This window comes from Paenibacillus sp. V4I7 (assembly GCF_030817275.1).
In the GTDB taxonomy this organism is placed as follows: Bacteria; Bacillota; Bacilli; order Paenibacillales; family NBRC-103111; genus Paenibacillus_E.
Genome location: NZ_JAUSZD010000002.1, coordinates 5,475,908 through 5,533,578, shown reverse-complemented (window position 1 = coordinate 5,533,578; position 57,671 = coordinate 5,475,908). Strand labels below are relative to the sequence as shown.

Genomic DNA, 57,671 nt, shown 5'->3' with positions numbered 1-57,671 from the left:
CGTCTTCGATGACAGCTTGGGAATAGTGACTAAAAACCTCTTCACGGAATTCGTTGAAAATGTTTGCTTTTTCTTTAAGGAATGTTCTCATTGAAGCGCCTCCAAATTAAGTCAATTCTTTATTTTTGAGTATAGCATATCTTTAAAAGATGCCGAAGGATTAACTCCCAGGATTTTTGTTTCAATGTGCTACAGGTTTAAAACCTGGTGCATGACTTTTTTTCAAATGTGGACAAAAAGTAGTTATAAATCGGACAAAGCCTCGTATACATAATAATACGAAAAAGCATTGTACAGGCCATACAAAGAAAATACAGGGCAGATGCTTCAGAAAGCTTCTGCGAAAACTTGGAGGAGGAAATAAGCTAATGAAACATCAACATTGGATTCGTTCAGCCGCTATCGCGGGGGTAATTGCCTTGCTGACCACGGGATGTTCGGTTCTGGGCACTGGGAAGAAAAGTGACATCGATGCACCTCCGACAACGGGTGCGGAAGCTGACGCGAAGACGACATCAGCGGCCGTTACGATCGATATGATCGAGGACAATTCATCACAGATGACGGTTTATGTGAAAGATGCTAAAGGATTCGTTGCTCCACTTAGTCTTGGATTACCAAAAACGGTTTCTGTTGCCAAAACGACTCTCGAGTACATGGTGGACGGAGGTCCGGTTGCAAGTTTGCTTCCATCGGGTTTCCAAGCGCTGCTGCCTAAAGGTACGAAGGTTGTTAGTTTGAATGTTACATCAGACAAGCGTGCCATAGTTGATTTCTCTAAGGAGTTTCTCAATTACGATGGACCGAATGAGAGAAAGATTTTGGAGGCTATCACTTGGAATCTGACGAGCTTCCCAACCGTAGAGAAAGTACAGCTGCGCGTAGATGGAAAAGATCTGAAAGAGATGCCGAAAGGGAAGACACCGCTGGATACACCGCTTGCACGCTCTATGGGGATCAACATCGAGAAGGCTGAGGATGCTGAATTTGGTCAATCCACACCGGTTACACTCTATTTCTTGAATCAAAATGATCAAAATTACAAATATTATGTACCTGTTACAAGGCTCGTCAAAAGGACGGATGATGTCGCGAAAGCGGTTGTCGAACAGTTGATCAAAGGTCCTGATCAGAAGAAGGGTCTGGCTGCTGTTCTGAATGCTACAACGGAAGTGAAGAGCATTAAGCCATCGGATGGTGTTATAACCGTTGACTTCTCCAATAAATTCCTTGGCGCTGATCAGAAAGCATCCGCTGAAGCTATGCAATCTGTTATTCTTTCATTGACTGAGAACACAAGCTTTAAGCAAGTCCAAATTAAAGTGGATGGCGCTGTGAAACCTGTAACTAAAACAACTCATATTAATCCGGCTAAGCTTTAAAAAGCTTGCCCGGTTCTAACGACCTCTATGCAAGGCGCTGTCTCTGACAAGTCGCTTGCATAGGGGTTTTCTCAGCATTATAATCAATGTTCGGCATCATTGTTTTTGACTTAGGATGCTTTTCGCTGACTACTTTGTTACAATGGGGCGTAGGAACAAAGCTTCTGATGGAAGCAACAGGAGGAGAACAACATTTATGAGAATTGGCGGAAGAACGAATCAAGAACTGCGACCTATGAAAATAACCCCTCATTATATAAAACACGCGGAAGGCTCGGTGCTTATTGAGGTCGGGGATACCAAAGTGATTTGTACAGCGACAATTGAAGAGCGCGTCCCACCTTTTATGAAAGGTCAAGGGAAAGGATGGGTAACAGCCGAATATTCGATGCTGCCTCGAGCTACGCAGGTTAGAAATCAGCGTGAAGCTGCCAAAGGTAAGCTTGGTGGACGTACCATGGAGATTCAGCGTCTTATTGGCCGTGCGCTTCGTTCCGTGGTGAATTTGGAAGCTTTAGGCGAAAGATCCATCACGCTGGATTGCGATGTTATTCAAGCGGATGGTGGTACTCGTACAACGTCAATTACCGGTGCTTTTGTTGCTATGGCATTTGCCATCGATAAGCTGGCGACAGACAAAAAATTAGCCAAGTTCCCGATTAACGACTTTCTGGCTTCTGTGAGTGTTGGTGTTATCGGCCAAACACCGCGGCTGGATCTGAATTATGAAGAGGATTCACACGCTAAAGTAGATATGAACGTCGTGATGACGGGGCAGGGTCAATTCGTAGAAATTCAAGGAACGGGCGAGGATGCTCCTTTTTCCCGTAAGGAACTGGATGAACTGCTTGCTCTTGCTGAAACAGGCATCCATACGATGATTGAAGAGCAGTCTAAAGTATTAGGCCCGATCGCTGATCGCATTCGAGGTGTACATCATGCTGCTACAAAGTAATTTCGTTGTCATTGCAACGCGTAATGAGGGCAAAGTAAAAGAGTTTGAGAAGCTTTTTGGCGCAAAAGGCTACAAAGTTCGCTGCTTAACGGATTATACCGATCTTCCGGAAATCGTGGAGAGCGGAACGACGTTTTCAGAAAATGCACGGATTAAAGCGCAGATTATTTCGGCACATCTTCATGTGCCGGTCCTTGCCGATGACTCTGGGCTGTGTGTAGCGGCTTTAAACGGTGAACCGGGTGTTTATTCAGCCAGGTACGCTGGAGAGAACGCTACAGATGCGGACAATAATGCTAAGCTGCTGCAAGCATTAAGCGAGGTAGATTCTGTAGACGGATTACCTGCTGACGCAGAGCACCCAAAGCTTTTGAGCGAAGCTTCCTTTGTCTGTGCGCTTACACTCATCGATCCTGTAGCGAATGAAGTGATTGAAGCGGAGGACTCTTGCCATGGGTATATTATTGGGGAAGAACGTGGCGAAAGCGGCTTCGGCTATGATCCCTTATTTTATATCCCTGCTCTTGGGAGAACGATGGCTGAATTAACGATGGAAGAGAAGAATGAGATGAGCCATCGAGCCAAAGCTTTGCGTATGTTCTTGGATAGACTTCCTGATCAGAACGGGTAATAGCATGAAGAAAACCTGCTTCCACTTCATTGGTGGGTAGCAGGTTTTTTTTTATCGGATGGAAATTTTATAGGAACGTAACCAGGTATCCACTTGTGCCAAATAGGCAAATAGTTGAGGGCCTGTCATCAACTGACCAAACCAAGGGAGATCGAAATCATTCGACTCTGAACTGGCAAGTGCGCGGATTTTCTTAACATCAATGAAGGGAAGTAAGGGTGAGCTAGGGTCATCCAGAATTTCCAACACCCATTTTCTCACCGCTGCTAAATAATTAGGATTGTGTGTCTTTGGGTAAGGACTTTTCTTGCGAGTTAGCACATCGTCAGGAAGAACACCTTGGAGCGCTTTGCGCAAAATACCTTTCTCCCGATCACCCGATGTTTTGATTTCCCAGGGAATATTCCAGACATACTCGACAAGACGGTGATCGCAGAAGGGGACGCGAACTTCAAGTCCGACGGCCATACTCATTCGATCCTTTCGATCTAGAAGTGTCGGCATGAAGCGGGTAATGTTTAAGTAAGACATTTCTCGCATGCGGTTCTGCTGCTGCGTTTCCCCAGCTAACCGCGGCACTTCGCTGAGCGCTTGCTGGTATCGATTACTGACATACTCGACTGGTTTGATCCAATCTACAAAATCGGGAGCAAGCAGGTCGACTCGATTGTTCAGTTTTAAAGACCAAGGGAACGTGCCCGCAGCCAAAGCTTCTTCATTGTGGAACCAAGGGTATCCACCGAATATTTCGTCAGCAGCTTCGCCGGATATGGCAACCGTCGCTTCTTTTTTGATCTCACGGCAAAATAAATAAAGAGACCCATCGACATCAGCCATCCCTGGTGTATCGCGGGCAAATACCGCTGTTTTCAGTGATTCCACAAGCTCGGGTGTGTCGAATTCAATATAATGATGCTCGGTTCCTAGATGCTCCGTCATCCGTTTAATCCAAGGTGCGTCGGAATTTGGCTGGAATATGTTTGCTTTAAAATGCTTGTCATTATCTTTGTAATCAACGGAAAAGGTATGCAGAGCGCCTTGCCCGCTATTCTTGTAATGAGCAGAGGCAAGTGCAGTAAGCGCACTAGAGTCAAGACCACCCGATAGAAGAGTACAGATGGGTACATCAGACACAAGTTGACGCTGGGATGTGTCTCTAAGTAGTTGATGAACTTGCAATGCCGTAGCAGCGATATCGTCGGAGTGCTGGTGGCTTTCGAGCTTCCAATACGTACGAATGGATAAGCCGTTGCGGTCAAATACAGCGCATTGTCCTGGTTTGAGCTCTGACATGTTGCGATAAATCCCATGACCAGGTGTGCGAGCAGGACCTACTGCGAAGATTTCGGCCAAGCCTTCCGCACCAACCTCTGCTTCGAAGTCGGGGTGTGCGAGTATGGCCTTCGGCTCAGAACCGAATAGAAGCACACTATTTTGATGAGAATAAAAAAGCGGCTTTACGCCAAGCCGATCTCTGACCAAATAAAGGGATTGTTCTTGATCATTCCAGGCCGCGAAAGCGAAAATGCCATTAAGTCGATCTACACAAGCTCTTCCCCACTCAATAAAGGCAACAAGCAGCACCTCTGTATCACAGGTCGTGCGGAAATGATGTCCACGAAGTTCGAGCTCCTTTTTGAGTTCAGGTGCGTTATAGAGTTCGCCATTATATACGATCGTATACGTGTAGTCTCCTTGTTTCCGTACCATGGGCTGAGCGCCGTTTTCCGGATCCATTACACTAAGACGCCGATGGCCGAGGGCACAATGCTGTGAAATCCAAGTACCAGAAGCATCAGGTCCACGCAAATGGAGCGTTTCCGTCATATTTTCTAGAATGGACGGGTACCCGGTCAAGTCTTTCCGCCAATCTATCCAACCCGTTATTCCGCACATAGACGTTCCTTCCTTTCCTTATAAAGAGAGCATGATGATAAAAGGTATGCAAACTCAAGGTATATAATGTCTGTCCAAAAGTGGATGGGCGCAGTCAACCGGACGGATTTTGTGTTTTATGGACAGGCCTGATACAATAAACCCAATTCTTACTTACTAAATGACAAAGGTGATGACAATGAAAAAGAAACACTCTAAAGCACAAATTGATTATCTAGCCTCAAGAGAGCATTTCCTGCAAATTAGTAACCAAGCGGATAAACGGATTGCGGAATTAAAAGAGGAAGGGGAAAGAAGTTGGGCAAGCAGAGATGGAAGAAATTATTGAGCGTGTCGGCTTGCATCGTGCTTACAATGAACTTACCCAAGCCGAGAATGTCTTGATCAACTGGACACAAACAGCTATCAAAACCGAACCGGAATTTATTCAAAACCGCACTAATTTTGAGGAATTGTACGAAAAAGTCAAAACAGATGCAGAAGCAAGAGGCGCGATTCTTAATCTTGCCATGCGTTTAAATTTAGACCTCGTGTGACATTCTAAAGAGGTAGTGCCATTCTTTCTTCAGGAGGCGAATGCTCATGGATAGTCATTTCATTAGCAAGCTGCACGACAAGCAGAGGAAAGCCGCGAAGAATCTCAGGACCCAAGGTGACGGTCAGCCAGGCAGTAATTTGCCTCACAAGAAGCACTAAAGTCTAATGGCACCATCAAGAGCCTGTAGGGAGACTTCCTTGCAGGCTTTTGCTTTTTCCTTCGTTCTTTATGGGTATTATAAACAGCATATTAGAGGCGGTATCTCTCCATACTAATCAAGTGATCATTATTTCAACTCACAGGAGGATTAACCCCATCATGAGCAAAAAGAAGAGTATGGACCAAAGGACACAAAGCACAATCGATCATTCCAAGCAATCTTCTCGCATACAGTCCAACCTGGATTCAACAGAGCCCGGACATCACCAGCCGAATCGGCCTTCCGTTTAAGTTAAAGATTTGAATTCGTGAATACAGCTTCCGATGAAGTTCCTACCATTTGGTGGGGGCTTTTTCCTTGTTTGTAAGAAGACTATGAGGTAAGATGATGATTGAGTTTAAAAGATTTGAATAAACTCGGGTACAATTTCATATTCGAAATAGGTGCTTACGTTCCGCTTTCCAAGCGTAGGGTAAGCTTAAAAGGGAAGATCGGTTAGAAGCCGACGCGGTCCCGCCACTGTAACAGAGGAGTCAACGTCTCTATGCCACTGATCGACCGATTGGGAAGGCTGACGTATGATGAAGATCCTGAAGCCAGGAGACCTGCCTATTTCAGCAGCACAGTTATATACCTACGGGAGATAGGGAGGTGTTCTTATGAGTACGTGGGATCTATCAACAGTCCAACATCATGTACTTATCTGTAACGGGGGATCTTGCCTGAAACATTCAGGAGATGAAACAACGCTAGCCATCCGAGATGAAATTTCGAAGCACGGAGCCGAGCATCTTATACATACAACTCGGACTAGATGTAATGGCCGCTGTCAGGATGCAGGTGTTGTCACGGTGTATCCGCAAGGGATTTGGTACAAGGAAATGACACCAGAGACTGGGAGAAGGCTTGTTAGAGAGCATTTACTAGAGGGGAAACCACTCGAAGAACATATGATTTATAGCTTTGAGGAAAGCTTTGTGCCAACCGGAAAAGGAAATAAGGGCATTAGTCGCATACAAAGCAAATAATCAATGAATGAAAGTTTAAAAAGAGGGATATCTTCCTTAAAGCACGTAACCATAAGGACTTCCGTAATAGGGGGAGGTCCTTTTTGGTCAGAATTTATATGTTATAGGTAAGAGGTAAATAAAGCTTACTCCTTACCTATTCGTGCCTCCAGAATAAGCGCGTTTTCCGCGCTTATTCGTCATACTTGTTCATAATGGAACGGCAGGCCACTAAAGTGGATGAAAAGAGCTAAGCATTGAATGAACGGAACGAGAGGGCCTACCATTGATAGATGGATGCACGCATGTATACATGAAGAAGCTGTCCCTCTAACTATTTTATCAATGTTGGGACAGCCACTTTTAACTTTATATATATTCGTTGATGATAATTATAAATGGACTTTTTGTAATAATGTTGTAAAATCACGCACATTCTTGGGTGCGGATACGCCCTGACGGTTAGCTTCAGGCAATGCTTCCCACAAATCTAGCAGCATTGGCCTATCAAGACCAAGGTCTTTAATAGCCTTGCTATCTTTGAATATTTCATCTGGTGTGCCTTCCATGACGCACTGTCCTTGATCCATCACCAGAATCCAATCAGCCCATGAATAGGCTAGGTTCATATCATGGGTAGCCATGACTAACGTGATTCCGCGGCTATGTATACGGTTGATCTCCTCGACTAACTGTTGCTCCGATATACGATCTAGATAGGCCGTTGGTTCATCAAGAAGTAGAAGCTTTGGTTCAAGCACCAGCACACCGGCTAGGGCTACTCGTTTCTTTTGACCGAGGCTCAAGTGGTGAATGGGTGTGTGCGCTAAGTGTTCGAGTCCCATCGTTTGTAATATAGCTTCTGCTCGGCGAGTAATCTCAAGTTCAGGAATGGCAGCATTCCGCAGTCCGTAGGTGACATCCTCATAAGGAGTATTCAAAATGAGCTGCTGTTCAGGGTCTTGAAACACAAGTCCAACATCTTGACGTAATTGTTTGAGTTCTTTGCGAGTGTAAGTTAAAGGTTCGTTCTTCCATAAAACTTGACCCGATGAAGGTGAATGAATGCCAATAGCATGAAGAAATAAAGTCGATTTGCCAGAACCGTTATGACCGCAAATGGCCGTTTTTTTTCCCTCGGGGATGCGGAGCTTTAATTTGTTTAAAGCCATGGTCTGTGAAAAGGGATAGCTGAAACTTACTTCTAAGGTTTCTAAAATCGTGCTCATCGGTACTCCTCCAATTTCAATGCAGCCAAATTTCGAGCAGCAGTAAGAGTGTGAACCCTACATAACTTTCCAATTTATATCGAAAAGGTACAGGATTAGCTCGGTAAGGCACCATATGAATGTCATCCGTAAAACCTCGGGAGACAAGGCCATTTGACAATGATTTATACCGCTGCATCGTTTTGATAAACATTTGAACAATTATAATGGCTGTATCCTTTAATCTATTTTGGAAACCGGTCTGACCGCCTCTTGATTGCTGAGCTAGAGACATGTTATTGGCTATTTCAAATAGGATGAACAGAAACCGATACATAATAAGCATAATTTCCAGAACCAGCTTGGGAACACGAACTTTTTGTAAGACTTGCAGCAATTCAGAAAAAGGAGTGCTGAACATAATAAAGGACACGCAACTTAAGCTCGCTATAATACGAATGAATAATTTTCCAATTAGCAAAAGACCTGTTGAAGTAACGGACAATTTCCAGTCCATGAATATAAAGGCCGCCACCTCATGAATATCAGGCATGGCTTCTGGCAGAGGACGGATCTCTACGACTAATGCGGGTACACTCCCCACAAAAAAAAGGCATGCAGCACCGATGACAGTTACATAATATTTGATCGGAACGCGAGCGTAGCCAACCGTCCATAGAGTCATCCATAACGCTATAAGCACCTGGACGGGTGGATGCGTTAGATAAGAAAACAGCAGCATGATAACTGCAAAACCGCACTTCCACATCGGTGACAGGGGGCGTAAGGCATTTTTATAAGATAGCGAATCGATTCGTTTTATCATTGGTTTTTGGATTTAGACGCTTTCCCTTTGAAAAAGCCAAAGGCAAACCCGATGAAGCCAGCGCCAATGGCCGCTTGTAAGGCGAATAGCATACTTTCTGTCTCAGCTGGGAGCTCAAATAAAGAAGAGAACCATGGCGTATAGGAAGGTTGAATACTCTGAATTAATTGTTCAGCGGTATCATCAGCTCCTCCAAATTCGCCTTGTACGAAAATAAGGGGCAAGACTGCCAGTAATACAACAGCAATCAGCATAAGGGTATTTAAAGTACGAGTTTTCATTGCTCAGAAGCTCCTTTCATTTTATGTTGTAGGATAGATAGTTCTTTAGGGCTGTAAGATTGTAACCAATTCCATATTAATACGGTTAAAATGCCTTCACTAATGGCAAGAGGGATTTGCGTAATGGCAAAAATACCGCCGAATTTCAAGAAGGATGCCATAAATCCACCTTGTTCAGCCGGGAATGCAAGAGCTAATTGGACAGAAGTAACAATGTATGTGGATAAGTCGGCAAGAGCAGCCGCCAAAAATATCGACCATTTTTGTTTGCCGGTTGTTTTCATCATGGACTTATATATGAAGTAACCAACTACTGGACCGGAGAGGGCCATTGAGAATGCATTTGCCCCGAGAGTCGTAAGTCCTCCATGAGCAAGTAAAACCGCTTGAAATAACAATACAATCGATCCTAGGACGCTCATAGGGAGCGGTCCGAACATTACAGCTCCTAAACCTGTACCTGTTGGATGAGAACTGCTTCCGGTCACAGAAGGAATCTTTAGTGCTGAAAGTACGAAAGTGAACGCAGCAGCAAGACCGAGCATAATTTTGAGCTCTGGATGTTCTTTCGTAATTTTGATAAGTGCTCGGACACCAAGAAAGAAGAACGGAAGGAAGGCTGCCCACCAAAATATAGCCCAACCTACGGGGAGAAATCCTTCCATAATGTGCATGCCGTTGACGGTTTGCGGTTCATTAATGAATAGATAAAGGGCTAACCCTATAACCACTAGTAAGAAGCTAACGACCTTTGTCTTTCGTGATTTTGTTTGCATGTTTTTTAAATTCCTCCTAATTGAAGTTCGAATAACAAACAAAAAAGACCAATCCTGATGGATTGGTCGTGGGTACGTACGAATAAACGACAAATATAAGCTACATGTCGAGAGACTTGACGTACACCGCTCCTTTCCGCGAAGGTTTCTGGGTGCATAAATGAAGGTAGGTCTCCTGGCTCTCGGATCATCGTATTCTTTCTGCCTTCCCTGAATATGCATCAAGTGACATGATAGAAAGAAACTCCCCGAATACAGTGGCGGGACCGCTCGGGATTTGCACCCGATTCCCTGTTACCCCTTGCTTGCTACGCAAGGGCACCTCATTTATTCGAAAAAATATGTAATTGAAAAGAGTATAGCACAATATGAAAGATTCGTAGCATAGTGAATTTTATTTTTCTTATAAACAAAAAAAACCGCGATTTCTCGCGATCCTTTGCCGTACATAAACGTCCCAGGAGGGATTCGAACCCCCGACCGCACGCTTAGAAGGCGTGTGCTCTATCCAGCTGAGCTACTGAGACATAGACCTCTTCTTACCTTGCGGATGTGATCCGTTTAGCGAAGCAAGAGTTATATTATCATATAGTTTCAAGTGAAGTCAACCCTATTTTAAATGTTTATTTTGCAATCACTTGGACAATCAAGTAAACTGTCACCAGCGAGACCAAGATTTCTGAGGTGATCATCATAACGGACCCATCCATCAATAACTTAATTCTTTTTCCGAAAACAGAGCAATATTACGAAGAGGAGCTGACTCGGTTTCTAAAAACAGAGCAGTATAGTGATGCACTCCAATTGCTAACCTTTCTACTGCAATTTCCGACAGTAGACCATCACAAAACCGAACAATGGGAAGCCCTGAGGAATTGGCTGTGTACCATGTATCCGGAATCCATGTTCCCAATGACGTCTCCATTGGAAGATGATCCAGAGGAAGAAACGGATCTATTACGGCAGTACATACAAGAAAAGACAGCCGATGATGGCGCTTTTGCGCTTAAGCTTCTGAATATGCTAAGAGACGGTACATTAGAGCAGCAAGTCAATGCCCTTGAACAATTGGCGTTTATTGATCAATCTGACGTAAGCCAACGTGTAAAGGAGTGGCTATGTGAGAAGCCGCGGCACCCTCACATTCAATTTAAAGCTTTGCAGGCGCTTAAACAGATGGGTGAGCGTGGATTTATCGAGTTCCCTAAGAATGGGGAAAAAATCCTTGTCGAGATCGAAGAGACACCGATGTGCCCGGAGGAATTTCCATCACGCATTCGTGATATGATTCGCAGAGTCGGGGACATTAGTGAAATAAGCCAACCTGATTTTGTTTATTTTGCCAAGCAGACTTGGCAGGAATTTCTAGCCTATGCCTATGGGACATCAATCTATACGGATTTACAGAATGCGGAAGAAGGCGCTGTTGATGTATGGGCATCTGCCTTGCATGCTATTCTACAAGAGAAATTATTTGGCAGTGTGAGTCGGGAAGAATTACTAGACAATTACGGGATTGTTGATTCTATGAAGCTTCAGTGGAAGCGAGCTAACCATGTGCTTCAAGCGTTTGTGAAGCAGTTTAATCCGGATCCATCATAAGGCAAGAAAGGTTGCCTTGAAATGAAAATCTTATATGGTATAATAGAATGGTTGTAATGAGCGTAACGTGAAAATATGTCATCGTACATTTTTGGAGGGGAAAGCATAAAATGAAAGCAAGTTGGGAAAAAATAGAGAAGAACGTAGGCGTTCTTGAAGTGGAAGTTGGCGCAGACCGCGTAGCAGATGCTTTGGATAAAGCATTTAAAAAGGTATCAGCAAAAGTGAATGTTCCAGGATTCCGTAAAGGGAAAGTGCCTCGTTCAATATTTGAAGCTAAATTTGGTGTAGAAAGCTTGTATCAAGATGCTTTAGATATCATTTTGCCAGAAGTTTATGTGGAAGCGATTGAAGAGGTTAAAATCGAGCCTGTCGATCGTCCTGAAGTAGACGTTGAGCAATTCGGCAAAGGACAAGTACTGAAGTTCAAAGCTAAAGTAACTGTTAAGCCTGAAGTAACACTTGGCGAATACAAAGGTATCGAAGTTGAAGCAGTAAGCGCAGAAGTTACCGATGAAGAATTGAATGAAGAGCTTACTCGTTTGCAACAACGTCATGCTGAATTGGTTGTTCTTGAAGAAGGACAAGCAGCAAATGGTGACGTTGTTGTCCTTGACTTCGAAGGATTCGTTGATGGTGAAGCATTCGAAGGCGGTAAAGCGGAGAAATACTCCCTTGAGCTTGGTTCCAACTCCTTCATTCCAGGTTTCGAAGAGCAACTCGTCGGTCTTGGTAAAGGCGAAGAGAAAGAAGTTAACGTTAGCTTCCCTGAAAACTACCACTCCGAAGATTTGAAAGGCAAAGCAGCTGTGTTTAAAGTGAAAATTCACGATATTAAACGCAAAAACTTGCCAGAGCTTGATGATGAATTTGCTAAAGATGTGAGCGAGTACGATACACTTGTAGAGTACAAAGAAGAACTGAAAAAACGTCTTCAAGAGCGCAAAGAAAAAGATTCAGAGGCTGCTCTGGAAACAGCTGTTGTTGAAAAAGCTGCAACTAATGCTGATGTTGAAATTCCAGCTTCCATGGTAGAAGCAGAGCTAGATGTTATGGTGAAGGAATTCGAAAGACGTCTTCGCTCGCAAGGCATGACTCTTGAGATCTACTTCCAGTTCTCCGGTCAAAACGAGAGCGTGCTAAAAGAACAAATGAGAGAAGATGCTGATAAGCGTGTTCGTAACAACCTTGTTCTTGAAGCCATCGCAGCTGCAGAAAAAATCACAGTTTCCGATGAAGAAGTTGACACGGAGCTTGAGAAATATGCACAATCCTACCAAAAAACAACAGCAGAACTTCGTGAACTGTTTACTTCAAACGGCAGCCTAGAAGGTCTGAGCAACGATCTTGTGATTAGAAAAACGGTTGACTTCTTGCTTGAAAATAGCAAGCATGTTTCCGCAGCTGTATAAATAAGGTAAGTAAAGGCACGTACGTAAGCAACGTGCCTTTCTTTTACCCTATTTTAGCCCCCAATCTGTCCAAGACCATAAGAAATACCCTCATACATAGCAGTTCTCTGAAAAAATGACTTTGCTGTTCAAACGTGTTAAACTGTATCTGAATCTCAATTGAGAGAACTTGGCTATTGCCGCAAAAGGAGTTGGTACAATGAGTCTTATTCCTATGGTTGTTGAACAAGAGGCTCGTGGGGAACGTTCTTACGATATCTACTCGCGTTTATTAAAGGACCGCATTATCTTCATTGGGAGCGCTATTGATGACGATGTGGCTAATTTGGTCATTGCCCAGCTGCTCTTTTTATCAGCTCAGGATCCCGATAAGGATATCCACTTATATATCAATTCACCAGGTGGATCTGTAACAGCTGGAATGGGTATCTTCGATACCATGCAGTTTATTAAACCAGATGTATCTACGATTTGTGTAGGTATGGCTGCAAGTATGGGTTCTCTGCTATTAACAGCAGGTGCCAAAGGTAAGCGATACGCGCTGCCGAATGCAGAAGTTATGATTCACCAACCGCTCGGCGGTGTAAGAGGTCAAGCAACCGATATCAAAATCCACGCGGATTGGATTATCAAAACGAAACAAAAACTCAACCAGATCTATGTGGACCGGACGGGACAGCCGCTTGAAAAGATCGAAAGAGACACCGACCGAGATAACTTTATGAGCGCTTATGAAGCGAAGACATACGGGTTAATCGACGAGGTTATCACTCGAAACGACTTGAAATAAAGGAGTGATCCCATGTTTAAATTTAACGATGAAAAAGGCCAACTCAAATGTTCCTTTTGTGGAAAATCCCAAGACCAAGTTCGCAAACTTGTTGCAGGTCCGGGAGTTTACATTTGTGATGAATGTATAGAGCTTTGCACGGAGATTGTGGAAGAAGAATTAGGGCATGAAGAAGAGCTTGATCTGAAAGATGTTCCGAAACCAAAAGAAATTCGCAATATTTTGGATCAGTACGTAATCGGGCAGGATCAAGCGAAAAAATCATTGGCTGTAGCGGTTTATAACCACTATAAGCGTATTAATTCGCAAAACAAATTGGAAGATGTTGAGCTTCAAAAAAGTAACATCGTACTTTTAGGACCTACAGGAAGCGGTAAAACGTTGCTAGCGCAAACGCTGGCCAAAATTCTGAATGTTCCTTTTGCAATCGCGGATGCCACTTCATTAACAGAAGCTGGTTATGTGGGCGAAGACGTTGAGAATATTTTGCTCAAACTGATTCAAGCTGCAGATTATGATGTAGAAAAAGCCGAACGCGGCATTATCTATATTGACGAGATCGATAAAGTGGCACGTAAATCCGAGAACCCGTCCATTACAAGAGACGTTTCCGGTGAAGGTGTACAACAAGCTTTACTCAAAATTCTTGAAGGTACGGTTGCCTCAGTTCCTCCTCAAGGTGGACGTAAGCATCCGCATCAAGAATTCATTCAAATTGATACAACCAACATTCTGTTTATTTGCGGCGGAGCTTTTGATGGACTTGAGCAAATTATCAAACGCAGAATCGGTAAAAAAGTAATTGGCTTTAGCACAGATGGGGCTAAAGTAGATTTGAAACCAGGCGAGTACTTATCCATGGTGCTTCCGGAAGATCTCTTACGATTCGGTTTAATTCCGGAATTCGTGGGTCGTTTACCGGTCATCTCTACACTAGAGCCGCTGGATGAACCAGCCCTTGTGCGTATTCTTTCGGAGCCTAAAAATGCGCTCGTGAAGCAATACCAGAAGATGCTTGAGATGGATAACGTCTCACTCGAATTTGACGCAGAGGCACTTGATGCCATTGCTAAAGAAGCTATCAAACGTAATACTGGCGCGCGCGGCCTGAGAGCCATCATTGAGAGCATTATGCTTGATGTGATGTTCGAAGTCCCTTCGAGAACAGACGTCACGACATGTGTGGTATCTAAGGAAACAGTTCAAAACAAGATCACTCCTGTTTTGACGACCAAAGATGGTGCGCAGACGACTGGTAAGAAGAAAGAAGAAAGTGCGTAACCCATAATTTCACAAATTACACACAGCCTCCAATCCGATCCCCTGTTAATGGGATTGGAGCGGAGGATGTTTGGTGTCATGGGGAGAGAAACCATAATGTTCCATAGAAAAGATACGCGGGCCGTTCGTGTAGGCGATTTGACGATCGGTGGCAGTAATGAAGTCATCATGCAAAGTATGTGTACAACGAAGACAGCGGATGTGAAGGCGACAGTTGCAGAAATCCTTCGTCTGGAAGAAGCTGGATGCCAAATCGTTCGTGTCACCGTGAACAACAAGGAAGCCGCTGAGGCCATTAAAGAAATCAAAAAACAAATTCATATACCACTCGTTGCGGATATTCATTTTGACCATCGCTTAGCGCTTGCTGCTATTGAGAATGGCATCGATAAAGTGCGTATCAATCCAGGTAATATCGGCCGCCGCGAGAAGGTAGAAGCGGTTGTTAAAGCTTGTAAGGAACGTGGTATTCCAATTCGTATTGGGGTCAATGCTGGCTCACTAGAGAATCATCTTCTCGAAAAGTATGGGTACCCAACGCCTGAGGCTATGGTTGAAAGTGCCTTGTTCCACATTAACGTTCTGGAAGAGCTTGATTTCCACGATATTATCGTTTCACTCAAAGCTTCCGATGTTCCTATGGCGATTGCAGCTTATTCCCAAGCGGCTAAAGCATTCAACTACCCACTTCACCTCGGGATTACAGAAGCTGGCACGCTCTTTACAGGGGCCGTGAAGAGTGCGGCAGGTATCGGAACACTGCTCAATATGGGACTCGGTAATACACTGCGTATTTCGCTTAGCGCGGACCCAGTAGAAGAGATTAAAGTAGCTCGCGAGCTGCTCAAAACATTTGGCTTGATTACCAATGCTGCTACTCTTGTTTCTTGTCCTACTTGCGGTCGCTTGGATATCGACTTGTTCTCAATCGCTAACGAGGTCGAGGACTATATTGCAAAGATCAAAGTGCCGATTAAGGTATCTGTCCTTGGCTGTGCAGTGAATGGTCCTGGGGAAGCGCGTGAAGCTGACATCGGTATTGCAGGAGCTCGTGGTGAAGGCATGCTTTTCCGTTATGGAGAAATGATTCGCAAGGTTCCTGAAGCAGAACTGCTTAATGAGTTAAAGAAAGAAATTGATATCATCGTAGATTCTTATGAAAAAACTGGTGTTATTCCAGGACGTAAGCACTAATCGCATATATGTTAAAGAAGTAAGCCGTTAAAGGTACCTCGGTGAGGTGCTTTTAACGGCTTTTTTGTGCTATCTGTTGGATATTCAGAGCCTATGATTGTATATGGGATTGGAACTGATACCCCGGTAAAGGGAACCACAGTGCGCTATTTTGGAAATATGCGCTAGAAAATTGAATTAGCGGAACATGGGTGCGCTATTTTCCTGCACCTGTATTTGGCTCCTGTATTAATTCCCGTACCCGCACCCATATCCACATCAATACTTGCATTATTTCCCGGACCAACTCTCCCTCACTAACTCCCGCACCAGCCCCCCAAAACCGTTTATTCCTTTTACGCATATTTGTTACGCAAGAGAAGCATAATGAGTAAAACTGGAAAGCTTGTTCAATTGAAGTAAGTTTTTCTAACGATTAAGTGCAAACAAGGAGAATGCTATGAATTTGCAAAACAAGTATAGGACTGTTCGTCACATTACCCTTACGGTAATCGTAGGGATTTTTTTGCTTCTCTTACCATGGCATACGGGTGCTTCAGATGTAGCAATGCCAACACAACATGTGGCTGAAATTAAGAGCAAGAAGGTTGCTATTGTCATTGATGACTTTGGCAATAATATGGAAGGCACTAATGAGATGATGAATCTACCCATCCCTTTCACAGTCGCTGTCATGCCTTTCCTGCCCTCTACCAAACAAGATGCGCAATTAGCACACGATAAGGGGCATGAAGTCATTCTACACCTACCAATGGAACCTGTGCGAGGCAAGAAGAGTTGGTTAGGTCCAGGAGCCATTACTACTGACTTATCGAATGATGAGATTCACAAACGGATCGTAGCAGCAATCGAAGATATTCCCTATGTAATAGGAATTAATAATCATATGGGATCCAAGGCTACTGCGGATAAGAGAGTGATGAAAATTCTCGTTGAAATCTGCAAAGAAAAAAATCTCATTTTATTAGATAGCCGTACTTCTACAAAAAGCCTAATCGGCAAGCTAGCGGGCCAAAGTGGAGTTCCTTATTCTGAGAATCAACTTTTCTTCGATGATCTTTACACGTACAGTCACATCAGTAAGCAAATGGTGAAGTTTAAAAAGTTAGTCAATCAACGAGACCTGGTCATCGCGATTGGACATGTGGGTCCACCAGGGAAAAAAACAGCCCAAGTCATTAAAGAGGCCATTCCGATCATTCAAAAGGAAGCTGTCTTTGTTCCGATTTCACAAACAATGAAACTAAATACTAACTAGGATGGATCATAGCAAAGTATTGATCTACCGCTTGAGTAATGGCTTTTGCTAGCTTGGCTTGATGATGAGAGTCATTCAGCAGCTTGCGGTCTGCTTTATTCGAAATAAATCCTAATTCAACGATAACAGACGGGCATTTCGTGTGCTTAAGCACATAATATTTTTTGCCGAGAACAGCCAGTTCTTCCGTTCCATAAAGACGATTTAGGGAATCCTGCAAAAGTTGAGCAAGCAAAATGCTGTCCGATTGATTTTGATAAATAACAAGAGGGCCTCTACGATCGGATTTACTTGACCAATTAATATGCATGCTTAACATTATTTTGGGCTTAATGGTGTTGGCGATTCCGGAACGCTGCGCTAAATCCTTACGGTGTCTTCCACCGAACGACCACTTGTTATCTTCACTTAAAGCGTAGTCCTCCGTCCTGTTGATGATGACTCGATAGCCCCTTTTCTTAAGCAGCTTGTATGTTTTTTTGGATATGGCTAAATTCATATCTTTTTCTTGATATTTACCGTGTAAAGCTCCGCTATCTATGCCCCCATGCCCTACGTCGATAATGATATCAGCATTAGGCATCAAGGGATTATTAGCTAAAGCGTACGCATCTGATGTCTTACAAAGGCAAAGGAAAAGTAATAAAATCATCAAGCTTTGCTTCAAGCGAACCACATCCTTTTGCATGAATATCTAAGCTTATCCTTCTTCTGTAAGGGGGCTATCATACGTCACGCAAAAGTTTGCATGAATTGGATTAACCTTCTTTTACACGGGAATAATGGAAGTTATGACAAAAAAGTTGAGCTGTTTGACGAAGGCCGCAAATAACTTGCGAAGTAGTTTTCTTCCAAAAACTAAGCATATGCTTACGATGACAGTTTTGCCAAAGCAAAGCTCTTAGGAGGTATGACAAATGAGTTTAAGTATTATTCTTATGGTAATTCAAGTTTTCTTTGCCGTTGTGATTGGGTTGTATTTCTGGAATTTGCTGCGCAATCAACAGACGAACCGGTCTGCTGTCGATAGAGAGTCCAGGAAAGAATTGGAGAAATTAAGAAAACTAAGATCCATTTCGCTAACAAAACCACTCTCGGAGAAAACAAGACCGTCCTCCATGCAGGATATCGTTGGCCAGATTGAAGGATTGAAAGCCTTAAAAGCTGCACTATGCGGTCCCAATCCGCAGCATGTCATAATTTATGGTCCGCCTGGTGTTGGCAAAACAGCTGCGGCTCGTGTCGTTCTAGAGGAAGCTAAGAAGAATCAGGAGTCACCCTTCCGTCCGGATTCCAAATTTACAGAAATCGATGCCACGACAGCACGCTTTGACGAAAGAGGAATTGCCGATCCGTTAATCGGATCAGTTCATGATCCTATTTATCAAGGTGCTGGTGCAATGGGGGTTGCGGGAATTCCACAACCTAAACCAGGTGCTGTAACAAAAGCGCATGGCGGGATTCTATTTATCGATGAGATCGGTGAATTACACCCCACACAAATGAACAAATTATTAAAGGTGCTGGAAGATCGCAAAGTATTTCTGGAGAGTGCGTATTATAGTTCTGAAGATGCGAATATTCCAGGCTATATTCATGATATATTTCAAAATGGTCTACCCGCTGATTTCCGTTTAGTAGGGGCTACAACACGTACTCCAAGCGAGATTCCTCCAGCTATCCGTTCGCGCTGCTTGGAAATTTATTTCCGTCCTCTTTTACCAAGTGAGGTAGGCGAAATTGCTCGTAAAGCACTTGATAAGATTGGCTTCAAGAAATGTGAAGCTGCTGTTCAAGTTGTAACGAAATATGCAACCAACGGCAGAGAGGCTGTGAATGTGATTCAGCTTGCCGCGGGTATTGCCTTAACGGATAAGCGAGATGAGATTACCGCAGCCGACATTGAGTGGGTTGTCAATTCATCGCAAATTCCACCTAGACCAGAGCGGAAAATACCAGCACAACCGCAAATTGGATTCGTCAATGGATTAGCTGTGTATGGTCCTAATTTGGGTACACTACTTGAGATTGAAGTGACCGCAATACCAATTGCCGCTGCGGGTACTGGCAAATTTAATATTACGGGTGTTGTAGATGAAGAGGAAATGGGAGGAGGCTCGCGAACCATTCGCAGAAAGAGTATGGCGCGCGGTTCGGTGGAAAATGTGCTGACCGTCCTTCGCAAACTTGGGTTTAATACGTCAGATTATGATCTGCATATTAATTTCCCAGGCGGGGTGCCTATCGATGGACCTTCTGCAGGCATTTCCATGGCGACAGCTATTGCATCTGCAATACATAAAATACCTGTGGATAATAAATTGGCAATGACGGGGGAAATGAGTATTCATGGTAAAGTTAAACCCGTTGGCGGCGTTGTAGCAAAGGTCGAAGCTGCATTCCAAGCGGGAGCTACCAAAGTCATTATCCCTAAAGAAAACTGGCAAGAAATGTTTGCTAATTTGCCGGGGGTAGAGGTGCTCGCTGCTGACTCGATCGAGGAAGTGTTGGAAGTTGCATTAGGCTTAGAGCTTCATGATAATGTGATTCACTTGCCTTTTGCTTCGGAAAGGACAATTCCAGCTTCGTCTTTACCTATTTTACATGCTAATTCACAACATACAATTGACTCCTAAATCAGAGTTGAGATAACCTTACATGATGCGTCAGAGTGCCAGTTGGTGTTTTGTTTGCAGTTTTGATAAAATGTAAAGGGCAACGAGGGGTACAGTTGAAAGATCCATATATTAGGAGGTGCAGAGGATGGGACCCGGAAAAATCAAGGTGCGCAGATTGCCGCTATTGCCTCTAAGGGGACTGCTGGTTTATCCGAGCATGGTTCTACATCTGGATGTAGGGCGAGAAAAGTCGGTTAAAGCACTAGAGCGGGCAATGGTGGATGACAGCATGATTCTCCTCTGCTCTCAATCAGAGATCAACATAGAAGAACCTGCCAAAGAGGATATTTATCGCATCGGGACAATTGCTAAGGTAAGGCAAATGCTGAAACTACCGAATGGTACGATTCGTGTCTTGGTAGAAGGCGTTTTGCGTGCTGAAATTGTTGAATACCTTGTGAATGATGAATATTATGAAGTCACGGCTAAGGAATTACCGGAGCAAGAAATCACCGATCCTGAGATCGATGCGCTCATGCGAAGTGTACTAAGCCAATTCGAGCATTACATTAATTTATCGAAAAAGGTTACACCAGAAACGCTTGCTGCTGTTTCGGACATTGATGAACCAGGCCGTTTAGCAGATGTTATATGCAGCCATTTATCGCTCAAAATAAAGGATAAACAAGAGATTTTGGAGACCGTAGATGTACGTGAACGTCTCGAGAAAATGCTCAATATCTTGAATAATGAGCGAGAAGTGCTTGAACTCGAACGTAAAATTAGTCAACGTGTTAAGAAACAAATGGAGAAAACGCAGAAGGAGTACTACCTTCGCGAACAGATGAAAGCAATCCAAAAGGAACTTGGCGATAAGGAAGGCCGTGCTGGCGAAGTGGATGACCTACGCAACCAGTTGACGGAAGCTGAATTGCCAGATAAAGTCCGCGAGAAGGTTGAGAAGGAAATCGACCGCCTAGAGAAGATGCCAGCGACTTCTGCTGAGGGAGGCGTCATCCGCAACTATATTGACTGGCTGCTAGGACTGCCTTGGTCCAAAAATACGGATGATGACTTGGATTTAGATAAGGCTGAGGAAATCTTGAACGAGGATCACTTCGGACTTGAGAAGCCAAAGGAGCGCGTACTCGAGTACTTAGCGGTACAGAAGCTTGTTAAGAAGCTGAAAGGACCTATCCTTTGTTTAGTTGGACCTCCGGGCGTTGGTAAAACCTCCATTGCTCGTTCGATTGCTAGATCCATGGGAAGACAGTTCATTCGTATTTCTCTTGGCGGGGTCAGAGATGAAGCCGAAATTCGTGGTCATCGTCGTACGTATGTTGGGGCTATGCCGGGACGGATAATCCAGGGGATGAAGAACGCTGGTACGAATAATCCTGTTTTCTTGCTAGACGAAATTGATAAAATGGCCATGGATTTCCGCGGAGATCCGGCTTCGGCATTGCTTGAAGTTCTTGATCCCGAGCAGAATAGCACTTTTAGTGATCATTTCATTGAAGTTCCGTTTGACTTGTCCAATGTCATGTTCGTGACAACGGCGAATGCCGTTCACAATATTCCTCGCCCTCTGTTGGATCGGATGGAAGTTCTCTACATTCCTGGCTACACAGAGATTGAGAAGCTGCAAATTGCGAAAAAGTATTTGCTCCCTAAGCAGAAGCGTGATCATGGTTTAGAAGAAGAACAACTTGTTGTGGATGAAGATGCCTTAATGAAAATCGTACGTGAATATACACGAGAAGCGGGCGTTCGTAATTTAGAGCAGCAAGTTGCAGGTATGAATCGCAAAGCAGCTAAAAAGATCGTATCTGACCCAACTACACCGGTACATGTAACAGAAGAAAACTTGAAGGACTATCTAGGACCGAGCAAGTTCCGCTATAATGTAGCCGAAGAGAAAGATCAAATAGGTGCTGTGACAGGCCTTGCTTGGACGGAAGTTGGCGGAGATACCTTAGTCATTGAGGTCACCGTAATGCCTGGAACAGGCAAATTGACTTTGACGGGTAAACTTGGTGATGTGATGAAGGAATCGGCACAAGCTGCTTTCAGTTATACACGCTCACGGGCTGATGTGTTAGGCATTGCGCCTGACTTTCATGAGAAGAACGATATCCATATTCACATCCCTGAAGGTGCCATTCCAAAGGATGGTCCATCCGCAGGAATTACGATGGCTACGGCATTGATTTCAGCATTGACGAATATTCCAGTTTCTCGAGTAGTTGCTATGACAGGTGAAATTACGTTGCGCGGCAGAGTACTTCCAATCGGAGGGCTCAAAGAAAAGGCACTCGCTGCACATCGAGCTGGTATCCGTACCATCCTGCTGCCTCAGGATAATGAGAAAGACATCGTCGAAATTCCAGAAAGTGTCCGCGCCGAGATGACCTTTATTCCAGTCAGCCATATGGATCAAGTGCTTGAACATGCGCTTGTCAAAAATAAGCCTCCCGTGCAAGTCGGATAACGATAGAAAGTAGTTGAACATCCATGAAAGTCAATCAAGCTGAGTTTATTATCAGTGCGGTTGGGCCTAGCCAATATCCAGAGGATGCCTTGCCAGAGATTGCTCTGGCAGGGCGTTCTAATGTCGGGAAATCCTCACTTATTAACTGTTTGATCTCCCGCAAAAATTTGGCCAGAACCAGCTCACAGCCCGGCAAAACCCAAACGCTTAACTATTATAAAATCAACCAGGACTTATATTTCGTAGATCTTCCAGGTTATGGATACGCCAAAGTTTCAAAAACGAAACGGGAGCAGTGGGGGAAGTTCATTGAGAGCTACTTAATGAATCGAGAAACACTGCGCCTTGTTATGCAATTAGTTGATTTACGTCATCCTCCTTCCAAAGATGATCAAGCTATGTACGAGTGGCTAAGACATAATGATGTGCCAGTCATCGTCGTTGCGACCAAGGCCGACAAGATCCCGAAAAGCAGATGGCCAAAGCATATCAAGATTGTTCGAGAGACACTGGGGATGGATAAGGGTGTCCAGCCGTTGATGTTTTCCTCGGAGCTTGGGCTCGGCAAGGACGAGCTTTGGGGGATTCTAGAGCAAGCCATTGCATATGGAGAGCCAGAGCCTGAAGAAGCTGCTGAACTCGTGATTGAGCAAGAACAAGATAAAGAACAAGAACCGTCCTGATTCATAGGGCGGTTTTTTGTGTAATGATGGGGAGGACGTCAAAAGACAGAGAAAATCAAGAAGAAGCACACGGGAAAGCGAGGTTTACTGGGGAAAATTTGCTGGCATTCCGTAATTCCTTGGTTTTTTCAGAATATTTGGCTGATTATAATGAAATGCACGCAGGAATATTAGAGACGCATGTAGTATAATAATAAACAAGGTAATAGTTAATGGCTTGAAAACAAAGAATCGAGGGATTTTTATGGCACAAAGGTTAGCGACTGAATATGTCAAAACCTGCCTCCAGTTAACAGAAGCCGAGATGTTCAGGTTTTTTCAAATGTTTGTGGATCATCAAGTGACATTGCAAGTGAAAGTCTTGGAAAATGGCAACCAAGAGGTTGTTTTTCAAGATGGAGCAGGTCAGGAAATCGTCCTTTCATTTGAGAAGAAATCGGGCCTATATGAATGCACAGGATCCTGCAGATTAAGTAACACCTTACTTGCTAATTTGATGCGTAAAGCGGTATCAGAGTTTAAAGGAAGCGCAACAGTAAACCGAATTTACCCTAGTTATACAATGGTTTACTACTATGAACGTGGAACCGTCGTTAAAATCGAGGAAGTCAAAGGGCAATTGTTGACCGTTATTTATGAGTACAAAGACACCATTGGTCTCATGCAGCAAATGTTCCAAAAGAGAGAAGTCGAGCAAGAGATTGAAATGATCTACGATCAAATTAACCATCTTCTAGATTTGCGTAATATGCTGCAACAACAGGAAGAACATCAACAGATCGACACTCGCCTCAATGAGCTAACGCATCGTTTGTTTATATTGGAGGCTTAACCATCACATATACCCACAATTACAATAGACCCTTTTTAGGGTCTTTTTTGTTTTAAAGCATTTGACAAAAAAAACTATTGCATTTCTCGTCGATAGATGTTATTTTTATTCTCGTTGAAACAATATAGGAACCAGGATTCACTCAGGACATTGAATGTTGCGAGAGATTATACCCTCGGGAAGTGAATGACGTAGGTCCTAGCGGATGAAATTTTTTTCAGACATTTTATTCCTAGGAAGGGGGAACCGAAAGATGGAAACAGAATACTCAACTTTCGGAAGACACGTTGCTGTAGATACTTGGGGGGTAGATTTCGAACTTCTGAACAATGCAGATTGGCTGCAGGCTCAGATGGTAGAAGCTGCCGAGGTATGCGGAGCAACCGTACTATCTGTACAATCCAAGCAATTTGAACCACAAGGAGCAACTGTACTTGTTATGTTGTCCGAGAGTCATCTCTCCATTCATACTTATCCTGAGAGAGGTTTTGCCGCGCTTGACTGTTATACTTGCGGTGAGACAGTGGACCCTCAATTAGCAATTGACTTTATGGTATCCGTATTGAAACCAGAAACATTCTATGCGAAGAAATTAGTTCGCGGAATGGGTGAACTGCAAGTAGAAACTCCTGAAATGAAGCAAGCAGAGCTTGTTAAATAAAAATCTGCGCATAACAATAACGATAACCACGGAGAAATCCGTGGTTATTTGTTTGTCCAGATACCCATACAATGTTATTGCGACACATGTCCGAGCATGAAGCAAACATGAACTGGGGGAACGGATTTGAAACAGAAAATAGTTAGAAAAGCAGTGATTTACAGTATTGTACTTTTTCTCATCATCTGGCCTATCTATCAGCTCGTTCAAATACTTGGTCCTCATAAAGAAGAGCACGACGCTACTCATCTACTGTATCAAGTATCTCTGTTTCAGATGGAACTTCTGAAGAGCTATCTGGAGGAAGCTGCCCAAAGCAAAGATACCGAAGGATTGGATGCTGTGGGGCAAGCTCTATACTCGGCAAGTTATACGCATGAACGCCTGGTGCTTGCTGCGGGAGGAAGTGAATATCTGACTTCACTGGACAGTATGACCCAGCTAACGCAGTACTTGAAGCGTCTGCAGGTGGGGGGAGAGCGAACGTTAAAGGCAGATGAGATCCAGGTTTTGAAGGATGTTTGGCTTCAGTACAAGAGTCTATACGAACTGTATGAGAAACTCATGGCTTCGAATGGCGATATTGTCTCGTCCCAAAATGCGAAGCTAACTGAGCTAGATCGAAATTTAACCTCTTTTATACGAAAAAAAGGACTTCAATAAGAATATATAGGGATCTTTTTTTGAGTGGAGCCAAAGATCCCTAAGCGGAGAGACTTTGAGCTACGCTCAAAGATCCCTATATTAGGTATATAGAAACGAAATGCTGTTAAAACTAACGAGCAGAATGAAGCATTCATAAATTATACAAAAAATTTGTCGGATTGCTTGTTTTGCTGTGCTATAATGGTTCATAGAAATAGACGGAAAGGCAGGTGGTACCTTTGCATATTATCGCACTTGGCTTGAATTATCGTACGGCCCCGGTAGAAATTCGGGAAAAGTTCGCTTTTTCCGATCAGGATTTACCTAAGGCATTGGCAGAATTGAAAGACACGAAAAGCATATTGGAGTGTGTAATTGTCGCCACCTGCAATCGCACGGAAATCTACGCTGTTGTGGATCGACCGCAGATGTGCAGTCATTACTTGACTCACTTCATTGAACGTTGGTTCCAAGTCAGTAAGGATCAATTCCAAAAGCATTTATATATGTATGAAAATGAAAAAGCGATTGAACATTTATTCCGCGTAACAAGCGGTTTAGATTCTATGGTTATTGGGGAAACCCAAATTCTAGGACAAGTGCGGGATGCTTTTTTATCATCTCAAAATATGAAAGCAACCGGGGCTTATTTCAATACATTGTTTAAGCAATCCGTGACACTTGCCAAAAAAGCACACTCCGAAACAGGCATTAGCAATAATCCAGTTTCCGTCAGCTACGCCGCGGTGGAACTTGGTAAACGAATATTTGGTACTTACATGAACAAGACGGTTATGATTATTGGTGCTGGTAAAATGAGCGAACTCACAGTGAAGCACCTTTATGCAAATGGCGCTAACAAAGTTATCGTGGTTAACCGAACGTTTGAACGTGCAGTAGAATTGGCTGAGAAATTTAACGGCACTCCATGTACCATCGATAACATGCTGGAGCATTTAGCGGAAGTGGATATTATTATAAGTTCAACGGGCGCTCCGGGATATGTTCTTACGAAGAATGATATTCAGTCCTATGTTCAAAAGAGAAAATCACGTCCGCTTTTCATGATGGACATTGCGGTCCCACGTGATCTAGATCCACAAATTAGCGGCTTACCTAATGTTTTTCTTTATGATATCGATGATCTGGAGAATATCGTAGATAAACATTTGCAAGAGAGAAAGAAAGAAGCAGCAAAGATTGAAACAATGATTGAGTCTGAAATGGGTGTTTTCGAACAATGGACAAAGACGCTAGGTGTAAGTCCAGTTATTAGCGCTCTTCAGACAAAAGCGAGCCTGATCCATGAAGAGACAATGGATAATATGTTAAAGAAGCTGCCTGACCTAGATGAACGTGAAATTAAAGTTATTCGTAAATTGACGAAAAGTATTGTGAATCAAGTGCTGAGAGACCCGATCCTTCGCATTAAGGAAATGGCGGGTGAGCGTCATGGTGATGACGCGCTTGAGCTATTCACGAAACTGTTTGCCCTGGAAGAGACCCTTGAACAACAAGAGCAAGCCAATCAGTTAGCACAGGAACTAGAAGCCGGGCATAAAGCAGTTGAAGCTAAGCAGATGCTGGATGATAAGTTGTCCGTGCTTAGTTTACAGAACGCTGATGTTCTAGCCCAATCTTGAAGAAAAGGGCGCTAATCGCCTAGGAGAGGTGCCATGGTAACACGTAGCTGGTTGTTTGATGCGATGATTTATATGTATGCCCTGAGCCTATTGTTTTACTTTTCGGATTTCGCTAATGCGAACCGAAGCGCGAAACGGATGGGGACGGGGCTGCTTTTGTTTGTATGGGTTCTACAAACCGCTTACTTAGGAATTAACTTGTATGGTCATTTAACGGAATGGGCGTTTGCCCGGTCGGACGTACTTTTTATGTTTTCGTGGTTGATTGTCACGATTTCACTGTTGATTAACCGATTTTTCCGCATTGAATTGTTTGTATTTTTTGTGAATGTGCTCGGTTTTGCCATTTTGGCTTTGAATGTATTCAGTAATCCGAATGTAACGCCAATTAAGCCCGATTGGGACATCAATGATGAGCTATTATTTATCCATATTACCTTAGCGATTGGCAGCTACGTGGCCTTCTCGATTGCAGCTATTTTCTCAGGCATGTATGTGTTCTTACACAAAATGTTGAAGGCGAAGAAATTTTCTCAAACGGTTATGAGATTACCTTCACTTGAGAAAATTGAACATTACACCTATCTCTCCGTTATTATCGGGGCACCCTTGCTTCTTATGGCTTTAAGTTTGGGTGTGGTCTGGGTTGTACTAGAAGGAGATCGTAATTTACTTTATGATCCTAAGGTGATTAATTCATTTTTTGTACTGGCAGCGTACGCTTTCTATTTATTTCAGCAGCATTCTATGCGAATTTCGGGCAATAAACTGGCAGCTTGGAACCTCGCGGCATTCTTGATTGTTGTTCTCAATTTCGTGGTTTCTAATTTGGTTTCAGGTTTTCATGGCTGGATATGGAGTTAACGACGATGAATCATCCCTATCCAATTATGATGAATCTGTCTGGACGCCGATGTTTAGTTGTCGGCGGCGGGGCTGTGGCTGAACGAAAGGTGAAATCACTGCTGCAAGCAGGTGCCTATGTAACGATTGTAAGCGCAGAATTTACTAAGGGACTTATGGAGATGGAGAACCAAGCTGAAGTGGTTCTGTATAGGCAACCGTTTGATCCATCGATCATGATCGATGAAAGCGCAGATCTTGTGCCGTACACCTTGGTTGTAGCTGCAACGAATGTTGCGTACGTTAATGCTCTCGTTCATGAGGTAGCATCCCGACAGGGGAAGCTAGTCAACGTTGTCGATCAACCTCAATTGAGCTCCTTCATCGTGCCTTCTGTTGTTCGAAGAGGGAAGTTAGTTATTGCGGTTTCAACAGGTGGAGCTAGCCCTTCGGCTGCCCGTAAAATTGCTCAAGAATTAGACAACGTTTATGGCGAGGAGTATGAAACTTACCTCGATTTCCTTAGTGATTTGCGGCTATTGATTCAGAGTAGGGTGGCCGATAAACAAGCTAGACAAAGTATGTTTAAAGAGATGCTCGAATGGGACGTTCTCGCCAAAATACGCGAGGGTACGTTTGAGAGTTGGAAAGAGAAGCTCTACATAACCTTAGAGAAAGAACCTTGGATGCAGGGGTAAGTTGGAGATAGAGGTACGGATCTATCTGCTTGGTCAGCTATCAAGGATATCGGGCAGCAAGTATAGGGAGGCGGGTAGAGATGAGAACAATCATCGTAGGAACTAGGCAAAGCGCGTTGGCACTAACTCAGACAGGGCAAGTTGTGGAGCTCTTAAAACAGCTGGCAGCTGAACATGGGATCGCTTGTCAATTTGAAATTAAGAAAATTGTCACGAAGGGCGACCGCATCTTGGATGTCACCTTGTCCAAGGTAGGCGGTAAGGGTCTGTTCGTCAAGGAAATCGAACAGGCACTCGTGGACGGCGATATCGACATGGCCGTCCACAGCATGAAAGATATGCCCTTCGAGCTACCCGAAGGGCTGGTCGTCGGAGCGGTGCCGAAGCGTGAGGATCCGCGCGATGCGCTGATCACACGCGGGCACCGCTCCCTGGACGAGCTGCCGCAAGGCGCGCTCGTCGGCACCAGCTCGCTGCGGCGCGCCAGCCAGCTGCAGCACCTCCGCCCGGACCTCCGCATCGAGTCGGTCCGCGGGAACATTGATTCGAGGCTGCGCAAGCTCGATGATGAGAACTTCGATGCGATTCTGCTTGCCGCGGCCGGTTTACACCGGATCGGCTGGCAGGATCGCATCAGCGCGTACTTGCCGCCCGAGATCTGCCTCCCTGCCGTAGGGCAGGGGGCGCTGTGCATCGAGTGCCGGGGCGGCGACGCCTTCATGCTGGACCTGCTGAGCAGGTTCCAGCATGAGCCAACCGCGCTCGCGGTGCGAGCAGAGCGGGCTTTCCTTGGCAGACTCAACGGAGGCTGCCAGGTGCCGCTCGGCGCTTACGCGAGCATAAGCGAAGACAGCAGCGGATCAGAGTTGCCGCTGCTCACTTTAACGGGCATGGTCGGTACGCCGGACGGCGTGACCATGCTCAAGGAAACAGCTTCCGGGAGCGATCCGGAAGCGCTTGGTTTGCTTGTTGCTGATAAGCTTATTGCGCAAGGCGCTGAACGTATCCTAGCTGAGGTAAGGAAGTGAGCATCGTGAACAAAGGAAGAGTCTATCTCGTTGGTGCAGGTCCCGGAGATCCTAAACTCATCTCGGTTCGCGGTATGGAAGCCATTCAGAAAGCCGATGTCATCGTTTATGACCGGCTGGCCAACCCTCGTCTACTCAAGCATCGTAGACCGGAAGCAGAGTTGATCTTTGTCGGCAAGCTTCCGGACAAACATATATTAAAGCAAGAAGAAATTAATCAATTGCTCGTAGATCTGGCTCTTCAGGGGAAAGTTGTGACTCGACTTAAAGGCGGCGATCCCAGCATCTTCGGTCGAGTTGGCGAGGAAGCGGAGCTGCTCGCAGATAACGATGTGACCTTCGATATTATTCCAGGTATCACATCCTCGATTGCAGTTCCTGCCTATGCGGGTATTCCAGTCACCCATCGCGACTTCACATCGTCCTTTGCGATTATTACCGGTCATGAATACCCGAATAAGACTTATTCCAGTTTGGACTGGGAGAATCTGGCTAAGGCGATTGGCACCATGGTCTTCTTAATGGGTGTAGCGAATCTTGAACAAATTTGTCGCGAATTGATTCGCTGCGGCAAACCGCCAGAAATGCCTGTTGCGCTCGTCAGGTGGGGAACATGGGCGGATCAACAAACGCTTACGGGAACGTTGGCCGATATTACGGAGAAGGTAAGAGCAGCTAATTTCAAATCACCAGCCGTTATTATTGTTGGAGAAGTTGTTAAGCTGCGTGAGAAGCTGGCCTGGATAGAGAAGAAACCGCTCTTCGGGCGTCGAGTGCTTGTCACTAGAGCTAGAAGTCAAGCAAGTGAGCTAGTGGATTTAATTGATGACATGGGTGGAGAAGCGGTCGAATTCCCTGTTATTCGATTACAACCGCCAAGTCGCCCTGAGGCCATTCAAGCATTGGATCTGGCGCTAGACAAGCTTCATGAATTTGACTGGGTGTTACTGACAAGCGTAAACGGTGTGGAGTATTTTTTCCGCAGGCTGCGTGAAAAAGGGATTGATGTACGCAAAATGGGGAAGGCTCGCATTGCAGCCGTTGGCCCGAAGACAGCCGAGGCGCTAGCTGAGCGTGGCATCATTGCGGATGTACTCCCGGCCAAATATCAAGGAGAGGGTATCCTGAAAGCTATTCAAGCAGATTTGAAAGCCGGTCAGAAGGTGCTATTACCTACAGCTGACCTGGCCCGTGAATATTTGCCTGTTAAGCTCAAAGAGCTCGGTCTTGAAGTAACTGAGGTCGATGTTTATGAGAATGTACTCGTGACAGAAGATGGGGATGAAATCATTCATCTTTTGCAAAATCAAAGCATTCATATTATAACTTTTACAAGCTCATCTACGGTTACAAATTTACTTGAAGCCTTGCGCCAGCTGGGTGTGGAAGAACCGCTATCCTTGCTGCAAGGGGTTGAAATTGCTTGTATTGGACCCAAAACTGCAGAGACGGCAAGTCAATGTGGACTGCCAATTACGTATATGGCTGAAGAGGCTACCGTTGCTTCATTAGTACAAAGTATTTCTCAACCTAAATAATAAAAATGCCACAGATGCAGCTTCTTAGGAGCTGCATTTGATCGCAAATAAGGAGGCGGAATTCTTCATGAGTTTCCCTATCGTTCGTAATCGCCGCTTACGCGGCAATGCAGCTATTCGTAATCTGGTGCGTGAAAATCAAGTGACTGTTCACGATGTTGTACAACCGATCTTTGTTACACATGGTACGAACATCAAGTCAGAAATTGCTTCGATGCCAGGTGTTTATCATTTTTCTTTAGACAGAGTACAAGAAGAGATCGAAGAAATTACCAAACTTGGCATTCAAGCTATTCTTTTGTTTGGTGTTCCGGATCATAAAGATGCGACAGGAACTTCCGCTTTCATGGATGATGGCATTGTGCAGCAAGCGGCTCGTTTTATTAAAGAATTGAACCCGAATTTGCTCATTATTGCCGATACGTGTCTTTGTCAGTTTACGGATACAGGTCACTGTGGTGTTATTCACCATCATCCGGTTACTGGACAGGCGGATGTGGCAAATGATGCTTCCTTGGAGCTGTTGGTTCGTACGGCTGTATCGCAAGCCAAAGCAGGTGCTGATATTATTGCTCCTTCCAACATGATGGACGGTTATGTACATGCTATTCGTTCAGGATTAGATGAAGCTGGCTACGAGAATACACCGATTATGGCCTATTCCGTTAAATATGCATCGGCTTACTACGGTCCATTCCGAGATGCTGTGGATTCAACACCGCAATTCGGTGACCGCAAGACGTATCAAATGGATCCAGCCAACGGGCGCGAAGCCTTGCGTGAAGCGGAAAGTGACGTTGCAGAGGGCGCTGATTTCCTTATGGTGAAACCAGCTCTTGCTTATATGGACATCATTCGGATGCTGAAGGATAACTTCGATTTGCCGGTTGTTGCCTATAATGTGAGTGCGGAATATTCGATGATTAAGGCTGCGGCCATGCAGGGCTGGGTTAATGAAGAGGCTATCGTGATGGAAACAATGACGAGCTTCAAACGTGCTGGTGCTGATATCATCTTGACTTATTTTGCAAAAGATATTGCTCGATATTTGAAAAAATAGCTAATTTCCAAATAGAACCATTCACCTAAGATGCAGAGGCGAGCAGTTTCCGGAGGAAACGATCAGCATGTAGTCTTAGTGCGGATGGTTCTTTTGTCATACTTTTGTCGCAAAACATAAGCTTTCTTCAGTTGTGACAGGGGTATAATTAGGGCATAATGAATGAGAATAGATGGAAACCGAGTGTTTCGGAAAAAGAGGAAGGTGCCTCATGACCTACAACGATAATTTTATTAAAGCATGCCGAAAAGAACAAGTAGATACGCTGCCCGTGTGGTATATGCGTCAAGCTGGACGTTACGATCCGGATTATCGGAAAATCAAAGAAAAGTACTCACTGCTCGAAATTTGTCAGCAACCAGAGCTGGCTGCGGAAGTTACCATGATGCCCATTAAAAAGTTGGGTGTTGATGCGGCCATCTTATATTCGGACATTATGAATCCCGTTGCTTCACTTGGGATCGATTTTGATATTGTCAAAGATGTGGGTCCTGTGATTCATACGCCAGTTCGGACAGCACAAGATGTTGAGCGCCTGCGTCCTATAGATGTGGAGAAAGATTTATCGCATATTATTCAAACGATCCGAATCTTAGATAAGGAGCTTGAGGTTCCCCTCATCTCTTTTGCGGGTGCGCCATTTACGATTGCGAGCTACTTGATTGAAGGTAGACCATCCAAAAGCTATATTCGTACGAAGCAGCTTATGTACTCTGAACCAATCGTCTGGTTTGCCTTAATGGAGAAGCTTGGTGATATGGTTATTACGTACTTGCGAGCGCATATCGCTGCGGGTGCCAAGGCTGTTCAAGTATTTGATAGCTGGGTTGGCGCGCTTTCTCCAGCGGATTTTCAAATGTATGTGCTGCCGACAATGACGCGAATATTCAAAGAACTTGCGGACTTGAAGGAGCCAAAGATTTATTTCCCAGGCGTGAGTTCAGGGGAGTTACTTCCTTATCTCAAAGACATCCAAGCGGATGTCATTGGTCTAGATTGGCGGATTCCAATTTCTGTAGGCCGCGGGAGAGTTGGCGAGCGCTTTGCCGTGCAAGGAAACTTGGATCCCTATATTTTAACAGCTCCGATGAGCGTTATTGAGCAACAGGCGAAAGCCATTATCGATGAGGGTATCCAGCAACCAGGTTATATCTTTAACCTTGGCCATGGCTTATTCCCAGAGGCATCGCTTGAGAAGTTAAAGGATTTGACTACATTCATTCATACTTACTCACATTCCGTATTAATGCAGCAAGCAGAAAAGAGTGGTGTTTAGCATGGCGAATCAGCGTATTGGTGTTCTAGTCATGTCTTATGGTACTCCGGAAAGTTTGGATCAAGTTGAAGCTTATTACACACATATTAGACGTGGGCATCCTCCAACTCCTGAGCAGCTGCATGAATTAACTGTTCGTTATGAGGCAATTGTCGGAGGGTTCTTCCCGCTGCGTGAAAATACGAACAAGCAGGTTAAAGGCCTGGAGAATACACTTCGTCAAGAACACCCAGATCTTGAATTCGTCTGTTATCAGGGCCTGAAGCATGCTCAGCCTTATGTAGAAGACGGTGTGGAACAAATGGTTAAGGAAGGTATTACTGAGGCTGTGGGAGTCGTTCTAGCCCCTCACTATTCCACTATGAGCGTTGGCGGGTACGTGAAAAGAGCGAAAGATAAGGCAGAGTCACTGGGTTTGAAGATTGATTTCGTTCTTGACTACCATCTTCATCCTAAACTGCTTGATGCCCTTAGCACACGTGTTGACAAAGCCTTGGCGAAATTCTCCGATGTGAATCGAAATGATGTACGTGTTATCTTTACTGCGCATAGCTTGCCTGAGAAAATACTTGAAATGAAAGACCCATACCCAGATCAATTGCTTGCCACTTCCAAAGTCATTGCTGAACGTGTAGGTTTGACGAATTGGCAGTTCGGTTGGCAAAGCGCCGGGCAAACAGCGATGCCGTGGCTAGGTCCGGATATCTTGGATGTTTTACGTAAGATCAATCAAGAGGAAAGTGTCAAGAATGTTCTCCTATGTCCGATCGGCTTTGTTTCGGATCATCTGGAGGTTCTCTACGATATTGATATTGAAGCACAGGCCCTGGCCAAGGAGCTTGGACTGCATTTGGAACGAACAGAATCGCTAAATACAGACCCTCTGTACCTGGAAACATTGAGTGATGTTGTATACAAGAAATGGAAAGAGGTCACCCGTTTATCATGAGTACTAGGATTCCTCACTACATGATTGTTGGCGGGGGGATTACGGGGCTTAGCGCAGCTTTTTACTTAAAGAAAAGGTTGGAGTCAGCGGGAGCTCCTTATCGTCTTTCTGTGGTGGAGAAGTCCCCGACATTTGGCGGGAAAATTCATACCATAGAGCGAGAGGGTTTCGTTATTGAAAAAGGGCCGGATTCCTTCCTTGCACGAAAGCGCCCTATTATTGATTTGGCTTATGATCTCGGGCTTGAACATGAGCTTACAGGAACGAATCCTGGGGCGAAAAAGACCTACATTGTGCGACAAGGCAAGCTGCACCGTATGCCGCCTGGCTTAGTGCTCGGCATACCAACGCAAATGACACCGTTCATGAAGACGGGCCTCATTTCTCCTTTAGGTAAAATGCGAGCTGCACTTGATTTGATCCTTCCTAAGCGTGAATTATCGACGGATGAATCTCTTGGGCATTTTCTGGAGCGCCGTTTAGGGAAAGAAGTTCTTCAGCGTATCGTGGAACCGCTTCTAGCGGGGATTTATGCAGGTGATACGTTTAAGCTTAGTTTGAAAGCAACGTTCCCGCAGTTTCGAGCGATGGAGCAGAAGCATCGAAGTTTAATTCTAGGGATGATGGCCAGCCGCAAAAATGTGAGTGAAGAAAGTGCTCACTTACCATCTGCGGTTCGTAACTCGCTTTTTGTGACGTTTAAGAAGGGGCTTCAGACGTTGGTTTCGGGCTTAGAAGACGCCTTGAAGACTGTGGATCTACGAAATGGCGTTGGGGTTCTATCCGTTCGTAAAATGGGGCAGCAGCAAGCCGAGGTTATCTTTGAGGATGGGCATAGTGAAATAGTAGATGGTGTTATCTTAACTACGCCTACTTATCAGGCAGCCCAGTTGTTAGCAGATTTGCCTGCAGCAGAGCAGCTTAAGAAGATTGACTATATTTCCGTGGCGAATGTTATTATGGCTTTCGATCGCAAAGACATCCCTTTTGAACTGGATGCCTCGGGCTTTCTAGTGCCAAAAACCGAGGGCAGGACGATAACTGCGTGTACCTTAACATCTGCTAAATGGCTGCATACAGCCCCAGACGGGAAGGTGCTTCTGCGCTGTTATATCGGTCGTGCAGGTGAGCAAGAGTGGCCGGAGTGGTCGGATGAACAACTGATTAGCAAAGCTCGTCATGATTTGAGGGAATTGTTAGGACTAAAGGCGGAGCCGCTCTTTACGGATGTAACTCGCCTCATGCATTCCATGCCGCAATATCCAGTGGGTCATCTGGAGCAGGTTGCGCAGTTCCGTGAGAAGCTTGCTGCAGCTATGCCTCATGTTCTAATTGTAGGTGCCGGGTTTCATGGAGTAGGTCTCCCTGACTGTATAAGGCAAGGTAAAGAGGCTGCGTGGCAGCTTGCGGACCTGATCCATAACCAGTCACAGGAAGCCGTAGAAACAGCCAGTTCGATTTAACGAAGCTTGGCCAGATCTAATTTGAAATCTGATGATGAAATGGTCAAGATTTGTTTTTCTTCCAGATCACGAATCACCTGCATGAGCGTCACCTTTTGTACGCCGGCTAGTTGAGATATTTCATCAAAGTTAAGCACGAGCTTAATCGTAATCATAGTTCCATTACGCAACCCATGCTTATTGGCCATTTTGATCAAGCTTTTGATGACACGCGTTTTCGCGTCTAGGAAGGTCAAGTCGAATACTTGTTGATTCGTATCGCGCAGTCGACTGCTGAGCTCTTGCATAATGCCGAGTGTAATGTCAAAATGAGTGCGTAGCAGATCAAGGAAATTTTGTCCTGTTAATGTGAGAAGCACACTGTCCTCCAAAGTTTGAGCCGAAGCAGAGCGCGGCTTGCCATCAATCAATGAAAGTTCACCAAAGCTTTCGCCTGAATTGCAGATGGACAATATTTTTTCCTCACCGGAGCTGCTTGTTGTGAAAATTTTGACAGAGCCGCTGAGGACCATATAAAAGACGGAGCCGACTTCTTTTTCGGAAAATAGGACGGTACTCCTTGTAAAGGAACGTCTTGTACAAATCTGAGCTAGAGCGTTGAATTGTTCTTCATTCAATTGGGAGAATAAAGGTACTTTTTTGATGATATCGATCATAGGGGTACCGCCTTTATTTGTAGTAAGTCAACTCATTTTATCATAGATAGATTACTGGGGGTATGAAATTATGGAAAATTCGAGTAGAATCGACACGCGCTCTTCGGCCGCCTTTCAAGAAGCAAAGAAGATCATTCCAGGTGGAGTGAACAGTCCTGTTCGTGCCTTTAAGTCGGTTGGTTTAACACCTTTGTTCATGGAGAAAGGCTCAGGTTCTCGCGTAACGGATATTGACGGCAATACCTTTATCGATTATGTAGGATCTTGGGGTCCATTAATCGTAGGACATGCTCACCCTGTTGTGCTGGAAGCCATTAAAGGTGCGGCGGAAAAAGGGACAAGCTTCGGTGCTCCGACGCTTCTAGAAACGGAAATGGCAAAGCTGGTCATTGAACGGGTGCCGTCTATTGACATGGTTCGCATGGTGAATTCAGGGACGGAAGCGACCATGAGCGCCCTACGGTTAGCCCGCGGTTTTACAAAGCGCGACAAGATCGTGAAATTCGAAGGAAGCTACCATGGTCATGCGGATGCATTATTGATCAAGGCTGGCTCCGGTGTAGCCACACTTGGCCTTCCAGACAGTCCAGGAGTCCCGAATAGCGTGGCCTCGAATACGATCACCGTGCCTTACAATGATTTGGCATCCGTTAAATTAGTGTTTGAAAAGTTTGGGGAAGAAATCGCGGCTTTAATCGTTGAGCCGATTGCAGGTAATATGGGAGTAGTGCCTCCAGCTGAAGGGTTTTTACAAGGATTACGTTCCATTACTCAACAATATGGAACTCTGCTAATCTTCGATGAAGTGATGACTGGCTTTCGTGTGCATAAACACTGCGCTCAGGGCTTGTACGGCGTTACACCTGATTTAACATGTCTAGGTAAGGTTATTGGCGGAGGACTTCCTGTTGGCGCTTATGGAGGCCGACTGGACATCATGGAGCAGATTGCTCCTGCAGGTCCAATCTATCAGGCAGGTACATTATCCGGCAATCCACTAGCGATGGCTGCAGGCTTCGCAACGTTATCCTTATTGGGTGAGCCCAATGTCTATGAGGAACTGGAACGCAAGTCCGCGAAGCTGGAAGCTGGATTCGCTGAGAATGCTGCTGAATTTGGTGTTGCAAGCACAATTAACCGAGTAGGATCTATGATATGTCCATTCTTCACCGAGAAGGCTGTTACGAATTACGAAACAGCCAAAACGTCTGATCTAGCTAAGTTTAACGCTTATTTCGGCCATATGCTCGATTTGGGAGTTTCGGTTGCACCTTCGCAATTCGAAGGGATGTTTGTATCTACGGTTCATTCCGATGAAGATATCGCTGCCACAATCGATGCACATCGGGAAGCGTTGAAGCAATTATAAGTTTGCGAACATACAAAGACCTGGCCAACGCGGCCAGGTCTTTTGCTTATTTATGTAGAAGATTTAGTTTGTTTTTGTGGTTGGAGCAACGGTTGGAGATGGCAGTGCACTATTCCCATTGTTTGTTTGCCCTTGGTTAGGGCTTGTACTTGGTGTAGGCGTCGGGCTCGGCTTTGATGATGTGGAAGCTCCTGGTGAGGAGCCTCCTGTGCCTGTGCCAGAACCTGTGCCGGTATTGCCAGTGCCTGTACCTGTTCCAGAGCCAGTGCCTGTACTAGGAGAAGGACTTGGCATCGTAGAAGGTGTCGGTGAAGTTTCAGGCTTCACTGACGGACTTGGTTTGACAGTACCAGTACCTGATCCTGAAGGTGGATTAGACGTACCATTCTTACCAGTTTCATTGCTGGATTCAGGTTTGGTTGACGTTGTTGGAGTTGCAGTTGATTTTGGTGTAGTTGTTGCTTTAGGCGGATTCGCCTTTTTAGTTGCTTGTTCCTTCAGGAAATCAGGGTGGTCATAGGCTCCGCCTGGATCGATTGTCTTAAGTCCTTCCCAAACATTTTCCACCTTTACTTGGTCAGGATGATCAAATACTAGAAAAGCAGAAGGTAAGCGACGCTCCCCATAACGACTTGAGGGTTTCGTAATCAGCTCATCGTTGTATACCATCTCGGAGGAAGCTCCGCCATCCAAGAAGCCTGCATTAATGACGCCATCTGCGAGAAAAAGATCCTGAACTTCTTTAAGCGTCGCGCCTACACTGTGCGTTTGTCGGCCGTCGATCACGATGAAGATAACCGTTCCGTCGGCTTTTTGTCCCACAGCTGTACGAGGTGCGCGTCCCCAGCCTCCGTCACCGCTAGTAATAAGCGGTTTTCCGTTAGCAATAACACGCGGATAGAAGGATACGGCGTCAGTGACACCAAGTTTAAGCAAGTCGTCAATCGCATATTTCCCGATAATGAGTGTGCCTTCTTTGGTGAATCCAACAATCTGTTGAGGAATGCTGCCTTCTTGGTCTGTATAAAGAATTTCTCCGCCGGACATAATAACACCAATTGGCGCAAATCCGTTTCCAAGTCCGTCTGGATCGTTGAAGCCTCCACCATTTACGCCCGCGACAGCGCCAGTGCGCTCTACCATGGCTGTGATTCTTTCCCCTTCACCTTGCTTAGCGGGTACTATTACACGAATTGTTCGTGGGTCATAGACATACATTTTTTTGCCTTTCCAAAACTGACCAGAAATATCTTCGACTTTCACGAGACTTTCTGTGGAACGATTTTTGTTGAATTGAACCGCTCGCAAATCTTGTTTTTCAACAGAGTTGATTTCGGTCAAATTTTGCACCTCGAGAACCATCTGATCTCTACGCTCTGCACCAACGAAAATCCAAGCCCAATCACGATGCTGCGTCGTAATAACGGTTTTAGCCAAATATTCGCGTATATATTCTCCAGGTGTGGTTAGAAATAAGAAGCTTGAACTAAGAAAAGTACAAACAGCAATAACGAGAAAAGTGCGTTTCAGCCAACTATAACTCCGAAAATGCTCTAATATTGAACTACCCAAGGTTGTTCCTCTCCTGCTCTATTAATCTATTTGGAATTTAATATTTAATAAGTAATGTCGAAAAAAAACAATACAAGATTTATATTATCATATTTTTGTATGCAATTGTTAATGGTAATTGTTAAAATAAAGTGTACATAATCCCTATTTTCTTAAGGAGTAATGAATTCTATGAAACGATATTACTTTTTTGATTTTCCAATAGATCTAATGGCAGTTGTTTTTGTGTTTCTACTATTTTTGCTCGTCATCTATTTATCTTTTCGTAAAGGAACACTTACATGACAGAGTGGAAGCGCAGCGGTGAATGGTTGGAACTCCCCGTTCCAAATCCGTTATGGAAACCTCTTAAACCAGGGGCAATAGAAGAATTAGCAGCTAAACTGCCAGTTCCTAGAAAGTACTTTCTTCGACTCGCCTCTCAAGGCCTTATTCGGATTCAGGATGACAAAATTCGACTTCATGCGTTTCCTGAAGAGAAGGCTGCTTTCAAACCTGAGCCTTATGATCTTGGCATTTTGTATGAGGACGACTTTTGCCTTGTTGTTAATAAACCGGCAGGCATGTCTGTTCATCCAGCAGAAGCAGGACAAAGCGGTACATTGGCTTCTGCGGTAGCCTTCTATTTTGAATCCACTGGCCAGGCTTGCGGGGTTCGGCATATACATCGTTTAGATCAAGATACGACCGGAGCTGTACTTTATGCCAAAAATGAGTGGGCGCATGTGCTTCTTGATGAGGCAATGCGCGATAAACGGATTGATAGACGCTATGTGGCGCTAGCTGAAGGCGTATTCCGAGTAAAACAAGGATCGATAGATGAACCTATTGGTAAAGATCGTTATATCTCAGGCAAGCGGAGAGTTTCACCTAGCGGCGATCAAGCGGTAACGCATTATCGGGTTTTACAGCAAATGAAGAAAGCAGCCTTCGTGGAATTGGAACTAGAAACAGGGAGAACCCATCAAATTAGGGTCCATCTTAGTCACTTAGGCCACCCATTAGTAGGGGATTCCCTTTATGGGGGTTCATCGCGGTTGTTTCATCGACAAGCCCTGCATGGAGAGAGGCTTTTGTTCGATCATCCTGTTACTCAAAAGCAGGTCATCGTGCATGCTCCTCTACCGCAAGATTTCAATCTTTTACTAGAAGAAGTTTCAGTCCTGTAAAAATGTAGTCATGCCTAGCCCTTCCCACCCATATACTTTTAGAGACAAACAAGTAAATGGCCAAACAATCCGAATGCTGTCCAGCATCTGGATTTGATGGAAGGGAGGATTAATTCGGTGTCTGAACAACAACCAGGTTTAAGATTCGATATCTATGAACGCGTTCATTTGCAAGAAGATTTGGCGGGGATACAAGAATTAAATGATGTAGAATTGCTTCCTCATATTCAGGTAATTACTTTGGATGATCAGGCAATCCTGAAAGGAAACTTGCTGCTCACGGGCAATTATTTCAGTGAAGAAGGAAGTACCCCCAGATCACTAGAGCACCTGATTCCAGTCGAGATCACATTACCTTTAAATCGCATTCATCGTGTGGAAGATATTCAGGTTGAGATTGAAAATTTTGATATTGATCTTTTATCGGCCAGAAGTCTGAACGTTACAGGTGTTCTTTCCCTGCAAGGCGTCGAAATTGTTTCGGTTCCGCTGGAGAGCTGGCAGGAAGAAGAGGAAGTTACTTTCGTTCATGAGGTTAACATCCCAAGGTTCGAGCCGCCTATGACCTATCAGCCACAGCCCGAACAGGAACCACTGGCAGTTCCAACCATACGAGAACCCGTAAATGTAGCGTCTTATTCTGATGCTCTTCCTAATGTGGCTCCCATTCAAGAGGCTGGTTCTGACGATGGTCTAGTTGTAGTGGAGATTGAACAAACCGAATTAAAGGTGACACCCCATCAAGAAAGCACGGTGGTTACGGAAGACAAGAAAGAACTCAAAGTCGCCTTTGGCAAAAAGGCGGATGAGGCTGTGGACATCAACCCGTACGGTATTAAATCGCTTCTTTCTAAGGCAGGCTCGTATCTCACCGATAAGAGGAATGCAGAAGCGGAAGCGCAAGCTGCGCTTGCGGAAGAGACGCGAATAGATGCCGTGGAGTGGAAGCGGCTATTTCTTCAAAGCAACACAGGAACGCAAGAGTTTAGGAAACTAAAAATGTGCATTGTTCAGAAAGAAGATACGTTGGATTCGATTGCCAAACGGTATCAACTCAACCCGCGTGAGCTTCAACTTCTGAATCGTATGAATGATCAGGAAATTTCAGTTGGGCAGGTTATTTATCTGCCTAGATAAATAACAGATACATAGGCAAGAGCCTTTGGCTGCTTATAGCGGCTGGGGGCTCTTATTCATTTTCGTAACATCTTTCGGAAGCAAGCATATTTTATGCATAAAAGGTAATACTGGAATGATATATTGACTCTATTTCAAATGTTCGATATCATATGATATAAACCATTTTGAGTAATATTGGAAACGTTGATAGGGAGTAGTAGGCGGTAAGCCCTTCAGAGAGTGGAACTGGTAGCGCTGAAAGGTTCCATAGGAAGCAACCGAACGAAGTCGCCCTGGAGTTGTGAGTGTGATTGTATGCGCCCGTTTATGCGGTGAGCAGCATTAGCATTCGCCGGCCGCAGCCGTTATCTGTTTGAGAGCCACGCGCTTCTTTTGAAGCTGCGCGGAATGAAGGTGGTACCACGGAAGCAAGCCTTTCGTCCTTTGCGGGCGGAGGGCTTTTTTTGTTTGAATGGACGCCGATGTAAGATGACTTACAGGCCTTATAAGCCTGTTTAACAGAGATAATAGTAATGGAGGTAATCTTATGACTGAAGCTAATGAGACCAAAGAACAATTGCAAATGCCTACTACGTACGATCCAAAAGAAGCTGAGCGCAAGTGGTACGATTACTGGATTAAAAATGAATTTTTCAAAGCGGGCACCCGTCCTGATGCAGAAACCTACACCATTGTGATTCCGCCTCCGAACGTAACAGGTATGCTGCATATCGGGCATGCGCTTGATTTTACACTGCAGGATATTTTAATTCGTACCAAAAGGATGCAGGGTTATGACGCACTATGGCTGCCTGGATCTGATCATGCGGGTATTGCTACCCAAACAAGGGTAGAGCAAAAGCTCCGCGAGCAAGGACAATCACGTTATGATCTCGGACGCGAGAAGTTCTTGGAGAAGGTGTGGGAGTGGAAAGAGCTATATGCGAATACAATTCGTGAGCAATGGGCCAAAATGGGCTTCTCGTTGGACTATTCGCGTGAGCGATTCACCTTGGATGAGGGCTTATCACAAGCTGTTCGTGAAGTATTCGTAAGTCTTTATGAGAAAGGCCTCATCTATCGCGGGAATTATATTATTAACTGGGATCCAGCGGCTCGTACAGCGCTATCTGACATTGAGGTAGAATATAAAGAGGTGCAAGGCGCCCTCTATCACTTAGAATACAAAACAACCGACGGAACAGGTTCAATCGTTGTTGCCACAACACGTCCTGAGACGATGCTTGGCGATACAGCGGTTGCTGTTCATCCGAAGGATGAGCGCTACCAGCATCTCATCGGCAAAACGCTGCTTCTCCCGATCGTGAATCGCGAGATTCCGATCATTGCGGATGATTATGTTGAAAAAGAGTTCGGAAGCGGCGCCGTAAAAATTACACCGGCTCACGATCCGAATGACTTCGAAGTCGGGAAGCGTCACGACCTACCGCAAATTCTGGTTATGGACGAAACCGGCACGATGAACGCGAATGCGGGTCCTTACCAGGGGAAAGATCGTTTTGAATGCCGCAAGCAAATTGTCGCTGACTTGAAGGAGCAAGGTGTTCTTATCAAAATAGAGGAACACGTTCATCAAGTAGGTCATAGCGAGCGCAGCGGCGCAGTGATCGAGCCTTATTTATCAACGCAATGGTTTGTGAAAATGCAGCCGCTTGCTGATCAAGCGATTGATGCACAAAAAACAGGTAAAGGTGTTAACTTCGTTCCGGATCGTTTCGAGAAAATTTACTTAAACTGGATTGAAAACGTGCGTGATTGGTGTATTTCCCGTCAGTTGTGGTGGGGACATCGCATTCCTGCCTGGCACTGCGCGGATTGTGGCCAAATCACGGTAACACGTGAGGATGCTACGGCTTGCTCGCACTGCCAAAGCACGAATTTGAACCAAGACAACGATGTGCTTGATACATGGTTTAGTTCCGCATTGTGGCCGTTCTCTACACTTGGCTGGCCGAATGAGACTGAGGATATGAAGCGTTTCTATCCGACGAATGTACTGGTTACCGGCTATGACATCATTTATTTCTGGGTAGCAAGGATGATCTTCACCGCACTTGAATTTACGGATCAAATTCCGTTTAAAGATGTATTGATGCATGGTCTCGTACGGGATTCCGAAGGCCGCAAAATGTCAAAATCTCTTGGCAATGGAGTCGATCCGCTTGAAGTAATCGAGAAATACGGCGCTGATGCTATGCGCTATATGATTTCGACGAGCAGCACACCGGGGCAAGATCTACGTTTCCGTTGGGAACGTGTGGAGCAGGCGCGGAATTTTGCGAATAAGATCTGGAATGCATCTCGCTTTGCTTTAATGAATCTCGAAGGTGTAACCGCAGCAGATATTGATCTTACAGGTCAACTAGGCACGGCAGACCGCTGGATTCTGCACCGTCTGAATGAAACTGTTCGTGACGTGACTCGTCTCATCGACAGCTATGAATTCGGTGAAACTGGCCGATTGCTGTACAATTTCATCTGGGATGATCTCTGTGATTGGTACATTGAGTTCAGTAAATTAAGCTTATACGGGACAGATGCGTCTGCTAAGAGTAAAACTCAGTCCGTACTTGCGTATGTACTTGACCATACGCAACGTTTGATTCATCCATTCATGCCGTTCATTTCGGAAGAGATTTGGCAGCATCTGCCGCATGTGGGTGAGACGATTACGCTTGCCTCTTGGCCAGTAGAGAATGAGGCTTTCGAATCGCCTGACGCTGTTCGCGAGATGGAACTGTTGATGGACGTTATTCGTTCTGTTCGTAATATTCGGGCCGAAGTGAATGTGCCTATGAGTAAGAAAGTTGAACTGCTTGTAAAGCCAGCTAGCAGCGATACGCTGAGTATTCTCCGCAGCAATGAGGAATACCTGAAGCGTTTCTGTAATACTTCTCTACTCCAAATTGACGCTGAAATGGCAGCACCAGAGAAAGCTATGACAGCTATCATTACAGGAGCTGAGCTTTTCTTGCCGCTGGCTGGTCTTATCGACATTGCGCAAGAGCTGACGCGCTTGGATAAAGAATTACAATCTTTGCACGGTGAAGTAGAGCGTATCGAGAAAAAACTAGGCAATGAGGGCTTTGTTGCCAAGGCGCCAGCTAAGGTCATTGAGGAAGAAAAGGCAAAGCTTGCTGATTATGCCGATAAGCGAGACAAAGTGATTGCGCGATTAGCGGAGTTAAAAGGATAATTGCAGTAAATCAAACGATTGCCTAGTTACGAAAACAAGCTGATTCATATAGTAAATGAGGATGAAATCGATGGATAAAATCAAAGACACCCCTTCGGCTGAATTCCAGACAGCGCAAGAAGCCATTGCCTGGATTGTCGGCCGGATGGAGAAGCTCGGTATGAAACCGGGGCTTCAACGAATGCAGTTGCTGATGGAGAAACTGGGTCACCCCGAACGTAGGCTGAAATTCATTCATGTGGCTGGGACGAATGGCAAAGGCTCTACATGTGCCTATCTATCTTCTGTTTTGCAAGCTTGTGGATATGACGTTGGAACATTCACGTCTCCTTATTTGGAAAAATATACGAATCGTATCCAAGTGAATGGAGCCGACATTCCGGACGACGTGCTGCTCAGACTGGTGAATGAAATGAAGCCAATCGTTGACGAAATCGCAGAGACTGAAGTCGGTCCTCCGTCTATGTTTGAAATTTCGACTGCGCTTGCGATCATGCATTTCGGCAAAGTGGCATATCCCGATTACGTCGTATGGGAAACAGGTCTCGGGGGAAGGCTGGATAGCACGAATATTGTGAATCCCGTCGTAACCATTATTACGAATGTAGGCCATGACCATATGGAAATCTTGGGGGATACACTCGAATTAGTCGCAGCAGATAAAGCGGGTATTATTAAAGCTGGTGTACCTGTTATTACAGCTGTTGAGCCGCATGAGGTTTGGAGTGTGATCGATCAAACAGCCAAGGCGAAAAAAGCAACACTCTACTCACTTGGTGGACAATTCAATTACACGAATGTGACAAGTGAGCTAGATAGCCAAACATTTGATTTTAGCGGGCCGTTTCGAAATATTAATGGTGTACCGATTACGTTAAACGGAGAGCACCAATTAAAGAACGCAGCCGTGGCCGTAATGACGCTTGAAGTTCTTCGTCAATATTATGCCTGCATCGTAGATGATGAGGATCTGTTCAAAGGACTCAAGGAGACACGTTGGCCGGGCAGGCTTGAGATGGTTTCGAGCGAACCTCGTATATTACTCGATGGCGCTCACAACCCCGAAGGGGCCGCAACACTGGCTTCCGCGCTCCAAAGTGTATATACTTACCGTAAACTTCATATGATGGTAGGAATGCTCTCGACGAAGAATCATACAGGCTACTTAAGGCATATACTACCATTGGTGGATACTCTTATTATTACGGAACCCGATTTTCATAAAAAAGGTGACGCTTCTATGCTCGCTGAGATTGCAAGAGGGCTGCTGCGCGAGATGAACCGTGAGGTAGATATCATTGTCGAGCGAGATTGGAAGCGAGCCTTAGAAACACTAACAAGTAGAACTGAGCAGGATGATCTGGCGGTCGTATCCGGCACGCTGTATTTAATCTCTGATGTTCGTTCTTGGATTACCTATCAAACCGATTCTGAAAAAGGATGGTGAGAACGGCGTGAGTCAAGCAGAACACGTACATTTTATAGGCATCGGCGGATACGGCATGAGTGCCATTGCCAAAGTCATGCTGGAAATGGGATACCGGATATCTGGTTCCGATCTGGCGCAGCAAGAGCTTACAGAAAAGCTGAAAGCGAAGGGTGCTCAAGTTTTCATCGGACATGAAGCTAGGAATGTGTCAGGGGCCGATTTGGTAGTATATTCAACCGCTTTGGCCAAAGACAATGTAGAAATGCAAGCAGCGGAACAATTGAATATTCCGATTATTCATCGCTCACAAATGCTTGCTCGGCTCATGAATGAACGCAAAGGTATCGCCGTAGCTGGAGCCCACGGCAAAACAACAACATCATCAATGATTGCTTTAGTCATGGAAATTTGTGGAATAGATCCGACCTACATCATCGGTGGCGAGATCATGAATGTAGGTAGCAACGCCAAAGCTGGTAAAGGCGAATTCGTCGTAGCAGAAGCGGACGAGAGTGATGGAACCTTCCTTCAATATCACCCTACCCTCGCACTTGTTAACAATATCGAAGCGGATCACTTGGAGAATTATAATGGTGATTTCGAGAATTTGAAGAAAGCTTACAAGCAATTCCTCAGTCAAGTTAGACCTGGAGGTAGAGCTATTGTTTGTCATGATGATGAGTTCTTACGTGAAATGATTCCGCATATTCAAAGCGAAGTTATTACGTATGGCATAGATACTGAGGCTGATTATGTCGCAACAGATATTACATTAGGCGACCGTAAGGTTACGTTTACTGTACAGTTCAAAGGGGCGGCACTTGGTCAGGTTAGCTTGTCCGTACCAGGTAAACACAACGTATATAATGCACTAGCGACGCTTATCACCTGTCTGGAAGCAGGGCTTGCTTTCGAGAAAATTGCAGAAGCTATTCAGGAATTCCGCGGTGCAAAGCGTAGGTTCCAAGTGCTGGGAGAAGTTGCGAACATGTTGGTCATTGATGACTACGCGCATCATCCTACGGAGATTCAAGCAACCATTTCCGCAGCAAAGGCAACAGGGAAACGCATCATAGCTGTATTTCAACCACAACGCTATACGCGAACCTATTATTTATTTGAACAGTTCAGCCGCTCATTTGATGAAGCTGATGAGGTTATTATTACCGATATTTACTCACCTGCCGGCGAGCAGCGGATTGAGGGGATAGATTCAGCCAAACTGGTTGAATTGATCCGCAGTAACAGCAACCCGAATGTTCAGCATATTGCAACTCGGGATGAGGTACTCACCTATTTGATTCAGCATGTGCAGCCTGGTGACTTGGTGTTAACCATGGGAGCGGGCGACATCTGGAAAGCAGCTGACGGTTTAGCGAAATCGCTGCGTAAAAAGTACGAACCAACTAGTTAGAAGAAAGATCGCTGCAAGCCAAATGGCTGGAAGCGGTCTTTTTTTGCTGAAAGAAACATAATGGGGCTCTCTCAATCATAATCTAGTAACAGAAGATTTGGACAAGACGACGCGGCGTTATGCCCGTTTCCAAATAAATTTTACGAGGAGTGATTGAGAGATGAACAAGAATAAAGCAAGAATAACCTACCGTTTCGATCCACAAGAAAACCCGGAATCAACCCGTAGAGCATCGCGAGTACCTGATCAAGAAGAGAAAGTGATACCACTCTATCAGGAAGAATTTAAGGTTATAGATTCTACGATTGACCGTCATACGTCGGATGAGGTTACTCCTTATCATCAAGCGGAGAGGGAGCAAGTCGAACATTTATTTGAACCTCATGCTTTAAATACGTTCACGACGGACTTTGGAAGCTGGAATAGTCAGATTGAAACGGAAGGAGAGCGAGTGGAACGCATCATTCGTGAGTCACAGACTGCCCGTGAGAATCCAGCTGTTGGACATCAGTCAACAGAGAGAGCTGAGCCTATTTCGGACAGACATCGGGATGAGTGGTCATCCTGGGCGTCTAAGGAACCTTATAAGGAACCGGGGACAGGTGCCAGATACGCAAAATCAACGGGTACACCTTGGATTCGAATTGCAACATCAGTGGCAGGAGCGGTAGTGACGGGCATTGCATTTGGCTTCTTTGTTCTCTCCATGTTTTCAAGTGATCGTGAGACTAAAGATACGGCATCGATTACAAATACGATAACCGTTCCTTCGCCTAATGTACAAGCAGCGGTCCCATCGAAAGCGTCAACAGGAGCAACTAAAACGTCTACAGATCAAGCACCTGCTATTCCGGCTGCTGCCTCAGCAGTCACAGCGGTTCAAATTCCTGCGAAATCGTATACGTTCCTTCAAAATGGTGTATTTAGTAACTTACAGGGAGCCCAGGCTATCCAAGATACTCTGAAGAAGAAAGGGTTAGCCACTGCGCTTGACACCACAGATAAGCTAACTGTATTCGTCGGATTTGCCAAAAACCGAGATGACGCTCTCGCATTAAGAGAACAAGTGCAAACAACGGATAAAACCATTGAGGTTTATATGAAAAATATGGATATCCCTGCGGCCACAGGCATTCGTTGGAGCGGCTCGAAACCGGAGTCGGTTCCAACCTTCATTGCCGAAGGTGATAAACTAGTGAATACGATAAATGGATTAGCGCTCGTTCATTTGGATGAGACGAAGCCAACCCCGCTTGCTGAAACGTCGCTGCAATCGATTCGTTCTTCGCATCAGCTCCTTACGACATTGTCGGCCTCTATTAGCGAGGGGGTAGGTGATGACACGAAGCCATTCATGCAAAAAATGACCACATCGATCAACAGTGCGGTTCAATCCATGGAAGAGTACAAGAAGACACCTTCCGCGGCTATGCTATGGCAAGCACAATCGTCCATGATGCAGTATATTATTGCTCAGAGAGAGCTGCTTAAGAAAATAAGCGTGTCCTAATGAAAAAGCAGTGTACCCAAAGCTCTCAAGAGTTTGGACACACTGCTTTTTATTTGTAATAGCGATTGAGCAAGGCAGCAATCTCTGCACGGGTAAGAGTTTGACTAGGTTTAAACGCGGTATCCGTTATACCATCAATGATGCCCTTATTTCTTAGCGCATAAATGGCCTTAGCACTCCATAATGTCTCAGGTACATCGTTGAAAGATGCAGATGATGCTGCAACAGGCGGGTTATTCGTCGTGGTAGACGACATTTGCAAAAGACGATCGAAGAGAAAAGCGACTTCACCTCTCGTAATCGATTGATTGGGTCTAATCGTTCCATCAGAGTAGCCTTGCAGGAGGTTTAAGTTTTTGGCTTTGGCAAATACAGGGCTTGCCCAATGGGAAGACGGCAAGTCTTTGTAATTTTGCTCAGCCGGAGCTTGGCAACCATAAACGATGGCTGTCACGGTTCCGCTCGGCTCACAGACAGCTTTCAACTTGCTGAATGTAAATACCCGATCCATTAATGTGAGAAATTCTGCTCTTGTTAAAGCACGTTCCGGTTCATAACGATTAGCAATACCTTCAATGACTCCTTTATTCTTCATCCGCAAAATCGCATCTCTGGCCCAATGACCAAGTGAATCTGTAAAAAGGGGCGGCGTATAAGCAGCAATCCCATTTGCAATGCCTGAAGCCATTTTAGACCGAACCGAATCGCTTGCAAGCAAAGCTGCGTCACTTGTTTGGCTAAGGAAGGCGGTTTCTACGAGAATACTCGGAATTGTTCCCATTCTGGCTACATAAACAGCACTTGGAATGAGACCTAGGTTTTTGGTACCGACAGCAGCGACTAGTGAATCCAAAACTCGCTGTGCGAGGTCTTTGTTGTACGGAGTTAATTGTTTCATTGCTTCACTTGCTGGATAATCCTCTTGTGGATAATCATTATCGTAGTAGAGAACCATGGTTCCGTTCGCCTTCGCGCTCGGATGTGCATTAGCGTGGATAGATACGAATAAATCCGCTTGTAGCGTATTTGTAAATTCGACGCGCTGTGCGAGCGACCAATAGGAGTCATCTGTTCTTGTTAAGACAACTTCGTAACCTTTTGCGATTAGCTCGTCCCGCACCTTCTGGGTAATGTCCCAATTGACATCTTTTTCACGGAGACCGTTTACACCGATCGCTCCAGGGTCACTTCCCCCATGTCCGGCATCTAGGACAACTTTGTAAGCGAATGCTTGATAAGGAAATACAAATGTAAGTAATAAGGATAAAAGGATAAGTCTTTTAAGTAGAGTCATAAGTTGAAATACCTCCGCTAACTATCTTACTAGGATCGGCTTACGTTGTAAGCTGGTAAGAATCACCATCCTATCATATTTTTACTTGGAAAAAAGAAGAGTCTACCCGTATAATAGGGCTTGTACATAAAGAGAGGATGACAGGAATGAAAAAAGGTACCTTCACATTGATCGTATTTTTAATCGTCGGTTTAATTACCGGGATTATCATAGGCCAGCTGCTGGCTGCAGTGCCTGCTCTCGCATTTTTGACCAAAACGGCCCAAATTTCGTGGGAGCCCAAGGCCGATTTACAAGTCGTGAAATATGAGTTCCATCTTTTGGTGAAGCTAAACCTGTGCAGTATTCTTGGATTAGTGGGGGCATACCTCCTGTATCGTAAGGTGTGACTGGATTGCCTTTGGAAAGCCTATTCATATTACAATCAGCTAGGAGTTGTTTCTTTTGAGTAATTCCCCTAAACAAAGACTTATTCTTGCTTCGTCTTCGCCGCGGAGGCAGGAACTTATTCAATCACTTGGTTTACCCTATATCATTCGGGTTAGTGACGCAGATGAGACCGTCGAAGAAAAAATATCGCCTGCTGAGCTCGTAGAAGTGCTCTCTTTGCGTAAAGCCTCAACTGTATTAGACATGTTTGAAGCCAGTGAAAAAGAAGGAATCATCATCGGTTCTGACACCGTTGTTGTCTATCAAGATGAAGTTTTAGGTAAACCGGTGGATGAACAGGATTCTTTCCGGATGCTTAAATCCCTTCAAGGCAGTACGCATCAGGTTTACAGTGGAGTTGCTTGTGTAGACGCGGCTACAGGTAAGCAGGTCGTCTCACACCGTGTGACACATGTGAAGATGAAGTCCATGTCTGACGCACAAATTTTACGTTATATCGCCACAGGAGAACCTAAGGACAAAGCTGGTTCTTATGCGATTCAAGGGATCGGGGCAACGATCGTGGAATCTATTGAAGGTGATTACTTTACTGTTGTTGGATTGCCGCTTTCGCTGCTCAGTGACCTACTACTAAGTTTTGAAATCCAAGTTTTATAATCATCAGATCGAGGCTGGAATATATGTCCAAAGTAGGACTCATACATTGACTGTGTAATCTGTAACGGTTACAATGACAGTAAGCGACATGACTTCGCATTCTTCAGGGAGGTATTTGCCATGAACAGCGAATTTACAATAGCCGTCCACAGTCTCGTATTTCTGGCTCATTTACCGGATCATATGGCAACCAGCGAAGAAATTGCTGTGAATGTATCTACCCATTCTGCTCGTATACGTAAAGTTATGGGCTTTCTACGAAAAGCAGGTTACGTTTCGACCAAAGAAGGAATCGGTGGCGGATTCATACTTAGCTGCAATCCGGACGAGGTGACACTCGGCGAAATTTACCGTTTAACTTGTCAAGGTTCCTTGAAGCCGAGCTGGTGCTCTGGTGATGAGAATAAGACCTGCGTCATTTCATCCAAAATGGATCTATTGATGGGGAAGGTTTTCATTGACGCAGAGAAGCAGATGGAAATATACTTTGATGGACATACCATCGGCAGTATGCTGGAACAAATCAGAGCGTTAGAATGTCCACAATCGAATAAAGAGCAATTGTCCTAGAAGCCCTCGGATCTTACAAATCCGCGGGCTTTATTTTGTTTTATGAGCACTTATCCGTATGAATGGGATGCGTTTAAGTAACACAACCTACATAATGAAAGAGGGGAATTCATGGAAGTCACAAGCTTGATGTTACGAGAAGTACCGCAGGAGGAAAGACCAAGAGAGCGCATGCTCCAATACGGAGCAGGGGCATTAAGTCACGAAGAATTGCTGGCCATTTTACTTCGAACAGGAACTGTGTCGGAGTCAGCGCTGCGTCTAGCAGGTCGTATATTAAGCGAAAGCGGCGGGCTGCGCAGCCTTGTTGACATGAGCAAAGATCAGCTTACCCAAATCAAGGGAATTGGTGATGCGAAGGCTTTACAAATTCAAGCCGGGATTGAGCTCGGACGCAGACTGGCTAAGAGTGCATTTGCAGAGCGAGTTACGATTCGTTCTCCCAAGGATATCGCAGATTTAGTGAGTGAGGATCTTCGCTATTTGCAGAAAGAACATTTCGTCTGCTTATTTCTCAATACGAAGAACCATTTGCTTGCGCAGGAAACATTATCGATGGGCAGCCTGAACGCTTCCATTGTTCATCCTCGTGAAGTGTTTCGCGCGGCAATCAAACGCAGCAGTGCTTCGATCATCTGTGTACACAATCATCCAAGCGGTGATCCAACTCCAAGTCCGGAGGATATTCAACTCACGCATCGGCTAATGGAGGCAGGAACTATTATTGGTATTGAAGTGCTAGATCATGTTATCATTGGTGATCAGAGATTCATAAGTTTGAAGGAACAAGGCTTTATGTAATATAATAGATATCGCAATAGGAAAGGAGCAACTGCCATGTTCGGTGGTTTTACGAAAGATTTAGGAATTGATTTAGGTACAGCGAATACACTGGTTTATGTAAAAGGCAGAGGAATTGTCGTTAGGGAGCCTTCCGTGGTTGCTCTACGTACTGATACAAAAACAATCGAGGCTGTCGGAGACGCCGCTAAAAAAATGATCGGTCGTACACCAGGCAACATTCGTGCGATTCGTCCGATGAAAGATGGGGTTATTGCCGATTTTGAGACCACCGCGACGATGATTCGCTACTTCTTAAGACAAGCACAGAAGCAGCGTTGGTTGTTCCCGCGTCACCCGAATGTGATGGTTTGTGTGCCTTCAGGCATCACAGCTGTTGAGAAGCGTGCTGTTGAAGATGCAACGAAGCAGGCTGGAGCGCGCGAGGCTTACACGATTGAAGAACCTTTCGCAGCAGCGATCGGTGCCGATCTGCCCGTGTGGGAACCAACAGGAAGCATGGTTGTCGACATTGGAGGGGGGACAACGGAGGTTGCTGTCATCTCTCTTGGAGGGATTGTAACGAGTCGTTCCATCCGAATTGCAGGCGATGAAATGGACGAAGCCATCACTCAATACATTAAACGTACGTATAATTTGATGATCGGGGAACGTACATCCGAAACGCTTAAGCTGGAAATCGGGTCGGCACTTCCTATGGACAAGCCAGAGTCCCTCGAAATACGAGGGCGCGATCTTGTTTCCGGATTACCGAAAACGCTAAGTGTTAGTTCCGATGAAATTACGGAATCATTGACAGACACGGTAAATGCGATCGTTGAGGCTGTGAAGGTTACTCTCGAGAAATGTCCACCTGAATTATCAGCGGATATTATGGATCGCGGAATAGTGCTGACGGGTGGCGGCGGCTTACTGCGTAATCTTGACCGCCTGCTTGCCAGAGAAACCGGAATGCCAGTACTCGTCGCTGAGAACCCGCTAGATTGTGTGGCGATTGGAACGGGTCGCGCTTTGGAAAATATCCATTTGTTCAAGAACAGATCAGGGTCCAGTTCGAGATATAAGCGTTAATATTCGTTAGAAGGTGCTAATTTGTTTAAATTTATGGGCAACAAGAGGTTGATTTTTCTGATGTTCGGTCTAGTCTGCTTTTTTATTTTGATGGGACTGACACTCGGGAACCGGGCACCCATGACGTGGCCGGAGAAATTCGTCAAAGACTCGGTATCATGGACGCAAGGACTCTTCTACAAGCCCGCTGCGCACGTAGCGGGTTTCTTTGAAGACATCCGTCAACTAAGAGTCATCTACGAGGAAAATAAGACGCTGAAACTAACTCTTACGCAGTATGCACGAGATACACAGCGTTTGAATGAGCTAGAATCACAAAACAAGCGATTAATGGAGGCTCTTGGCTTCACAGAAAGACAGCGTCAAGCTAACGTGTATACGTATCGCATTGCTGAGGTTGTAACCATTGATCCGGATCCGTATAATAGCACGGTTACCATTAATTTAGGCGATAAAGATGGCATCAAAGAGAATATGGCCGTCATGACCGTAGATGGGTTGGTCGGCAGGGTGAGTAAGGTGTTTGGTTTCCATTCCAATGTTCAATTACTCACGGAAACCAATGATACTGATAATAACTCTAAGGCGATTGCTGTCACGGTGAAGGGGAATGAGAGTCAACCTTTCGGGATGATTGAGTCTTATGACTCCAAAACCGGCGAGCTTGTGATGAACAAGGTCGAACATGCTGACGATATGAAAATCGGAGAAACCATCATTACATCAGGCATGGGGCAAGTATTTCCTAAGGGCATTGAGGTAGGGACAATCTCTTCCATAGGTCCAGGGGAATTCGGCATTACATACAAGGTTATGGTGAAGCCCAAAGCTTCGTTCAATCGTATCCGTGAAGTGTTTGTTGTCGAAGTCCCGGAAGTGAAATGAGGTGAGCCGTTAAGTGATTCGACATCTATTGTGGCTCATTTTACTCGGTTTGTTTATCCTGCAAGGAACCTTGCTTGTTTGGCTGATCCCTTCATCATGGCAATCTAACGTTAATGTTACACCCCATTTAACACTTGTATTCATTTTGTTTATCGGACTTTTTCATCATCGTCATACTGCTTTAATTTATGGGCTTTTGTTCGGACTATTGCATGACTTTAACTATTATGGATCGATGCTAGGTGTATATTCCTTCGGTATGGGGCTTACTGGCTATTTGGCCGGACTGGCGCAGCGAAGGCAGCCAAATTTGATTTTTTATAACTTACTCATAACAGGCGTTGGTTTGCTCTTGTTTGAGTTTATTAACTATGGTATCAATCGGTTGTTCAAACTCATTGATATTGATTTGAAGTTTGCTCTCACCCATTACATGCTTCCGAGTGTTCTATTTAATCTGCTTGTCGCCTTGATTTGCTACGTTCCCATCCGCAAGCTGCTTGAAGGAAAGCGGATTGTGCCGTCCGGAAACGAAGATTAATTTTCCAGGCTCCAAGCAGGAGAATTCAGGACATGAACCGAAATGTATAGGTTGGGAGGTCGTATCGCAATTATGTCTGTTACAAAGCACCATGTGATGATAAAAGGGGTCAAGGATGGCCTTGTTTTTTTGCTAAATGATGCATGCGAATGGCAAATCTTGCTGAAAGAGCTGCAGCACAAGCTTGAGAAAACGCATCAACAAATATTGACTGGACCGATTATTCATGTGCACGTTAAATTAGGCAGCAGAGAAGCGACTGAAGAACAGAAGGAAGAGATTCGGTCCGTCATCAGGCAAAAAGGCAACCTGCTAATCCAATCGATCGAAAGTGAGACGTCAAAAGAGGAAGCTGCAGAAGAGTCTGCGGTTTCTATGACAACGCTCAAAGGAATGATTCGGTCGGGACAAACCCTACACAACGAGGGTGATTTATTATATTTAGGCGATGTTAATCCTGGCGGAACGATTACATCTACAGGGAACATTTATATAATGGGGTCGCTTCGCGGCATGGCTCATGCGGGTGTTGACGGTGATGAGAATGCGATTATTGCTGCTTCTCATATGCGTCCCACGCAACTTAGGATTGCCGGAATCATTAGCCGTCCACCAGATGAATGGGGAATCGATGAGGCTTTCATGGAATTTGCTTATGTAAAAGAAGGTAAAATGGAAATCGACAAGCTGCACCAGCTTCATCGTATTTGGCCGGAACCGAATCTAAAATAATCGTTTGTATGTGTGAAAATAGCGTGTGGGGTGAGAAAATATGGGAGAGGCAATCGTCGTCACTTCAGGAAAAGGCGGCGTTGGTAAAACAACGACATCTGCGAATCTTGGAACGGCACTAGCGCTTTTAGGGAAAAAAGTTTGCATGGTAGATACCGACATTGGACTGCGCAATCTGGATGTGGTCATGGGTCTGGAAAACCGAATTATTTACGACCTTGTGGATGTTGCAGAAGGCCGTTGCCGTTTGCCGCAAGCATTAATTAAGGATAAGCGCTTTGATGAGCTTTATCTTTTGCCAGCTGCTCAAACGAAGGATAAGCATTCTGTATCGCCAGAACAAGTAAGGGATATTATTTTGGAGCTCAAAAAAGATTTTGAATTTGTCATTATCGACTGTCCAGCAGGCATCGAACAAGGCTTCAAGAATGCCGTAGCCGGAGCAGACAAAGCGATCGTTGTTACCACACCGGAAAATGCGGCTGTACGTGATGCTGACCGCATTATCGGTTTGCTAGAGAATGAGAAAATCTCCTCACCTAAGTTAGTTATTAATCGCATTCGTCCATTGATGATGAAGAAAGGCGAGATGCTGGATATTGATGAAATATGCTCGGTACTCGCCATAGATTTGTTAGGGATAGTTCCAGATGACGAGCATGTGATCAAAGCAGCCAACTTAGGGGAACCTACCGTGATGAATCCGTCTTCGCGCGCAGCCATTGCTTACCGCAACATTGCTCGTCGCATATTGGGTGACACGGTCCCTCTCATGCAGTTGGAGGACAAAAGCGGCTGGGTCAAACGTATGAAAAAGTTTATCGGAATAGGTTGATCGTCCAATGCTTGCCAAACTTAAAAACATAGATATTCCTATTGTTGTCATTTTGTTTGCCTTTATGGTCATTAGTACGATGCTTGTATATAGTGCATCTATTGATCATCCTAAAATTAACGTTAGTATTACGAAAATACTCGTCTTATATGGTGTTGGTCTAGCAGCGTTCGTTGCAAGCAGTTTATTTGATTATCGAGTACTAATCAGAATCGCTCCCTATCTTTATGGTATCGGCATCGTTTCTTTGGTCGCAGTCTACTTTTTTGGGACGAAAATTCATGGGGCGCGTGGCTGGTTTGAGCTCCCGGGCGGCTTAACCTTTCAACCAGCGGAGTTAGTGAAATTAATTCTAATCGTGGCTGTAACTGCACTGTTGGCAAGACGTAAAGGCGATTTACTGCAAATCAAGAATGATATTATCCCAGTCGGTGTGGCTGTGTTGATCCCGTTTATCTTGGTCCTCATTCAACCTGATCTAGGGAATGCGATCATTTTTGTGATCATTCTTTTGGGTATGATTTGGATTGGTAATATTAAATATTCGCATGTCTTACTTAGCACCGTTGTACTCATAGGCGCTGGATTCTTGTTCTTGACATTATATAATTATTTCCATCAATCCTTGTTTGATATGCTTAAGGGTTATGGTTTTAGTCATTGGATGGATCGTATCGATACATTCCTTTATCCGCAAGATGTGTCTGATGATGATAATTATCAAGTCCGTAATGCAGTAAGGGCGATCGGTTCAGGAGGGTTGGAAGGCGAAGGTTTTCTGAAAGGTACTTCTGTTCATAGTAATTTCATTCCAT

56 protein-coding genes, 1 tRNA gene, 2 riboswitches and 1 other annotated feature (2 of these 60 running past the window's edge) are annotated in these 57,671 nt (G+C 44.9%); of the genes, 46 read left to right on the top strand and 11 right to left on the bottom strand.

The window, feature by feature from the left end; translation table 11 throughout:
• Positions 1 to 91 carry the beginning of a phosphatidylglycerophosphatase A family protein gene (locus QFZ80_RS25860; protein WP_307561794.1) on the bottom strand. It extends 872 nt beyond the left edge of the window, so only the first 91 of its 963 coding nucleotides appear in the window; its start codon is at positions 89 to 91; its stop codon lies off the left edge, out of view.
• A gap of 277 nt (positions 92 to 368) precedes the next feature.
• Here QFZ80_RS25860 and QFZ80_RS25855 point away from each other — a divergent pair, with 277 nt between their 5' ends.
• The 3 genes from QFZ80_RS25855 (at position 369) to QFZ80_RS25845 (ending at position 2,968) form a co-directional block, all read left to right on the top strand.
• Positions 369 to 1,382 carry a GerMN domain-containing protein gene (locus QFZ80_RS25855; RefSeq protein WP_307561792.1) on the top strand — a complete coding sequence of 338 codons (1,014 nt, stop codon included), beginning with the start codon at positions 369 to 371 and terminating at the stop codon, positions 1,380 to 1,382.
• 196 nt (positions 1,383 to 1,578) lie between these two features.
• Entirely contained in the window at positions 1,579 to 2,337 is a 759-nt protein-coding gene (gene rph, locus QFZ80_RS25850; protein ID WP_171644825.1) for a ribonuclease PH, read from the top strand.
• Positions 2,321 to 2,968: an XTP/dITP diphosphatase gene (locus QFZ80_RS25845; protein WP_307553190.1), complete on the top strand. Its 648-nt coding sequence runs from the start codon at positions 2,321 to 2,323 to the stop codon at positions 2,966 to 2,968. Before rph ends, QFZ80_RS25845 begins: the two co-directional genes overlap by 17 nt.
• A 51-nt stretch (positions 2,969 to 3,019) precedes the next feature.
• Here the strand turns inward: QFZ80_RS25845 and asnB are convergent, their stop codons facing one another.
• A complete protein-coding gene (asnB, locus tag QFZ80_RS25840) occupies positions 3,020 to 4,864 on the bottom strand; it encodes an asparagine synthase (glutamine-hydrolyzing) (protein ID WP_307561790.1) in 1,845 nt (614 codons plus the stop codon).
• A gap of 178 nt (positions 4,865 to 5,042) precedes the next feature.
• On the opposite strand from asnB, the gene QFZ80_RS25835 reads away from it, so the two are divergent.
• The 5 genes from QFZ80_RS25835 to QFZ80_RS25815 all read left to right on the top strand — a co-directional run bounded on the left by QFZ80_RS25835 (position 5,043) and on the right by QFZ80_RS25815 (position 6,590).
• Positions 5,043 to 5,192, top strand: coding sequence for a hypothetical protein (locus QFZ80_RS25835; protein WP_307561789.1), 150 nt, complete (start codon positions 5,043 to 5,045; stop codon positions 5,190 to 5,192).
• Positions 5,176 to 5,400 carry a hypothetical protein gene (locus QFZ80_RS25830; RefSeq protein WP_307561786.1) on the top strand — a complete coding sequence of 75 codons (225 nt, stop codon included), beginning with the start codon at positions 5,176 to 5,178 and terminating at the stop codon, positions 5,398 to 5,400. The genes QFZ80_RS25835 and QFZ80_RS25830 overlap by 17 nt, the downstream gene beginning before the upstream one ends.
• Before the next feature lie 46 nt (positions 5,401 to 5,446).
• Positions 5,447 to 5,560, top strand: coding sequence for a DUF4023 family protein (locus tag QFZ80_RS25825; protein WP_084595043.1), 114 nt, complete (start codon positions 5,447 to 5,449; stop codon positions 5,558 to 5,560).
• A 160-nt stretch (positions 5,561 to 5,720) separates the two neighbouring features.
• Complete coding sequence (locus QFZ80_RS25820; protein WP_261304798.1) at positions 5,721 to 5,852, top strand: hypothetical protein; 132 nt, start codon at positions 5,721 to 5,723, stop codon at positions 5,850 to 5,852.
• A gap of 134 nt (positions 5,853 to 5,986) precedes the next feature.
• Positions 5,987 to 6,189: riboswitch (cobalamin riboswitch) on the top strand.
• 32 nt (positions 6,190 to 6,221) lie between these two features.
• Positions 6,222 to 6,590 (top strand): (2Fe-2S) ferredoxin domain-containing protein, encoded by a 369-nt coding sequence (locus tag QFZ80_RS25815; protein ID WP_307553195.1) that lies wholly within the window; start codon positions 6,222 to 6,224, stop codon positions 6,588 to 6,590.
• A gap of 371 nt (positions 6,591 to 6,961) precedes the next feature.
• Here QFZ80_RS25815 and QFZ80_RS25810 read toward each other — a convergent pair whose 3' ends face one another.
• The 5 genes from QFZ80_RS25810 to QFZ80_RS25790 form a co-directional block, all read right to left on the bottom strand.
• Positions 6,962 to 7,798, bottom strand: a complete 837-nt coding sequence (locus QFZ80_RS25810) for an energy-coupling factor ABC transporter ATP-binding protein (RefSeq protein ID WP_307561780.1) — start codon at positions 7,796 to 7,798, stop codon at positions 6,962 to 6,964.
• A 16-nt stretch (positions 7,799 to 7,814) separates the two neighbouring features.
• Positions 7,815 to 8,603: a cobalt ECF transporter T component CbiQ gene (gene cbiQ, locus QFZ80_RS25805; protein ID WP_307561779.1), complete on the bottom strand. Its 789-nt coding sequence runs from the start codon at positions 8,601 to 8,603 to the stop codon at positions 7,815 to 7,817.
• Positions 8,600 to 8,884 carry an energy-coupling factor ABC transporter substrate-binding protein gene (locus QFZ80_RS25800; protein WP_307561777.1) on the bottom strand — a complete coding sequence of 95 codons (285 nt, stop codon included), beginning with the start codon at positions 8,882 to 8,884 and terminating at the stop codon, positions 8,600 to 8,602. Before QFZ80_RS25800 ends, cbiQ begins: the two co-directional genes overlap by 4 nt.
• A complete protein-coding gene (locus QFZ80_RS25795; protein ID WP_307561775.1) occupies positions 8,881 to 9,660 on the bottom strand; it encodes an energy-coupling factor ABC transporter permease in 780 nt (259 codons plus the stop codon). The genes QFZ80_RS25800 and QFZ80_RS25795 overlap by 4 nt, the downstream gene beginning before the upstream one ends.
• 147 nt (positions 9,661 to 9,807) lie before the next feature.
• Positions 9,808 to 10,001, bottom strand: a riboswitch (cobalamin riboswitch).
• A gap of 112 nt (positions 10,002 to 10,113) precedes the next feature.
• Positions 10,114 to 10,187: transfer RNA gene (locus QFZ80_RS25790), tRNA-Arg, on the bottom strand.
• A gap of 157 nt (positions 10,188 to 10,344) precedes the next feature.
• On the opposite strand from QFZ80_RS25790, the gene QFZ80_RS25785 reads away from it, so the two are divergent.
• The 6 genes from QFZ80_RS25785 to QFZ80_RS25760 all read left to right on the top strand — a co-directional run bounded on the left by QFZ80_RS25785 (position 10,345) and on the right by QFZ80_RS25760 (position 17,197).
• Positions 10,345 to 11,262, top strand: a complete 918-nt coding sequence (locus QFZ80_RS25785) for a hypothetical protein (protein WP_307561772.1) — start codon at positions 10,345 to 10,347, stop codon at positions 11,260 to 11,262.
• 110 nt (positions 11,263 to 11,372) lie between these two features.
• Positions 11,373 to 12,674, top strand: a complete 1,302-nt coding sequence (tig, locus tag QFZ80_RS25780) for a trigger factor (RefSeq protein WP_307553201.1) — start codon at positions 11,373 to 11,375, stop codon at positions 12,672 to 12,674.
• A 199-nt stretch (positions 12,675 to 12,873) separates the two neighbouring features.
• Positions 12,874 to 13,464: an ATP-dependent Clp endopeptidase proteolytic subunit ClpP gene (clpP, locus tag QFZ80_RS25775; RefSeq protein WP_307446742.1), complete on the top strand. Its 591-nt coding sequence runs from the start codon at positions 12,874 to 12,876 to the stop codon at positions 13,462 to 13,464.
• A gap of 12 nt (positions 13,465 to 13,476) precedes the next feature.
• Positions 13,477 to 14,745, top strand: coding sequence for an ATP-dependent protease ATP-binding subunit ClpX (clpX, locus tag QFZ80_RS25770; RefSeq protein ID WP_307553202.1), 1,269 nt, complete (start codon positions 13,477 to 13,479; stop codon positions 14,743 to 14,745).
• A gap of 96 nt (positions 14,746 to 14,841) precedes the next feature.
• Positions 14,842 to 15,939, top strand: a complete 1,098-nt coding sequence (ispG, locus tag QFZ80_RS25765; RefSeq protein WP_307446734.1) for a flavodoxin-dependent (E)-4-hydroxy-3-methylbut-2-enyl-diphosphate synthase — start codon at positions 14,842 to 14,844, stop codon at positions 15,937 to 15,939.
• A 439-nt stretch (positions 15,940 to 16,378) separates the two neighbouring features.
• A complete protein-coding gene (locus QFZ80_RS25760; RefSeq protein ID WP_307561770.1) occupies positions 16,379 to 17,197 on the top strand; it encodes a divergent polysaccharide deacetylase family protein in 819 nt (272 codons plus the stop codon).
• Here the strand turns inward: QFZ80_RS25760 and QFZ80_RS25755 are convergent.
• Positions 17,190 to 17,864, bottom strand: coding sequence for an N-acetylmuramoyl-L-alanine amidase family protein (locus tag QFZ80_RS25755; RefSeq protein WP_307561768.1), 675 nt, complete (start codon positions 17,862 to 17,864; stop codon positions 17,190 to 17,192). The two genes, QFZ80_RS25760 and QFZ80_RS25755, sit on opposite strands and share 8 nt — an antisense overlap.
• Before the next feature lie 250 nt (positions 17,865 to 18,114).
• Between QFZ80_RS25755 and lonB the strand changes: the two genes are divergently transcribed.
• From lonB to hemG, 15 genes are all read left to right on the top strand, one after another.
• Positions 18,115 to 19,833: an ATP-dependent protease LonB gene (gene lonB, locus QFZ80_RS25750; RefSeq protein ID WP_307553205.1), complete on the top strand. Its 1,719-nt coding sequence runs from the start codon at positions 18,115 to 18,117 to the stop codon at positions 19,831 to 19,833.
• Between the two features lie 127 nt (positions 19,834 to 19,960).
• Positions 19,961 to 22,306 carry an endopeptidase La gene (gene lon / locus QFZ80_RS25745; RefSeq protein WP_307553206.1) on the top strand — a complete coding sequence of 782 codons (2,346 nt, stop codon included), beginning with the start codon at positions 19,961 to 19,963 and terminating at the stop codon, positions 22,304 to 22,306.
• A 23-nt stretch (positions 22,307 to 22,329) separates the two neighbouring features.
• Positions 22,330 to 22,989, top strand: a complete 660-nt coding sequence (yihA, locus tag QFZ80_RS25740) for a ribosome biogenesis GTP-binding protein YihA/YsxC (RefSeq protein WP_307553207.1) — start codon at positions 22,330 to 22,332, stop codon at positions 22,987 to 22,989.
• Positions 22,990 to 23,233: 244 nt separating this feature from the next.
• Entirely contained in the window at positions 23,234 to 23,821 is a 588-nt protein-coding gene (locus QFZ80_RS25735; protein WP_171644806.1) for a non-ribosomal peptide synthetase module, read from the top strand.
• Positions 23,822 to 24,074: 253 nt separating this feature from the next.
• Positions 24,075 to 24,482, top strand: a complete 408-nt coding sequence (gene speD, locus QFZ80_RS25730; protein WP_057306176.1) for an adenosylmethionine decarboxylase — start codon at positions 24,075 to 24,077, stop codon at positions 24,480 to 24,482.
• A gap of 126 nt (positions 24,483 to 24,608) precedes the next feature.
• Complete coding sequence (locus QFZ80_RS25725; RefSeq protein ID WP_307561766.1) at positions 24,609 to 25,145, top strand: S-adenosylmethionine decarboxylase; 537 nt, start codon at positions 24,609 to 24,611, stop codon at positions 25,143 to 25,145.
• A gap of 221 nt (positions 25,146 to 25,366) precedes the next feature.
• Positions 25,367 to 26,770 (top strand): glutamyl-tRNA reductase, encoded by a 1,404-nt coding sequence (gene hemA, locus QFZ80_RS25720; RefSeq protein ID WP_307561765.1) that lies wholly within the window; start codon positions 25,367 to 25,369, stop codon positions 26,768 to 26,770.
• Positions 26,771 to 26,803: 33 nt separating this feature from the next.
• Positions 26,804 to 27,634 carry a cytochrome C assembly family protein gene (locus tag QFZ80_RS25715; protein ID WP_307553210.1) on the top strand — a complete coding sequence of 277 codons (831 nt, stop codon included), beginning with the start codon at positions 26,804 to 26,806 and terminating at the stop codon, positions 27,632 to 27,634.
• A gap of 5 nt (positions 27,635 to 27,639) precedes the next feature.
• Positions 27,640 to 28,311, top strand: a complete 672-nt coding sequence (locus QFZ80_RS25710; RefSeq protein WP_307561763.1) for a precorrin-2 dehydrogenase/sirohydrochlorin ferrochelatase family protein — start codon at positions 27,640 to 27,642, stop codon at positions 28,309 to 28,311.
• Positions 28,312 to 28,391: 80 nt separating this feature from the next.
• On the top strand, positions 28,392 to 29,339 hold the full coding sequence (gene hemC / locus QFZ80_RS25705) for a hydroxymethylbilane synthase (RefSeq protein WP_307553212.1): 948 nt from the start codon (positions 28,392 to 28,394) through the stop codon (positions 29,337 to 29,339).
• Positions 29,340 to 29,344: 5 nt separating this feature from the next.
• Positions 29,345 to 30,877, top strand: a complete 1,533-nt coding sequence (gene cobA / locus QFZ80_RS25700) for a uroporphyrinogen-III C-methyltransferase (protein WP_307561761.1) — start codon at positions 29,345 to 29,347, stop codon at positions 30,875 to 30,877.
• A 67-nt stretch (positions 30,878 to 30,944) separates the two neighbouring features.
• Positions 30,945 to 31,937, top strand: coding sequence for a porphobilinogen synthase (hemB, locus tag QFZ80_RS25695; protein ID WP_307553214.1), 993 nt, complete (start codon positions 30,945 to 30,947; stop codon positions 31,935 to 31,937).
• Positions 31,938 to 32,148: 211 nt separating this feature from the next.
• On the top strand, positions 32,149 to 33,213 hold the full coding sequence (gene hemE / locus QFZ80_RS25690; protein WP_307553215.1) for a uroporphyrinogen decarboxylase: 1,065 nt from the start codon (positions 32,149 to 32,151) through the stop codon (positions 33,211 to 33,213).
• 1 nt (position 33,214) lies between these two features.
• Positions 33,215 to 34,162, top strand: a complete 948-nt coding sequence (hemH, locus tag QFZ80_RS25685; RefSeq protein WP_307553216.1) for a ferrochelatase — start codon at positions 33,215 to 33,217, stop codon at positions 34,160 to 34,162.
• Positions 34,159 to 35,625 (top strand): protoporphyrinogen oxidase, encoded by a 1,467-nt coding sequence (hemG, locus tag QFZ80_RS25680; protein WP_307553217.1) that lies wholly within the window; start codon positions 34,159 to 34,161, stop codon positions 35,623 to 35,625. The genes hemH and hemG overlap by 4 nt, the downstream gene beginning before the upstream one ends.
• On the opposite strand, the gene QFZ80_RS25675 is transcribed toward hemG, so the two are convergent.
• Positions 35,622 to 36,281: a Crp/Fnr family transcriptional regulator gene (locus tag QFZ80_RS25675; protein ID WP_307553218.1), complete on the bottom strand. Its 660-nt coding sequence runs from the start codon at positions 36,279 to 36,281 to the stop codon at positions 35,622 to 35,624. The genes hemG and QFZ80_RS25675 overlap by 4 nt on opposite strands.
• A 70-nt stretch (positions 36,282 to 36,351) precedes the next feature.
• Between QFZ80_RS25675 and hemL the strand changes: the two genes are divergently transcribed.
• Complete coding sequence (gene hemL, locus QFZ80_RS25670) at positions 36,352 to 37,650, top strand: glutamate-1-semialdehyde 2,1-aminomutase (RefSeq protein WP_307553219.1); 1,299 nt, start codon at positions 36,352 to 36,354, stop codon at positions 37,648 to 37,650.
• A 63-nt stretch (positions 37,651 to 37,713) separates the two neighbouring features.
• On the opposite strand, the gene QFZ80_RS25665 is transcribed toward hemL, so the two are convergent.
• The gene (locus tag QFZ80_RS25665; protein WP_307561759.1) at positions 37,714 to 39,222 is read right to left on the bottom strand and encodes a phosphodiester glycosidase family protein; all 1,509 of its coding nucleotides are present in this window, start codon (positions 39,220 to 39,222) and stop codon (positions 37,714 to 37,716) included.
• A 281-nt stretch (positions 39,223 to 39,503) separates the two neighbouring features.
• Between QFZ80_RS25665 and QFZ80_RS25660 the strand changes: the two genes are divergently transcribed.
• The 6 genes from QFZ80_RS25660 (at position 39,504) to QFZ80_RS25635 (ending at position 49,080) form a co-directional block, all read left to right on the top strand.
• Positions 39,504 to 40,391: an RluA family pseudouridine synthase gene (locus QFZ80_RS25660; RefSeq protein ID WP_307553221.1), complete on the top strand. Its 888-nt coding sequence runs from the start codon at positions 39,504 to 39,506 to the stop codon at positions 40,389 to 40,391.
• Positions 40,392 to 40,508: 117 nt separating this feature from the next.
• Positions 40,509 to 41,528, top strand: a complete 1,020-nt coding sequence (locus QFZ80_RS25655; protein ID WP_307553222.1) for a LysM peptidoglycan-binding domain-containing protein — start codon at positions 40,509 to 40,511, stop codon at positions 41,526 to 41,528.
• 177 nt (positions 41,529 to 41,705) lie between these two features.
• Positions 41,706 to 41,958, top strand: a binding site (T-box leader).
• A 99-nt stretch (positions 41,959 to 42,057) separates the two neighbouring features.
• Positions 42,058 to 44,727: a valine--tRNA ligase gene (locus QFZ80_RS25650; protein WP_307553223.1), complete on the top strand. Its 2,670-nt coding sequence runs from the start codon at positions 42,058 to 42,060 to the stop codon at positions 44,725 to 44,727.
• A 61-nt stretch (positions 44,728 to 44,788) separates the two neighbouring features.
• Positions 44,789 to 46,174: a bifunctional folylpolyglutamate synthase/dihydrofolate synthase gene (locus QFZ80_RS25645; protein WP_307553224.1), complete on the top strand. Its 1,386-nt coding sequence runs from the start codon at positions 44,789 to 44,791 to the stop codon at positions 46,172 to 46,174.
• 7 nt (positions 46,175 to 46,181) lie between these two features.
• On the top strand, positions 46,182 to 47,570 hold the full coding sequence (gene murC, locus QFZ80_RS25640; protein ID WP_307553225.1) for a UDP-N-acetylmuramate--L-alanine ligase: 1,389 nt from the start codon (positions 46,182 to 46,184) through the stop codon (positions 47,568 to 47,570).
• 160 nt (positions 47,571 to 47,730) lie between these two features.
• Positions 47,731 to 49,080 carry an SPOR domain-containing protein gene (locus QFZ80_RS25635; protein ID WP_307553226.1) on the top strand — a complete coding sequence of 450 codons (1,350 nt, stop codon included), beginning with the start codon at positions 47,731 to 47,733 and terminating at the stop codon, positions 49,078 to 49,080.
• Positions 49,081 to 49,129: 49 nt separating this feature from the next.
• Here the strand turns inward: QFZ80_RS25635 and QFZ80_RS25630 are convergent, their stop codons facing one another.
• Positions 49,130 to 50,374: an N-acetylmuramoyl-L-alanine amidase gene (locus QFZ80_RS25630; RefSeq protein ID WP_307553227.1), complete on the bottom strand. Its 1,245-nt coding sequence runs from the start codon at positions 50,372 to 50,374 to the stop codon at positions 49,130 to 49,132.
• A gap of 146 nt (positions 50,375 to 50,520) precedes the next feature.
• Here QFZ80_RS25630 and QFZ80_RS25625 point away from each other — a divergent pair, with 146 nt between their 5' ends.
• The 10 genes from QFZ80_RS25625 to QFZ80_RS25580 all read left to right on the top strand — a co-directional run.
• On the top strand, positions 50,521 to 50,763 hold the full coding sequence (locus QFZ80_RS25625; protein WP_307446653.1) for a DUF4321 domain-containing protein: 243 nt from the start codon (positions 50,521 to 50,523) through the stop codon (positions 50,761 to 50,763).
• Between the two features lie 55 nt (positions 50,764 to 50,818).
• Positions 50,819 to 51,421: a Maf family protein gene (locus tag QFZ80_RS25620; protein ID WP_307553228.1), complete on the top strand. Its 603-nt coding sequence runs from the start codon at positions 50,819 to 50,821 to the stop codon at positions 51,419 to 51,421.
• A 120-nt stretch (positions 51,422 to 51,541) separates the two neighbouring features.
• On the top strand, positions 51,542 to 51,991 hold the full coding sequence (locus tag QFZ80_RS25615; RefSeq protein ID WP_307553229.1) for an RrF2 family transcriptional regulator: 450 nt from the start codon (positions 51,542 to 51,544) through the stop codon (positions 51,989 to 51,991).
• Positions 51,992 to 52,102: 111 nt separating this feature from the next.
• The gene (gene radC / locus QFZ80_RS25610) at positions 52,103 to 52,792 is read left to right on the top strand and encodes a RadC family protein (protein ID WP_307553230.1); all 690 of its coding nucleotides are present in this window, start codon (positions 52,103 to 52,105) and stop codon (positions 52,790 to 52,792) included.
• Between the two features lie 36 nt (positions 52,793 to 52,828).
• Positions 52,829 to 53,863: a rod shape-determining protein gene (locus QFZ80_RS25605; protein ID WP_056836326.1), complete on the top strand. Its 1,035-nt coding sequence runs from the start codon at positions 52,829 to 52,831 to the stop codon at positions 53,861 to 53,863.
• Positions 53,864 to 53,884: 21 nt separating this feature from the next.
• Positions 53,885 to 54,748 carry a rod shape-determining protein MreC gene (gene mreC, locus QFZ80_RS25600; RefSeq protein ID WP_307553231.1) on the top strand — a complete coding sequence of 288 codons (864 nt, stop codon included), beginning with the start codon at positions 53,885 to 53,887 and terminating at the stop codon, positions 54,746 to 54,748.
• Between the two features lie 13 nt (positions 54,749 to 54,761).
• The gene (gene mreD, locus QFZ80_RS25595) at positions 54,762 to 55,289 is read left to right on the top strand and encodes a rod shape-determining protein MreD (RefSeq protein ID WP_307553232.1); all 528 of its coding nucleotides are present in this window, start codon (positions 54,762 to 54,764) and stop codon (positions 55,287 to 55,289) included.
• A gap of 72 nt (positions 55,290 to 55,361) precedes the next feature.
• Positions 55,362 to 56,021, top strand: coding sequence for a septum site-determining protein MinC (minC, locus tag QFZ80_RS25590; RefSeq protein WP_307553233.1), 660 nt, complete (start codon positions 55,362 to 55,364; stop codon positions 56,019 to 56,021).
• A gap of 40 nt (positions 56,022 to 56,061) precedes the next feature.
• A complete protein-coding gene (gene minD / locus QFZ80_RS25585; RefSeq protein ID WP_307553234.1) occupies positions 56,062 to 56,856 on the top strand; it encodes a septum site-determining protein MinD in 795 nt (264 codons plus the stop codon).
• Between the two features lie 7 nt (positions 56,857 to 56,863).
• On the top strand, positions 56,864 to 57,671 hold the 5' portion of the coding sequence (locus tag QFZ80_RS25580) for an FtsW/RodA/SpoVE family cell cycle protein (RefSeq protein ID WP_307553235.1). Its footprint extends 341 nt past the window's final position; 808 of the gene's 1,149 nt are visible here — the first part of the coding sequence; it begins with the start codon at positions 56,864 to 56,866; its stop codon lies beyond the right edge, outside the window.

Excerpts from the sequence above, each read along its gene's own strand:
- QFZ80_RS25855 (WP_307561792.1), top strand. The coding sequence starts at position 369 with ATGAAACATCAACATTGGATTCGTTCAGCCGCTATCGCGGGGGTAATT.
- rph (WP_171644825.1), top strand. The coding sequence starts at position 1,579 with ATGAGAATTGGCGGAAGAACGAATCAAGAACTGCGACCTATGAAAATA.
- QFZ80_RS25845 (WP_307553190.1), top strand. The coding sequence starts at position 2,321 with ATGCTGCTACAAAGTAATTTCGTTGTCATTGCAACGCGTAATGAGGGC.
- asnB (WP_307561790.1), bottom strand. The coding sequence starts at position 4,864 with ATGTGCGGAATAACGGGTTGGATAGATTGGCGGAAAGACTTGACCGGG.
- QFZ80_RS25835 (WP_307561789.1), top strand. The coding sequence starts at position 5,043 with ATGAAAAAGAAACACTCTAAAGCACAAATTGATTATCTAGCCTCAAGA.
- QFZ80_RS25830 (WP_307561786.1), top strand. The coding sequence starts at position 5,176 with ATGGAAGAAATTATTGAGCGTGTCGGCTTGCATCGTGCTTACAATGAA.
- QFZ80_RS25825 (WP_084595043.1), top strand. The coding sequence starts at position 5,447 with ATGGATAGTCATTTCATTAGCAAGCTGCACGACAAGCAGAGGAAAGCC.
- QFZ80_RS25820 (WP_261304798.1), top strand. The coding sequence starts at position 5,721 with ATGAGCAAAAAGAAGAGTATGGACCAAAGGACACAAAGCACAATCGAT.
- QFZ80_RS25815 (WP_307553195.1), top strand. The coding sequence starts at position 6,222 with ATGAGTACGTGGGATCTATCAACAGTCCAACATCATGTACTTATCTGT.
- QFZ80_RS25810 (WP_307561780.1), bottom strand. The coding sequence starts at position 7,798 with ATGAGCACGATTTTAGAAACCTTAGAAGTAAGTTTCAGCTATCCCTTT.
- cbiQ (WP_307561779.1), bottom strand. The coding sequence starts at position 8,603 with ATGATAAAACGAATCGATTCGCTATCTTATAAAAATGCCTTACGCCCC.
- QFZ80_RS25800 (WP_307561777.1), bottom strand. The coding sequence starts at position 8,884 with ATGAAAACTCGTACTTTAAATACCCTTATGCTGATTGCTGTTGTATTA.
- QFZ80_RS25795 (WP_307561775.1), bottom strand. The coding sequence starts at position 9,660 with ATGCAAACAAAATCACGAAAGACAAAGGTCGTTAGCTTCTTACTAGTG.
- tig (WP_307553201.1), top strand. The coding sequence starts at position 11,373 with ATGAAAGCAAGTTGGGAAAAAATAGAGAAGAACGTAGGCGTTCTTGAA.
- clpP (WP_307446742.1), top strand. The coding sequence starts at position 12,874 with ATGAGTCTTATTCCTATGGTTGTTGAACAAGAGGCTCGTGGGGAACGT.
- clpX (WP_307553202.1), top strand. The coding sequence starts at position 13,477 with ATGTTTAAATTTAACGATGAAAAAGGCCAACTCAAATGTTCCTTTTGT.
- ispG (WP_307446734.1), top strand. The coding sequence starts at position 14,842 with ATGTTCCATAGAAAAGATACGCGGGCCGTTCGTGTAGGCGATTTGACG.
- QFZ80_RS25760 (WP_307561770.1), top strand. The coding sequence starts at position 16,379 with ATGAATTTGCAAAACAAGTATAGGACTGTTCGTCACATTACCCTTACG.
- lonB (WP_307553205.1), top strand. The coding sequence starts at position 18,115 with ATGAGTTTAAGTATTATTCTTATGGTAATTCAAGTTTTCTTTGCCGTT.
- lon (WP_307553206.1), top strand. The coding sequence starts at position 19,961 with ATGGGACCCGGAAAAATCAAGGTGCGCAGATTGCCGCTATTGCCTCTA.
- yihA (WP_307553207.1), top strand. The coding sequence starts at position 22,330 with ATGAAAGTCAATCAAGCTGAGTTTATTATCAGTGCGGTTGGGCCTAGC.
- QFZ80_RS25735 (WP_171644806.1), top strand. The coding sequence starts at position 23,234 with ATGGCACAAAGGTTAGCGACTGAATATGTCAAAACCTGCCTCCAGTTA.
- speD (WP_057306176.1), top strand. The coding sequence starts at position 24,075 with ATGGAAACAGAATACTCAACTTTCGGAAGACACGTTGCTGTAGATACT.
- QFZ80_RS25715 (WP_307553210.1), top strand. The coding sequence starts at position 26,804 with ATGGTAACACGTAGCTGGTTGTTTGATGCGATGATTTATATGTATGCC.
- QFZ80_RS25710 (WP_307561763.1), top strand. The coding sequence starts at position 27,640 with ATGAATCATCCCTATCCAATTATGATGAATCTGTCTGGACGCCGATGT.
- hemC (WP_307553212.1), top strand. The coding sequence starts at position 28,392 with ATGAGAACAATCATCGTAGGAACTAGGCAAAGCGCGTTGGCACTAACT.
- hemB (WP_307553214.1), top strand. The coding sequence starts at position 30,945 with ATGAGTTTCCCTATCGTTCGTAATCGCCGCTTACGCGGCAATGCAGCT.
- hemE (WP_307553215.1), top strand. The coding sequence starts at position 32,149 with ATGACCTACAACGATAATTTTATTAAAGCATGCCGAAAAGAACAAGTA.
- hemH (WP_307553216.1), top strand. The coding sequence starts at position 33,215 with ATGGCGAATCAGCGTATTGGTGTTCTAGTCATGTCTTATGGTACTCCG.
- hemG (WP_307553217.1), top strand. The coding sequence starts at position 34,159 with ATGAGTACTAGGATTCCTCACTACATGATTGTTGGCGGGGGGATTACG.
- QFZ80_RS25675 (WP_307553218.1), bottom strand. The coding sequence starts at position 36,281 with ATGATCGATATCATCAAAAAAGTACCTTTATTCTCCCAATTGAATGAA.
- hemL (WP_307553219.1), top strand. The coding sequence starts at position 36,352 with ATGGAAAATTCGAGTAGAATCGACACGCGCTCTTCGGCCGCCTTTCAA.
- QFZ80_RS25660 (WP_307553221.1), top strand. The coding sequence starts at position 39,504 with ATGACAGAGTGGAAGCGCAGCGGTGAATGGTTGGAACTCCCCGTTCCA.
- QFZ80_RS25650 (WP_307553223.1), top strand. The coding sequence starts at position 42,058 with ATGACTGAAGCTAATGAGACCAAAGAACAATTGCAAATGCCTACTACG.
- QFZ80_RS25645 (WP_307553224.1), top strand. The coding sequence starts at position 44,789 with ATGAAATCGATGGATAAAATCAAAGACACCCCTTCGGCTGAATTCCAG.
- QFZ80_RS25635 (WP_307553226.1), top strand. The coding sequence starts at position 47,731 with ATGAACAAGAATAAAGCAAGAATAACCTACCGTTTCGATCCACAAGAA.
- QFZ80_RS25630 (WP_307553227.1), bottom strand. The coding sequence starts at position 50,374 with ATGACTCTACTTAAAAGACTTATCCTTTTATCCTTATTACTTACATTT.
- QFZ80_RS25625 (WP_307446653.1), top strand. The coding sequence starts at position 50,521 with ATGAAAAAAGGTACCTTCACATTGATCGTATTTTTAATCGTCGGTTTA.
- QFZ80_RS25615 (WP_307553229.1), top strand. The coding sequence starts at position 51,542 with ATGAACAGCGAATTTACAATAGCCGTCCACAGTCTCGTATTTCTGGCT.
- radC (WP_307553230.1), top strand. The coding sequence starts at position 52,103 with ATGGAAGTCACAAGCTTGATGTTACGAGAAGTACCGCAGGAGGAAAGA.
- QFZ80_RS25605 (WP_056836326.1), top strand. The coding sequence starts at position 52,829 with ATGTTCGGTGGTTTTACGAAAGATTTAGGAATTGATTTAGGTACAGCG.
- minC (WP_307553233.1), top strand. The coding sequence starts at position 55,362 with ATGTCTGTTACAAAGCACCATGTGATGATAAAAGGGGTCAAGGATGGC.
- minD (WP_307553234.1), top strand. The coding sequence starts at position 56,062 with ATGGGAGAGGCAATCGTCGTCACTTCAGGAAAAGGCGGCGTTGGTAAA.